This window comes from Caulobacter sp. GW456-12-1-14-TSB4 (assembly GCF_059424195.1).
In genome coordinates this window covers 113,361-168,182 of sequence record NZ_JBWKZF010000006.1, presented here as the reverse complement: position 1 = coordinate 168,182, position 54,822 = coordinate 113,361, and the positions used below count along the sequence as shown (strand labels likewise).

Here is a 54,822-nt window from a genome sequence, read left to right as displayed (position 1 = left end):
CGGCCAGAGCGAGATCGCGGCGACGCCGGCGATGCTGAGGCTGGAACCGGCGCAGCAATGCCCGCCGGCGAAGACGAACTAGGCCGTCTCGGCCAGAGCTTCCGTCGCCTTGGCGCGCTTCTCGGTCATAGCCACCAGCGCCACGCCGACCATGGTCGCGCCGCCGCCGATCAGCAGTTGCAGCGTCAGCTTGTCGCCCAAGAGCAGGATGCCGATCGAGCACGAAACCAGCGGCGTCAGCAGGAAATAGGGGGTCACGCGGCCCGCCTCGCGGCGCTGGACCAGCCAGAACAGCAGCGCGCTGGCCCCGATGGTCGAGACCACGCCGGCGAACAGCACGCACAGCCAGGCGATTGGCGGGGCCGCCTGCATCCGCTCGACCTGGTTCTTCTCGAACAGGGCCGACATGGTCAGCAACACCGGCGCGGCGACCAAGGCCGTCATGCCTTGCAGCTTGAGCGGTTTGATGCCCGGCGTCTTGCGCACCAGCACCGTGGCCACCGCCCAGCAAGCGCTGGCCAGGACGATCAGCACGATGGCCGGCAGGTCGCCCGCCGCGTGCGGGTCTAGGCTCATCCACGCCACGCCGATGAAGGCCACGGCCAAGCCCGCCACCGCCGGCGGCCGCATGGTCTCGCCCAGCATCCGCCAGGCGAAGATGGCCGTGAACGGGATCCACAGCTGGCTGGCCACCACCAGCGGGCTCAGGGCGCCGGCCATGCTGAAGGCCACATAGATCACGCCGAAATGGATCGGCCCGGTCAGCAGCACGATAGCCAGCAGCCGCTTGGGCTCCGGGAAGGGCGGCCGGATGAACGGGAACAGGAAGACCAGCGCCGCGCCGAACCGCAGGCCGCCCATCAGCATCGGCGGCAGATAGTGCGTCGCCACCTTGGCGGCGGCGTTGTTGATCCCCCAGGTCAGGATGATCCCCAGGATGGCGAGGTATTCCAGACCGGTCAGGGGCGACGACTTGGAGGACATGGCAGGGCTTGGATCAGACCAGGCCCCTCGGGTCAATGAACCCCGACCACCGCACGGACGGCGGCGGTCAGCAATGTCAGGTCCGCGTCCGGCGTCGTGAAGGCTGGCGTCAGGTAAACGACCTTGCCCATCGGCCGAATCCAGACCCCTAGCTCAGCGAAGCGCGCGCACAGCTCGCTCACCGGCACGGGCGCCTCGAACTCGACGACGCCGATCGCGCCCAGGATTCGGACATCGACGACGCCCTTCGCCGCCCGGCACGGCTCCAGCCCCTCGGCGAGCGCCGCCGAGACCCGCACCACGTCGGCCGCCCAGGCGCCGTCTTCGAACAGGTCCAGCGAGGCGTTGGCCGCCGCACAGGCCAGCGGATTGGCCATGTAGGTCGGGCCGTGCATCAGCGCCGCGCCGGCGTCGTCGGACCAGAAGGCCTCGAACACCTTGCGCGAGGCCACAGCCGCCGACAGCGGCAGGGTCCCGCCGGTCAGGGCCTTGGACAGGGTGAGGATGTCCGGCTCGATCCCCGCCGCCTGCATGGCGAACAGGGTCCCGGTGCGGCCAAAGCCGGTGAAGATCTCGTCGAAGATCAGCAGCACGCCATGCTTGTCGGCCAGGCGGCGCAGGGTGCGCAGCACCTCCGGCGGATGCAGCAGCATGCCGCCCGCTCCCTGGACCAACGGCTCGACCAGGATCGCCGCGATCTCGTGACCACGCGCCACCAGCAACACGTCGAGCGCCGCTTCGCTGGCCTCATCACGCGGCAAGTCGGCGATCACCTGGTCGGGCATGACGCCGGCGAACAGGCTGTGCATCCCCTCCTCCGGATCGCAGACCGTCATCGTCGCCAGGGTGTCGCCGTGATAGCCGCCCCGGAAGGCCAGGAACTTGGTCCGGCCCGCGACACCGCGATTGATCTGGAATTGCAGCGCCATCTTCATGGCGATCTCGACCGAGACCGAGCCGCTCTCGGCGAAGAACACGTGATCCAAATCGCCGGGCAACAGTTTCACGAGACGCGCCGCCAGGCGATAGGCCGGCTCGTGCGCCAGGCCGCCGAACATCACGTGCGGCATGGTTTCGATCTGCGCCCGCAGCGCGTCGGCGATGTGCGGGTGGTTGTAGCCGTGGCAGGCCGTCCACCACGAGGCCAAACCATCGACCAGCTCGCGCCCATCGGCCAGCACCAGCCGCGATCCCCGCGTCGCCACCACCGGCAACGGCGGCCGCGCGGTCTTCATCTGGCAGTAGGGCCGCCAGACATGCGGCGCGCCTTGGGTCAGCCAAGCTGGATCGGACATGACGGTTTCCGTTTGCGGACTCGGGGCGCCTTGCCTATGCCCGCGCTTTCGTTGCCGCAAAGGGAAACGACATGCAGAGCCTCGACGCCTTCGCCGGTGAGAAGCTGGCCGCCCTGGAGGCCAAGAGCCTGCGCCGCCGCCTCAAGCCCACCCGCCGTCACGACGGCGCCGTGGTCGAGCGCGACGGCAAGCGGCTGATCTCTTTCTCGTGCAACGACTATCTGGGCCTGTCGCATCACCCTCTGGTCCGCGCGGCGGCGGCCGAGGCGGCGCTGAACTACGGCGCGGGCGCGGCCGCCTCGCGCCTGGTCACCGGCGACCATCCGCTGCTCAGCGATCTGGAAAAGCGCCTGGCTCGCCTGAAGGGGACCGAGGCCGCCTGCGTGTTCGGCTCGGGCTATCTGGCCAATACCGGCACGATCCCGACCCTGGTCGGTCCCGGCGACGCGGTCTTCGTCGACGCCCTGGCCCACGCCTGCATCTGGAGCGGCGCGCAGCTCTCCGGCGCCAAGATCGTCAAGTTCGCCCACAACGACGTGGTCGACCTGGAACGGCTGCTGAAGGCCGAACGTCCGCAGGCTCGCCGCGCCCTGGTCGCCACCGACGGCGTCTTCTCGATGGACGGCGACATCGCCCCGCTCGACAGGTTGTCGGCCCTCTGTGCGGCGCATGACGCCTGGCTGCTCAGCGACGACGCCCACGGCGTCGGAGTGCTGGCGGAAGGTCGAGGCTCCGCCGCCCTCTTCCCGGACGCCGACATCCCGTTGCAGATGGGCACCCTGTCCAAGGCCCTTGGCTCGTACGGCGGCTATGTCTGCGGCTCGCAGACGGTGATCGACCTGCTGAAGACTCGCGCCCGCACCCTGGTCTACGCCACCGGCCTGCCGCCCGCCTCGGCCGCCGCGGCCCTGGCGGCGCTGGACATCATCGAGGCCGATCCCGCCTTCACCGAACAGCCGCTGGCCAAGGCGCGCCTGTTCACCAGACGCCTCGGCCTGCCCGACGCCCAGAGCCCGATCGTGCCGGTGATCATGGGCGAGGCCGACACGGCCCTGGCCGCCTCCGCCGCGCTGGAGGCCCAGGGCTTCCTGGTCGTGGCCATTCGCCCGCCGACGGTGCCCGAAGGCACGGCCCGCCTGCGCGTGGCCTTCAGCGCCGAGCACGACGACGCCGACGTCCTGCGCCTGGCCGAAGCCGTGGCGGCGCTGCGATGAAAAGCGTCTTCGTCGCCGGCACCGGCACAGACCTCGGCAAGACCCACATTGCCTGCGCCCTGCTCCGCGCCGCTCGGGCGCGCGGCCTGACGGTCGATGCCTTCAAGCCCGTGGTCAGCGGCTTCGATCCCGCCGCACCCGAGACCAGCGATCCCGCCCGACTGGCCGCCGCCCTCGGCCGTCCCGACGACTGGGCGAAGGTCTCGCCCCGCCGCTATCTCGCCCCGCTGGCGCCGAACCTAGCAGCGCGGCTGGAAGGCGATGCCCTGACCATGGCCGACCTCGTCGCCGACTGCCGGACCTGGCTGGACACCCGCGACACCGACCTCGCCCTCATCGAAGGCGCCGGCGGCGTCATGTCGCCGATGACCGACGACGCCACCAATCTGGACCTGATGACGGCGCTGGGCCTCCCCGTCCTGCTGGTCGCCGGCAGCTATCTCGGCACGGCCAGCCACCTGCTGACCGCGCTGGAGGTGCTTCGGTCTCGCGGCCTGACGGTCGCCGCCATCGTAGTCAGCGAGAGCCTCGATGCCCCGAACCTCGACCAGACTGTGGAGATGCTGCGCGCCTTCGAACGCCAGGCGCCGATCATCGTCGCGCCGCGCGATCCAGACTGGGACGCGGCCGACCTCGCCGCCCTACTTCTCTAGCCGCGCCACCAGGCTGGACGTGTCCCAGCGGTTGCCGCCCATGGCCTGCACCTCGGCGTAGAACTGGTCGATCAGGGCCGTGGCCGGCAGCTTGGCGCCGTTCGAGCGGGCTTCGTCGAGGGCGATGCCCAGATCCTTGCGCATCCAGTCGACCGCGAAGCCGAAGTCGAACTTACCCTCGGACATGGTCGGCCAGCGGTTCTCCATCTGCCACGACTGGGCCGCGCCCTTGGAGATGGCGGCCAGAACGTCGTCGGTGGGCAGGCCCGAACGCTTGGCGAAGTGCAGCGCCTCGGCCACGCCCTGGACGACGCCGGCGATGGCGATCTGGTTGCACATCTTGGTCAACTGGCCCGCCCCGACCTCGCCCATGCGGCGCACGGCCTTGGCGTAGACGTCGATGACCGGCAGCACGTGGTCGTAAGCGGCCCGGTCGGCGCCGACCATGATGGTCAGCTGGCCGTTCTCGGCGCCGGCCTGGCCGCCCGAGACCGGGGCGTCGACGAAGGCGCAGCCCTTCTCGGCCAGCAGCGCGGCCATCTCGCGAGCGACCTTGGCCGAGGTGGTGGTGTGATCGACGACGGTCACGCCCTTTTCGAGGGCCGGCAGGGCCTGCGCCACGACGTCGCGGAGGTCGTCGTCATTGCCGACGCACAGCAGCACGACCTCGGCGCCCGCCACCGCTTCCGGAATGGTCGCAAACGCCGTCCCGCCGTGCTTTTCGGCCCATTTGCGGGCCTTTTCGGCGGTGCGGTTGTAGACGGCGACCTCGTGGCCGGCGGCCTTCAGGTGGCCCGCCATCGGAAAGCCCATCACGCCCAGACCGATAAACGCCGTCTTCATGCCGCTGCTCCTCTTGGAAGGCTCGGGATTACGCGCCCGGCAGCGGCTTCGGCAACCCCATCTTAACGACCTTCGGGCAGGTTCCGACCTCATGGTTAAGCAGGCTTAAGCACGATGGCGGTCAACAGCGAACAGCCGATCATCATCAAGAAGATCAAGAAGGGCGGCGGTCACGGGCACCACGGCGGCGCCTGGAAGGTCGCCTATGCCGACTTCGTGACCGCGATGATGGCCTTCTTCCTGCTGATGTGGCTGCTGAACACGACCAGCCCCGAACAGAAGCAGGGCATCGCCGACTACTTCGCGCCTGCCTCGATCTCGTCCACCACCAGCGGCTCGGGCGGCATCCTGGGCGGCACCTCGCTGGGCGACGATGGCGCCAAGGCCGACGGCAAGATGTCGGTCATCCAGCAGATGGCCCCCGAAGCCCCCGACAATGTCAGCAAGGACGGCCAGAGCTCCGAGCAGGCCTCGCTCGCTTCGGCCAGCGAAGAAGCCCTGCGCGACGCCCTGGCCAAGAAGGAACAGGACGCCTTCGCCTCGGCCGCCCAGTCGCTGCGCCAGTCGCTGCAGGACATGCCGGAGCTGGCCGAACTGTCGAAGCAGATCATGATCGACCAGACCCCGGAGGGCCTGCGCATCCAGCTGATCGACCAGGAAGGTCGCTCGATGTTCAAGGAAAACTCCAAGGAGCCGAACGACCGCGCCCGCATCCTGCTGCGCGCCGTCGCCAAGGTGATCAACCAACTGCCCAACCGCGTGACCATCTCGGGCCACACCAGCGCCAACGCCTATGGCAAGAAGCAGGATGGCGATTGGGCGCTCTCGGCCCAGCGCGCCGACGCCTCGCGCCAGGTTCTGGCCGGCGCCGGGGTCCAGGACGACCGCATCTATCAGGTGTCGGGCAAGGCCAATTCCGAGCCGCTGTACGCCGACGACCCGACCCTGGCTGGCAACCGCCGCATCTCGATCATCCTGCTGCGCGAAAAGCCGGTCTTGCCCGATAACCTGTGACCGTTCGCCGCGCGCGGGCTTCGTGAAGCTTGCGCAACCGAACGCAATGCCCCCTAATCTCGTTCTGGGCAGCACACACGCTGAAGGGGACAGGGCTTACAGTGACGCAGCATTTTCCGACGCGACAGCTTCGGTTCTTCCTGACGGCGCCCACGCCTTGCCCGTACCTGCCCGGCCGCGAGGAGCGCAAGGTGTTCGCCCACCTGCCGCTGTCCGACGGCCCGACGGTCAATGACAGCCTGACCCAGGTCGGCTTCCGTCGCTCCCAGAACATCGCCTACCGCCCTGCCTGCGAGACCTGCCGCGCCTGCCAGTCGGCCCGCGCGCCAGCCGCCGACTACGTGCTGTCGCGCTCGGAGCGGAAGGTCCTGAACCGCAACGACGACCTCGAGCGCCACCTGGTCGAGGCCGAGGCGACGCTCGAGCAGTTCGAGCTGCTGCGCCGCTACCTGCTGACCCGTCACGCCGACGGCGGCATGGCCGAGATGACCTGGCCCGACTACGTGGCCATGGTCGAGGACACCGCGGTCCGCACCCACCTGATCGAATATCGTCGCAAGTCGCAGGACCGCGGCCCCGGCGACCTGATCGCCTGCGTGCTGGTCGACGTGCTCGCCGACGGCCTGTCGCTGGTCTACAGCTTCTACAATCCAGACGAGACGCGGCGCAGCCTGGGCTCGTTCGTGATCCTGGATCACATCGTCCAAGCCCAGCAGGGCGGCGTCCCTTACGTCTATCTGGGCTACTGGGTGCCGGGCAGCGAGAAGATGGCCTACAAGGCGCGCTTCTCGCCGCTGGAAATCCTCAAGCCCGGCGGCTGGTCGCTGATGTCGGCCCGCGAACGCGGCGCCCGCCCGCCCAGTGGCCGCATCGCCGCCAAGGACTCCTGCGACCTGCTGCTCAGCGACGCCGAGCCGGCCATGCTGGACGACCTGAACTAAATCTTCACCGTGGGCGTCTTGGTTAAGACCCAGGAAACCAACTCATCACACATCTGGTCGCGCGCCATGCGAGGGACGCGGCGCCAGCCAGTGGATGGGGACCATGCTTTTCTCGGGACGTCAGACGGGCGAGGTTGATCGCCTGAAGAAAGAGCTCGCGGACCTGAAGGAACGCTCTGAGCTCCTGGACCAGGCCTGCGGCATCGGCCTGTGGGAGTCGGTGCTGCACAATGCCGACGCGCTGCATCCCAAGAGCGTCTGGACCTGGTCACCGGAGTTCCGCCGCCTGATCGGCTACACCAGCGAAGCCGACTTCCCCAATGTCTGCCAGTCGTGGTCGGACAAGCTGCACCCCGACGATGTCGAGGCCACCTTCGCGGCCTTCGCCGCCCACCTGACCGACCGCAGCGGCAACGCCCGCTACAACGTCACCTATCGCCTGATGACCCGGGCCGGCGCCTATCGCTGGTTCCGCGCCACCGGCGGCTGCCATCACGCGGTGGACGGCACGATCCGCGCCTGCGGCTCGCTGACCGACATCCACGAGCAGACGCTCATGGAGCACAAGGCCCGCGACGAGGCCGCTGAGAACCAGGCCGCGCTGGACGCCCTGGCCGATGGCCTGAAGGCCCTGGCCGACGGCGACCTGACCCACCGCATCGACGCCAGCTTCTCGGCCCGCGCCCAGCCGGTGAAGGACAACTTCAACCACTCGCTGGCCCGCCTGCGCGACGCGCTGGTCAATATCGCCCAGACCGCCGGCTCGATCCGGGGTGGCTCGGACGAGATCGCCAGCGCCTCCAACGACCTGTCGCGCCGCACCGAGCAGCAGGCCGCCAGCCTGGAAGAGACCGCCGCGGCCCTCGACGAGATCACCTCGACGGTCAATCGCAGCGCCGAGGGCGCCATCCAGGCCTCGACCGCCGCCGCCTCGGCCAAGGTCGACGCCGAGCGCTCGGGCGCGGTCGTCCGTGACGCCGTCGCCGCCATGGGCGAGATCGAGCAGAGCTCGGGTCAGATCACCCAGATCATCGGCGTGATCGACGAGATCGCTTTCCAGACCAACTTGCTGGCCCTGAACGCCGGCGTCGAGGCCGCCCGCGCCGGGGAAGCCGGCCGCGGCTTCGCGGTCGTCGCCCAGGAAGTCCGGGCGCTGGCCCAGCGCTCGGCCGACGCCGCCAAAGAGATCAAGACGCTGATCGCCAACTCCTCGACCCAGGTCGAGCGCGGCGTGAAGCTGGTCGGCCAGACGGGCGAGGCCCTGACCGGCATCGTCGGCAAGGTCAGCGAGATCACCGACCAGATCACCGAGATCGCCCGCTCGTCGCGCGAGCAGGCCACGGGCCTGAGCCAGGTCAACAACGCGGTCAATCAGATGGACCAGGTGACTCAGCAGAACGCCGCCATGGTCGAGGAAGCCACCGCGGCGGCGACCAGCCTGCGGGGCGAGGCCAACGAGCTGAGCCGGCTGGTCGGCCGTTTCCACATCGAAGGCGAAGCGCGCCAGACGTCTCGCGCCCGCGCGGCCTAAACCGACGCCCTCAAGAAGAAGAAGCGCGCCATTCCGGCCGGAATGGCGCGCTTTGTCGTTCTAGCGCGCGAAGCTGACGCCGCCGTCGACGGTCACCGCGCCGCCCATCACGTAGTCGCCGGCCCGCGAGGCCAGGTAGATGGCCGCGCCGGCCATGTCCTCTTCCGAGCCGATGCGGCCGGCGGGGATGGCCTTGGACACCGCGTCGGCGTGGTCGCGAGCGACCTTGTTCATGTCCGAGGCGAAGGCGCCGGGCGCGATGGCGCTGACGGCGATGTTGTCGGCCGCCAGGCGCAGGGCCATGCGCTTGGTCATGTGCAGCAGGCCGGCCTTGGACGCGCCGTACGGATAGGTCTCGTCCTTGGTCACCGACTGGCCGTCGATCGAGCAGATGTTGATGACCTTGGCGACGCGGTCGGCGGCCGCCGCGCGCAGCGGGCCGATCAGGGCCTGGGTCAGGAAGAACGGCGTCTTCATGTTGAGGTCGACGGTCTTGTCCCAGCCGCTTTCCGGGAAGCCATCGAACTCCGCCCCCCAGGCCGCGCCGGCGTTGTTGACCAGGATGTCGAGCTTGTCCTCGCGCTCGGCGATCCGCTTGGCCAGGCCTTCGATGCCCTCCATGGTCGAGATGTCGCCCGGCAGCGAGACGCATTCGCCATATTGGCTGAGCTCCTCGGCGGCGGCGTCGCAGGCGGCGGCCTTGCGGGCGGTGATGTAGACGCGCTTGGCGCCGTAGGTCAGGAAGCCCTTGGTGATCATCGCGCCGATGCCGCGCGAGCCGCCGGTCACGACCGCAACGCGGCCTTCGAGGGAGAACAGGTCTTGCATGTCGTAACTCCTAGAAGCCGCGCGCGGCGGCCAGGGCGCCGAGGCGTCCGGTGATGTCGTGGAACTGGGCGACGGTCTCGTCGATGATCGCCTGGGCGGTCTTCACCTCGTCGATCAGACCGACGGTCTGGCCAGCCAGCGCGGGCGCGGCCTCCATGTCGCCACCGAAATAGACGTCGAGGATGTTCTTCAGCACGTCGGGCGGCATGACGCCGGCGTCGTGAATCTCCTTGGTCAGCTCCGACTTGATCGCCCGGATGCAGGGGCTGGCCTTCTTGTTCAGCACCCAGGTGCCGGTCTCCTTGGCGCCCGTGATCGCGGCCTTGTAGTTGGCGTGCACGGGGCTTTCGGCTGAGCTGACGAAGCGAGTGCCCATCTGGATGGCTTCCGCCCCCAGGGCGAACGCCGCCGCCATGCCGCGGCCGTCGCAGATACCGCCGGCGGCGATCAGCGGCACGTCGGTCCTGGCCCGGATCGCCTGCAGCAGGACGAGGGTCGAGACCTCCTCCGGGTTCTTGAACCCGCCGCCTTCCGCGCCTTCGACCACAAGGCCGTCGATGCCCGCATCGACGCACTTCACCGCCGCATCGACGGTCGGCACGGCGTGATAGACGACGATGCCGGCGTCCTTCAGCGGACCGACGAACTTGGCGGGGCTACCGGCCGAGGTGGTGACGAACTTGACCCCGCTCTCGCAGACGAAACGCAGCATGGCGTCGTCGCGCAGGAACATAATCGGCAGGTTCACCCCGAACGGCAGGCCGCTGGCCGCCATCCTGGTGATCTCGGCCTTGCAGTTCTCGGTCTCGCCGGACGAGGTCTCGATGATGCCAAGCCCCCCTGCCCGCGACACCGCCGAGGCCAGCGGATAGCGAGCGATCCAGCCCATGGGGGCCTGGACAATGGGGTACTTGGCACCCGTATGGGCCAGGACGCGGTTGGTCATGGGATCAGCAGCACCCGGCCGACGGCCTGGCGGCTCTCGATATAGGCGTGGGCGCCCGCCGCCTCGGACAGCGGGAAGGTCTTGTCGATGACAACTTCCAGCTCGCCCTTGGCCGCGCGGTCGATCATCTCCTGGATCATGTCGTGCACCCGGTCGGTCATGATCTCCGCGCCCAGGAAGACCCCGGTCAGCGAGCGGTTGCCGCCCATCAGCGACGACACGTCGATCTTCATCGGCTCGCGCCCGGCATTGCCGACCAGCGAGATGCGACCGCGATAGCCGAGGGCCCCGAGGCTGCCCTGCAGGGTCGCGCCGCCGACCGGATCGACGACCAGGTCCACGCCCTTGCCGCCGGTCAGCTTCATGACCTGCTCAACGAGGTCGTCGCGGCCGTAGTTGACGCCATGGTCCATGCCGAACGCCTTCAGACGCTCCAACCTCTCGTCGCTGGAGGCCGAGGCGATCACCGTCGCGCCGGCCTGCTTGGCAAGCTGGATGGCGGCCAGGCCCACAGCCCCTGCCCCGGCCTGGACCAGCACGGTCTCGCCGGCCTTCAGGCGGCCCGCGCCGAACAGGCACTCATGCGCCGTGCCGAAGGGCACCGGGATGGCCGAGGCTTGTCGGATGTCGAAGCCGTCCGGGATCGGCCAGGCGTTGCGGGCCGGCACCGCGCGCAGCTCGGCGTGCGAGCCGAAGGCGTTCACGGTGACGACCTTCTGCCCGACCTTCAGGTGCGTGACTTCAGCCCCGACCTCGATGATCTCGCCGGCGGCCTGATAGCCGACGATATGCGGGCTGCCCGCCATCTGGCCGCCGCCGCGATTGAGCGTGTCGCCGCCCTCGATGCTGACCGCCTCGACGCGGATGATCACGCTCTGCGGGTGAAGGACCGGGTCGGCGACGTCCTCGTAGCGAAAGACGTCCGGCGCCCCGGTCTCGTAATAGACGGCGGCCTTCATGGCGTTTCTCCCTTGTTGTTGTTCTTGGCTCCCGAGGGAGCGTTATTTCTTGGGGTCGATCACTTTTTTGGGTCGATCAGGGCACCGTAGACCAGTTTGGCGCTGTCATCGTCGATGTCCTTGATGGCCGGATCGCCGCCCTTGTTGAGGATGTGGATCATGCCCAGGAAGAACAGGTCGTTGGTCGGGTCGATCCAGAACCAGGTGCCGGCCGCGCCGCCCCAGCTGTAGGTCCCCTGCCCGTACGGACCGGCCTTGGCGCTATCCATCACCACCGCGAAGTCCAGGCCGAAGCCCCGGCCCTTGGCCGTGTTGAACGGCGGGACGTCGGAATTCATGATCGTGTCGCTGAGCACGTTGGTGCGCATCAGCTTCACGGTCTCGGGCTTGATGATCCGCTTGCCGTCCAGCTCGCCGCCGTTCAGCAGCATCTGGGCGAAACGGGCGTAGTCGGCGTTGGTCGAGACCAGGCCGCCGCCGCCCGAGGCCATGACCGGCGGCTTGGTGATGTCGAGGACCATGAAGCCCTCGGCCGGGATCAGCTTGTTCTGCTTGGGGCCCCAGAGATAGAGCGAGGCCAGGCGATCCATCTTCTCGGGCGGCAGCCAGAACTGGGTGTCAGTCATCTTCAGCGGCGTGAAGATCCGCTGCTGCATGAAGTCGCCCAGCGACATGCCGGTCAGCTTCTCGATGATCAGGCCCTGGATGTCGACCGAGACGCTGTACTTCCAGCGCGTGCCCGGCTGGCCGACCAGCGGCAGGGCGGCGATGTTCTGCACGAACTCGGCGCGCGACTTGGCGCCCAGCACCTTCTCCGCATAGGCCTTGTCGATGGGGTTGTCGGGCACCAGGCCGTAGGCGAAGCCCCCCGAGTGGCTCATGATCTCGCGCATGGTCGGCGGACGATCGGCCGGCACGGTGTCGAACGAGCCGTCGGCGTTGACGCCCTTGAAGACGCGCAGGGAGGCGAACTCCGGCACGTATTTGCTGACCGGGTCGTCCAGCTTCCACTTGCCCTCTTCGAACAGGATCATCATGGCCACGCCGGTGATCGGCTTGGTCTGGGAGTAGATGCGGAAGACCGTGTCCTTGGTCATCGGCGGGCCGTCGAAGCCCTTCTTGCCGTGGACCTCGTAGTTCACGATCTTGCCGTGGCGGACCAGCATGGTGGTGACGCCCGGCAGGTGGCCGGTGTCGACCAGGTCCTGCATGTGGGCGTCCAGCTTCTTCAGGCCCTCGGCCGAAAAGCCGACGCTTTCGGGCGCGGCGGCGACGATCGCCGGCTTGGAGGATGCGGCGAGCGCGGCCGTTGAGCCGCCGCCGAGCAGCGTCGCGACCAGCGCGGCCGCGATAAACTTCCGAAACGCCAAAGCGCCCTCCCGAACAAACGTTTGAAGCGACCTTAGTGCGGCCGCATCCCTGTTGAAACCCGCTTTTTCAACGTCCGGGTGACAGCCGTTCCGTTACGCCCAAGGTTAAGGTTATTTCATGAAGACCCGGGTTGCCCGAACGGCGTTCATGTATATTTTTTACTGCACGAGGGATTACGAATACGCATAGGCGGCGCTGGCCATGGCCACACTCGACAATCTGACCACGATCTATCGCAACATCCACCGCCTGCCGACGGGCGCGGACCTCCCCGCCTCGGCCGGCGCCCAGCTGACCTTGATGGCCCAGGGCATCGACGCCGCGCGCGGCGGCATGGTCGGCGACCCGTGGAGCTACGCCAGCGCGGTGCAGTGGATCCAGGACAGCGCCAAGGCCACGACCCAGGTGGCGGTGATGTCCTACGGCTTCCTGGCCAATATGAGCATTGGCACGGCGGGCCTGGACTATCTGGTCTCGGCCAGCGGCCCCAACCCGAACAACCTGAACAGCGCCTACTACGCCCAGTTCGACACCACGAACCGCTACATCAATTTCGCGGTCAACCTGATCAAGAACGGCGAAGGCCGCGCCGACTTCATCGCCGCCTACGGCGAGAACGGCTCGCCGATCAACACTTTCCAGAAGACCTATTTCAAGCTGTTCGGCATCGAGAAGAGCCTGGACGAGGTCCTGGCCCTGTTCGCCGAACCGGTGCCGGACGGCCATGGCGGGACCTATGGCCGCTTTGCCTATTTCGAGGCGATCGGCGGCGACGGCTCGTTCGGCATCGGCACCCGCGCGGCCATGGTCGGCTGGCTGATGGCCGTGGCGGTGCAGGAGAACAAGGGCCCCTATGTCGAGGCCATGCGCGCCTACCTCGCCGACGTCGGCGTGGACGGGAAGGTCGAGGCCGTGCCGTCGTTCCTGTCGCTCTATGGCCCCGGCGGCGGCAACGCGCCGGGCGGCGCCGCCGATCCGGGCCTGCCAGGCGAGAAGGCCTCGTACGCCCACGACTGGAACGTCGATGTCCGTCAGTCGGGCGCGGCGGATGACGTCCACGTGCTGGCCTCCGACGGCAACGATGTCCTGAGGCCCGTGATCGCCGACCAGGGCGGCCTGGACGCCGGCCGCTATATCCGCACGGGCGGCGGGAACGACGTGGTCTTCGCCGACAACGGCCCGATGCGCGGCCACATCGACACCGGGACCGGCAACGACATCATCTTCGTGGAGCAGTTCGACGGCCGCATCACGACCGGCGCGGGCCATGACGACATCGACGTCGGCTCGTTCGGCCCTCTGCACCTGACGAATGGCAAGGTGACCGACATCGCGGTCGTCGACGACTTCCAGAAGGGCTTCGACCTGATCGAGCTCGCGGCTATCATCGGCGCAGGCCAGAAGCGCCAGATCGCCTTCGTCGCCACCGCCACGTTCGACGACGCCCTGACCGCCTATGCCGGCCTGACCGCCGCCAACAGCAACACTGTCTTCGAGTGGAACGGCGACACCTATGTCTTCCACCAGAACGGCGTGGCCGGGCTCGACGCGGGCGATGGCCTGATCAAGCTGGCCGGCGTCACCGGCCTGACCGTCGGCAAGACCAGCGAGGTCGCCGACATCCTGTTCGCGGCCTAGGAATTCAGCCCCCCGGGTCGTGACGGAGCTCCCCTCGCCGGACGGCGGGGGGAGTTTTCCTTTTCAAGCGCTAACGAGCGGCGGTCGTCTTGACCGGCGGCTTGGCCGGCTGCTGTCCCGGCGGCGCGGGAACCAGCGGCGGCCGCTCGATGGCCTGATAAACCAGGGCCCGTGACTGGGCGTCCAGGCCCGGCCCGACCCCGCCCAGGCGCTGGATCATGCCGACGAAGAACAGGTCGTTGGCCGGGTCGATCCAGAACCAGGTGCCGGCGCTGCCGCCCCAGCTGACCGTGCCCGGCCCCACCGGCGCACCCGAGGCGGCCGGATCGACGGCCACAGCCATGTCGATGCCGTAGCCCATGCCGGCCGCGAACGGGAACGGCTTGGGTCCGGGATTGAGCACGCCTGTCGTGCCGTTGGTGGTGACCACGAAACCGGCCGGCAGGTGGTTCTGGGTCATCAAGGCCACGGTCTCTGGCTTGAGGATCCGCACGCCGCCCAACTGGCCCTTGTTCAGGATCATCTGAGCGAAGCGGGCGAAGTCACTGGCGGTCGAGACCAGCCCCCCGCCGCCCAGCGGCGCGGCCGGCGGCTTGCTGACGTCGCGCCAGGCGCCTTCCACGGCCGGGACCAGCTTACCGGTCGCCGGATCGCCATCGTACAGGGTCGCCAACCGGTGCATCTTCTGGTCGGGCACGTAGAAGGCCGTGTCGCGCATCTTCAGCGGCGCGAAGATGTGCTCTTCCATGAAGATCGGCAAGGGCTCGCCCGACAGGCGCTCGACGATCGCGCCCTGGATGTCGGCCGCCACGCTATAGCGCCACAGCTGCCCGGGCTCCGAGAACATCGGCAGGCCCGAGACCTTCTGGACCAGCTCGTTCAGCGATCCCGACTGCAGCACCCCAGCCCGATAATAGGCCTGGTCCGCCGGGCTGTTGGGATCGTCGGCGATGCCGTAGGCGAAGCCCGCCGTATGGGTCATCAGCTCGCGCATGGTCGGAACGCGGCTGATCGGCGCCAGGATCGGCTGGCCGGCCGCATCGACGCCGGTGGCGATGCGCAGGTTGGCGAACTCCGGCACGAACTTGCTGATCGGATCGTCGAACTTCCACAGACCCTGCTCGTACAGGATCATCATGGCCACGCCGGTGATCGGCTTGGTCTCCGAGCGGATGCGGAAGATGGCGTTGAGCGGCATCGGCTCACCGCCCAGAGCCCGGCGCCCGAAGGCCTTGGTGTGGACGACGCGACCGTGGCGGGCCAGTAGCGCCACGCCGCCGGCGACCTGACCGCGATCGACCATCGCCTGCATATGCTCGTCGAGCTTCTTGAGCCGCTCTACGCTGAAGCCCTGCTCTTCCGGCTTGCCCTTGGGCAGGGCCAGGGCCGGAGTCGCGGCTACGGCCGCGCAACCGAAGACGCCGGCCAGCAGGCTCAGCGCGCGGCGACGCAACCGTCCCATCGTCATTTGGGCCGGAACCGCTTGTTGGTCGCGAAGCCCTTCGGGTGGGTCTTGCCCGCACCAGCGCGGCGGCCGACCCATTCCTTCCATTCCGCCCAGTCACGGCGGCGGCCGGCGGTGTCGATCCAGTAGGCCCCGGTCTCGGCGTTGAACGACAGGCCGTCGCGCAGGCCGCCCTCGCGATAGGCCTGCAGCTTGACGCCCTTGCCGCGCGGCATTTCCGGCAGCTCTTCCAGCGGGAAGATCAGAATCTTGCCGTTGTCGCCGATCACCGCGAACTGGTCGCCCACGGCCTCCAGACAGAAGGCCGCGCCGGCGGCATCGACGTTCAGGACCTGCTTGCCGGCCTTGCGGTTGGCCAGCGCTTCTTCCTCGGGCATCAGGAAGCCGTAGCCCTGTTTCGAGGCCAGAATGCGCTTGCGGCCGGCCTTGAACGGGAAGACGTCGGCGATCTTCACCTTGTCGTCCAGCTCGATCATCATCCGCACCGGCTCGCCATGGCCCCGCGCGCTGGGGAGCTTGTCGCAGCCCAGCGTGAAGAAGCGGCCGTCGCTGGAGAAGATCAGCAGCTTGTCGGTGGTCTCGGCCGGGACCAGGAAGCCCAGCTTGTCGCCTTCCTTGAACTTCAGCTCGGACGGATCGTCGATCTTGCCCTTGGCGGCGCGGATCCAGCCGCGCTCCGACAGAATGATCGTGATCGGCTCGCGGACGATCATCGCCTCGATGGCGGCGTCGGCGTCGACGATCGGCGCGTCGGCGAAGATCGAGCGGCCGTTGACGCCCGTCGGACGGGTCTTGTCCCACGGGTGCTTGATCTTCAGCAACGTGGCGCGAACCTCGGCCAGGCCCTTGCCGACCAGCTTCCACTGCTTGGCGTCGCTGGCCAGCATGGCCAGGATGCCGTCGCGCTCCTCGACCAGCTCGGCGTGCTCGCGGCGGATCTCCATCTCTTCCAGCTTGGCCAGCTGGCGCAGGCGGGTGTTGAGGATGGCGTCGGCCTGGATGTCCGAGAGCCCGAAGGTCTCGATCAGCTTTTCCTTCGGCTTGTCCTCGTAGCGGACGATCCGGATGACCTCGTCGAGGTTCAGATAGGCGATCAGCAGGCCGTCCAGGATGTGCAGACGGGCTTCGATCTTGGCCAGGCGGTGACGGGCCCGGCGGGTCAGCACTTCGCGGCGGTGGGCCAGGAAGGCCATCAGGGCCTGCTTGATGCCCATGACGCCCGGCGTGCCGCGCGCATCCAGCACGTTGATATTGACCGGGAAGCGGCTCTCCAGCGCCGAGAGCTTGAACAGGCTCTCCATCAGCACTTCGGGCTCGACGTTCTTGGACTTCGGCTCCAGCACCAGGCGGATGTCCTCGGCGCTCTCGTCGCGGACGTCGCCCAGCAGGGCGGCCTTCTTGCTGTCGATCAGGTCGGCCAGCTGCTCGACCAGATCCGACTTCTTCACTTGGTACGGGATTTCGGTGACGACGATCTGGTAGGTGCCCCGACCGGTGTCTTCCTTCTCCCACTTGGCGCGGATGCGCACGCCGCCGCGACCGGTCTCGTAGGTTTCCAGCAAGGACGCCTGCGGCTCGACGATGACGCCACCGGTCGGGAAGTCCGGACCCGGCACCTTCTCCATCAGCTCTTGCGTCGTCGCGTCGGGATTGGTCAGCAGCAGCTGGCAGGCGTCGATCAGCTCGGCCGGGTTGTGCGGCGGGATCGAGGTGGCCATGCCGACCGCGATGCCCGACGAGCCGTTGGCCAGCAGGTTCGGGAAGCCCGACGGCAGGACCAGCGGCTCCTCGTCCTGGCCGTCATAGGTCGGCTTGAAGTCGACCGCGTCCTCGTCGATGCCGTCCAACAGAAGCGTCGCCGCTTCCGTCATCTTGCACTCGGTGTAGCGCATGGCCGCGGCGTTATCGCCGTCGATATTGCCGAAATTCCCCTGCCCCTCGACCAGCGGCACGCGCTGGGAGAAGTCCTGGGCCAGACGCACCAGGGCGTCATAGATCGACTGGTCGCCGTGCGGGTGGAAGTTACCCATGACCTCGCCGACCACCTTGGCGCACTTGCGCGCGGCGGCCTCGGGGTTCAGGCGCATGTTGCTCATCGCGTACAGGACGCGACGGTGCACGGGCTTGAGGCCATCGCGCACGTCGGGCAGCGCCCGCGAGCCGATGGTCGATAGCGCATAGGCCAGATAGCGCCGCGACAGGGCTTCCGTCAGCGGCTCATCGAGGATGCGATCACCGTCGTCGGGACCGCCGGGGGGCAGGACAGGCTTGTTCATCGAGGGGATTCGTACTCCGGGCTACGACCCTAGCAGAAATCCCCCCGATGATTCGACGGGTTAAGCCTGAACCATCCCCGGTTTTCCGGCTTCCAGCGCCCATTTGGCGCGGGTGGAGAGCTTGCCGTCGCGGCGGGTGACCGCGTCCAGCACCTTGAACTCGGTGACGAAGGCCTTCGGCGTCACGTCGCAGATCGCGTAGCCGCGCTGGTTGTTGTTGAACTTCAGGATCGGGCTGGCGGCCTGGATCTTCTTGAAGTCATCGCGCTGGTCATTGCCGTCGCCGCCCGAGGTGATCGAGGTGACCACGAATTCCGAGGCGATCGGCGCGCCCTCATGCTTGGCGCCATCGACATAGAGTTCGCCGGCATAGTTCTGATGCTCGTCGCCGGTCAGGACGACGACGTTACCGACCTTGGCGTCCTTGATCTTCTGCAGCAGGCGGCCGCGCGGGATGCGGTAGCCGGCCCAGCTGTCCGGATTGACCACCACGCCGGGGCCCGGATCGCGGTCCAGGTCCATGAACATGACCTGCTGGGCGATGATGTTCCAGGTCGACTTCGAGCCGGTGAGGCCCTCCATCAGCCACTTCTCCTGCTTGGTTCCGATGACCTCGGCCTGCGGCGCGTTGATGGCGTCGCACCAGGTCTGCTTGTCGTTGCAGGGCTGGTCGGTGCGGAACTGGCGGGTGTCCAGCAGGTTGAGGTTCAGCAGCTGGCCATAGGCGGCGCGGCGATAGATCTGCAAGGACGTGCCGACCGGGAAGCTCGAGGCCCGCAGCGGCATGTTCTCGTAATAGGCCTGGGCGGCGGCCTGGCGGCGCAGGTTGAACAGCTTCGGGTCCGTGCCGTCCTGATCGAGGTCGGAGACCCAGTTGTTGTCGGTCTCGTGGTCGTCCCAGACGGCGAACCACGGCGCGGCGGCGTGGGCGGCCTGGAGGTCGGTGTCCATCTTGTACTGGGCGTAGCGGCGGCGGTAGTCGTCCAGCGCGTAGATCTCGCCGCCGAAGTGCTGGCGGACGTTCTCGACCGGGCCGTTCGGACCGTTGCCGGTGCGATTGCCGCGGCCTTCGTAGATGTAGTCGCCGTAGCAGAAGACGAAGTCGGGATTGTCCTCGGCGAGGCGCCGGTAGGCCGTGTAGTAGCCGGCTTCATAGTGCTGGCAGCCGGCGACGGCGAAGCGGACCCGGTCCAGGGCCGCGCCCAGGGCCGGGGTGGTGCGGGCGCGGCCGGTGATGCTGCGCTCCTTGCCGGCGGTGAAGCGGTACCAGTAGTCGCGATTGGGCTGCAGGCCGCCAACCTCGACGTGGACGGCGTGGCCCAGTTCCGGCGGCGCCACGGTCGTGCCCTTGGCGACGATGTTGCGCATGCCCGGCTGGTCGGAGACTTCCCAGTCGACGGCGACCGGAGCCATCGGCATGCCGTAGCCGATCTCGAACGGCTCGGGGGCCAGGCGGGTCCAGATCACGAAGCCGTCCGGGGCCGGATCGCCCGAGGCCACGCCCAGCTGGAACGGATAGGTCCGGAACACGGCCTGGGCCAGGGCCTGGCCGCCGACCAGCGGGATCGACAGCGCGGTGGCGGCCGAGGCGCCGAAGGCGGTCAGCAGGCGGCGACGGCTCAAGGCGTAGCGGTCGAGGACGGACATGGCGAAGCTCCGGGAAACTGAAGTTTCGGCGATAGCTCTGCTTTGTGACGGTTCTTAAAGCCTCCCCGCTTCCGTCAGCCGATCCAGCAGCCACATGCGCGGCGCGGGCAGCGGCCGGTTCAGCGGGCCGAACACGAACTGCTCCAGGAAGTGTCCGGTGATGTCCAACCCGGCCTTCACGTCGCCCTCGGCGAGCCCCCCTTGGGCCGACAGCAGGAACGGCGGCAGCGGCAGCAGCTTGTCGTGATAGGGCTTGCCCGCCCCTCGGCTGACGGCGCGGCCGGTGCGCGGGCTGACATAGACGAGGTCGTCGAAACTGCCGGTCGCGGCGCACTTGGAGAGGTCCAGGCCAAAGCCCAGTTCCTGCAGGAGACCAGCCTCGTAGCGCACATAGACGGCCGGCCAGATGTCGGGGATTTCCAGGACTCGGATCAAGGCTTCCAGCGCGTGGAAGGCGCCGGGATGGGCCTCGCGTTCAGGCAAGGCCAAGGCGGCGACCGAGGCGGCGGACGACAGACCGGCCAGGGCCAGGCGATCGTCGAACAGCGCCGAAGGCCCCTCGCCCATCGGCTCCAGGGTCGCCGAGCCCAGCTGGCCCTCGACCTTGGCGCGGTAGCGGGCGATGACCCGCGCGCCCGGCTGCAGAAACGGCTTCATCCGCCGCGAGGCCGCGCCGGCCACGTGGGCGGCGAACTTGCCACGATCCTGGGTCAGCAGCTCGACAATGGCCCCCGTCTCGCCGTGCGAGCGGGCCGAGAGGACGTAGGCTTCGTCCTCCCATTCCATCGTCACGAAGGCGTCCCCCAGGCCACGACCTTCTCCAGCACCGGCTTCCAGTCGGGCTCGACCGGCAGGCCGATGACGTCGCGCAGGGTCGCTTCCAGCTCGTCGGCCGTCAGGTCGCGCTGCTCGACCACGGCGCCGGTGACGTCGCGATGGGTGAAGCGGTTGTTCTTCAGGGCGTAGCGGGCGGTCGCGGTCGTGCGGCCCACCGTCATGCTGAAGGTGAAGTGCGAGCTGGGGTGCGTGTAGGTGAAGAAATTGGCCTGCTCGTAATCGACCGCCGCCCAGCCGCCCTTCGACACCTGGTACAGCGTCGCCCACTTGCCCGAGAGATCGGCCTGGACCTGGCGCTCGGCCACGCCGTCCGTCTGAGTGTCGAGGATGCGGAACTTGCCGTGCGGCGTGTCCTGCACCTCGTCGGAGAATAGGCGCAGCGGGCCGGTCAGCACGCAACCGCCGAAGCCGGCGTCGGCCAGCCAGGTCTCGCCTTCAATCTGCACGCCCAGCACCTGGTGCGAACGCGGACGCGGCGGCGCGCCTTCCGGGGCCATCCACAGCACGCGGGCCATCAGCCCCTCGACCTGGAAGCCCAGGGCGGTCAGCACGCGCTTCAAGAGGCCGTTCTGCTCGTAGCAGTAGCCGCCACGCCCGCCAGCGATCAGCTTGGCGTCGATATCGGCCGGGACGATGCTGATCCCACGCCCCAGCAGGACGTCGAGGTTCTCGAACGGGATGGCGTCGGGATGCTTCAGCGTGATGGCGCGAAGCACCGCCAGGGTCGGCTCGCGGGGGCCATCGTAACCGATCCGCGCGAAATAGGCGTCCAGGTCCACGGCCGCCACAGGCGCATCAAACATCGAAATCCAGTCCGATATCGCTGAACAGGCCGCGCTCCTCGGCCCAGTTCTCCTTGACCTTCACGTGAAGGAACAGGTGAACCTTGCGGTCGAGGATGTCGCACAGCTCCTCACGTGAGGCCTGGCCGATCCATTTCAAGGTCTGGCCGCCCTTGCCGATGACGATGACCCGCTGGCCATCGCGTTCGACATAGATGGTCTGCTCGATACGCACCGAACCGTCCTTGCGCTCCTCGAAGGCCGTCGTTTCGACCGTGGCCGCGTAGGGCAGCTCCTCGTGGACGCGCAGATAGACCTTCTCGCGGGTGATCTCGGCGGCCAGCAGGCGGGCCGGCAGGTCGGCGGTCTGGTCTTCCGGATACAGCCACGGGCCTTCCGGCATCATGGTCACCAGCTTGGCGGTCAGGTCCTCGACCCCCGCGCCGGTCGAGGCGCTGATCATGAAGACGTCGGTGTAGACGCCCTGGTCGAAGAAGTCCTTGGCGATGGCCAGCAGGGTGTCGCGCTTGACGCCGTCGATCTTGTTCAGAGCCAGGATGACCTTGCGGTCGGCGGCCTTCAGGCCCTCGATGATGGTCTGGACGTCCTGGGCCGAGCGGAACTCGCCGGGCGTGGCCTTGTCGGCGCGGCTGGACAGCTCGGCCTGCACGTCGACCAGGTGGACAGTGGCCTCGGCGTCTTCCGAGCCGGCCCAGGCCGAACGGACCATGGCGCGGTCCAGGCGACGGCGCGGGCTGAAGATCCCGGGGGTGTCGACGAGCACGATCTGGGTGTCGCCCTCGATGGCGACGCCGCGCACCGGGAAGCGGGTGGTCTGGACCTTCTGGGTCACGATCGAGACCTTGGCGCCGACCATGCGGTTGACCAGGGTGGACTTGCCAGCGTTCGGGGCGCCGATGATGGCCGCGAACCCGGCCTTAGTTTGGGAGGTGGTGTCAGTCATTGCGCGTGCGTGTAGCACAGCGGGACCGGAATTCCTCCCCCTGAGGAGTCACGGCCTGGCCTGCCCGTAAATCTCGACCGGATCGCCGTCGTCGTTGGTCTCGGTTCGCATCCAACCCGATCCGATCCGCCGGGCCACGGCGATCGAGGCGGCGTTGCCGGGGTCGATGCGATGGCGGGCCTCGCTCCAGCCCAGGCGGTCGAAGCTCCAGGCGACCCCGGCGGCGGCGGCCTCGGTCGCATAGCCTCGCCCCCAGAAGGCCGGCAGGATCGCCCAGCCGACCTCGGCCCGACCGGGGGCCTCGGGGACCCAGGGCCCGACGCGCCCGACCCAGCGGCCGGTCGCCGCCTCGAACACCGAGAACAGACCGCAGCCTTTCAGCGCCCACATGCCTGCCGCCATCGCCAGGCCGTCCCAGGCGAGGTCACGCGACTTCGGCCCGCCGAAGAACCGGGTGGCCACGGGATCGGCGTCGAACGCCGCCCAGCCGTCCAGATCGGCCTGGACCGGCGGGCGCATTTGAAGGCGGGCGGTGATGAGTTCCAGGGACATGACCGCCCGCCCCTGTCCTACTTGCCCGCGTTCTCGATCGCCGCGTCGATCTCGGCCAGGGTGTGGTAGCCCGGCTCCATCTTGCGACCGTTGATCTCGAAGGTCGGGGTGGCGTTGATGTCGTGCTCCTTGGCGTTCCTCTGCACGCGGTCGTTCAGCGCCTTCACCTGCGCCTCGTCGGCCACGCACTTGTTGAACTGATCTTCGTTCATGCCAGCCGACTTGGCGATGCCCAGCAGGCTCTCGCGCGGCGACTGGAACACCTCCTGCTGGGTGGCGAAGATGGCGTTGTTGATCTCGAAGTACTTGTCCTTGCCGGCGCAGCGCGCCAGCAGGAAGCCGGCCGTGGCCACGGTGACTTCCGAGCTATCCCCGACCAGCATCTCGCGGAACACGTAGTGGACCTTGCCGCTGTCGATATATTTGGACTTGAAGGCCGGGAAGACGTCGGTGTCCCAGCGCGCACAGATCGGGCAGCCGACCGAAGCGTATTCCACCACCGTCACCTTGGCGTCCTTGTTTCCCAGGCTCATGTCGTCGGGAAGGGCCTGATAGGCTTGCGGCTTGTTGCAGGCGGCGAGGCTGAGGGTCAGCAGGGCGGCAACGGCGAGACGGCGCATGGGGCGCTCCGAAAGGTTGGAATCGCGAAACTAGACCGTCATGAGAGGGCGCGAGTATGGCGAGGGTCAACCCGTGAGCGCACGGCTTGGCGACTTCACGCGGCGGGCCGCTGAAGATCATGAAAGGGACCGCGGAGCGCCGGACAACGTCCGGAGTGTGGAAGTTGAATACCGTTTCGACGAAGCCAGAACGCTCCGCGCGGCCGTTATCCGGAAGCCGTCGAAGCGCGGGGTTTTAACCCGCTTCCGACATCGCCTCCGACGGGCGGAGAGGCTGGCTGCCTCGTCCGGAATGCACAGGCGATTTCAGCCCGTGCCTGCCGCGCCATCGACCCGACATCCCACGTCGTTTCTGTGTTCCAGGGCCGACCGCCGCTAGAGGGATGCAGTTGCGGAGTTTCCTCCGCACCGATGAACGCTACCCGCTCGACCACCCCTGACAGCCGTCACGATCGCCGGCCGGACGTCCCTTTCGCGCTGTCAGGTGAGGAAGAGTATGGGGGTAGTTTTGGACGCGGATCATTCAGAGGCGCGTAAAATCGACAAGCAATTGATTTTGCGGGGCTCCACATCGCCAATTCCGAGGATAGACGCCGCTCAATCCCCATAGAGCTCCCTCTCTCTTAGAGAGAGGGTTGGGGTGAGGGGTTACGAGGTTCGACGGCGCGCCGGCACTCCGGTTGACGTCGTAACCTCTCACCCTCCCACGCCTGCGGCGCGGGCCCCTCCCTCTCTCTATGAGAGAGGGATTCAAGTGAAGCCTCTACTCCGCGCCTTCGCGCTCCAGCAGCGCCTTGGCCGCCGCCTTCTCGGCCTCCTGCCGCGACTTGCCTTTGGCGATGGCGGGATCGACGCCCTTCACCACGACCTCGACGGTGAACACCGGCGCATGATCCGGGCCCGTGCGGTCCAGCACGCGATAGGTCGGCAGCGGCCTGCCCTTGCCTTGCGCCCACTCCTGCAGCGCGGTCTTGGGATCGCGCGGGCGGCCCTCGCCAGCCCTGTCGAACTCGTCGGCCCACAGCGCCAGGAACACCTTGCGCGCCGCATCCAGGCCGCCGTCCTGATACAGCGCCGCCATCAAGGCCTCGGTCGCGCCAGCCAGGATCGAATCCGTCTCGCGGCCGCCGATCTTGCTGGACGAGGCCGACAGGCGCAGGGCCGGACCGAACTCGGCCAGGCGGGCGACGCGGGCGCAGGTTTCGCGGCTGACCAGGGCGTTCAGGCGCGGGGCCAGCTCGCCTTCCTTGGCCTTGGGGAAGCGTTCGGCCAAAGCCTCGGCGGCCAGCAAGCCCAGCACGCGGTCGCCGATGAACTCCAGCACCTCGTTGTCGCGGACCTTCTTGGCCCCGTCCCCGACGCTGGCGTGCGTCAGGGCGCGTTCGAGCAGTTCGCGATCCTTGAACTGATGGCCGATCCGGCGCTCAAGGTCGCCGACGGCGGCGACCCGTCTATCCATTGCGCGAGATCACTTCAGCACGTGGAAGAAGCGGCTGGGACGGGCGTTCAGGAACCACGTCCACGGCTTGAACAGGCTGGCCTCGGCGTTCCACGACAGCAGGATGATCTGGGCGCGGCCGACCAGGTTCTCGGCGGGCACGAAACCGACGCCGACCTCGTCACCGATATATTGGTCCAGCTCGTAGTCCCACTTGCAGGTCGCTTCCTTGTACGGCGAAACGCCAGGGTCGAAGCGGCTGTCGGCCGAGTTATCGCGGTTGTCGCCCATGAAGAAGTAGCAGCCGGCCGGGACGGTATAGACGCCGGTGTTGTCGCCACGGCTGTCGGGACCGAAGTCCTGGGTGTTGTACTGGCGGCCTTCCGGATTGGTTTCCTGGAAACGCTGGACCTGCTGGGTGAAGCCATAGCCGGTGTCGACCAGGGCCGGCGCCTGTTCCTTGCGCGGCAGGGCCTTGCCGTTGATGTAGACCTGACCGCCGCGGATCTGGACCTTGTCGCCCGGCATGCCGATCAGGCGCTTGATATAGTCGGTGCGATTGTCGCGCGGCAGCTTGAAGACGATGATGTCGCCGCGCGTCGGCGCGTGACCCAGGATGCGGCCCTTGATGATCGGCGGGCTGAACGGGATCGAGTGCTTGCTCCAGCCGTAGCTGAACTTGGACACGATGATGTAGTCGCCCTGATAGAGGTTGGGCTCCATCGAGGCCGACGGGATCGTGAAGGGCTGGAACAGCAGGACCCGCAGCACCAGGGCGATGCCCAGGGCGTAGGCGACGGTCTTGATGATCTCGATGAGCTCGGCGACGACGCCCTTCTCTTCGGGCGGCGTGATGTCGTCGGCGGCGTCGGTCATGCGGGCGCTGAGCTCTTCGAAGATGATTTGCCGGCGAACCGGTTCGGCTTTGCTAGACGGGCTTGGCCACAGGGGCAAGTGCGGCGCGTTAGCTTGGCTTTAAGGCGAAGGTTGGACCGCCGTTCAGGTCTTGGGCAGAGCCTCGATGATCACGAAGGCCTGGGCGTAGGGGTGATCGTCGGTCAGGGACAGGTGGATCACCGCCTCCATGCCCTCGGGGGTCATGGATTTCAGCTGCTCCAGCGCCCCGCCGGTCAGGGCCATGGTCGGCTTGCCCGACGGCAGGTTGACCACGCCCATGCCGGCCAGGTGCACGCCGCGCTTCAGCCCGGTGCCCAGGGCCTTGGAGCAGGCCTCCTTGGCGGCGAAGCGCTTGGCGTAGCTGGAGGCGCGGTCGGGCTTGCGCTCGGACCGCTTGCGCTCGATCTCGGTGAAGACCTTGTTGGTGAAGCGGTCGCCAAAGCGCTCCAGCGACTTCTCGATGCGACGGATGTCGCAGAGGTCCGAGCCGATGCCGATGATCACGCCGCTTGCTCCAGGCGGGCGGCGTCCATCAAGAGACGCATGCGCTGGATGGCCTGCGGCAGGCCGACGAAGATCGCCTCGCCGATGAGGAAGTGGCCGATGTTCAGCTCGGCGATCTCGGGGATGGCGGCGATCGGCTTGACGGTGGCGTAGTCGATGCCGTGGCCGGCATGGACTTCCAGGCCCAGGCTGGCGGCCAGAGTCGTGCCTTTCTTGAGCCGCTCCAGGATGGCCTCGGCGCGCTCGAAGTGGCCCTCGCGGAAGGCGTCGCAATACGCCCCCGTGTGCAGCTCGACGACCTGGGCGCCAACGGCCGCCGAGGCTCGGATCTGGTCGGGATCGGCCTCGATGAACAGCGACACCCGCGCGCCGACGGTGCGCAGGCGGCCGGTGGCGTCGGCGATGCGGTTCTGGCCCTTCACCACGTCGAGGCCGCCTTCGGTGGTGACCTCCTCGCGGCGCTCGGGCACCAGGCAGGCGGCGTGCGGCTTGGCGCTCAGGGCGATGCCGACCATCTCGTCGGTGACGGCCATCTCGAAGTTCAGCGGCTTGCCGCGCTTGTGGCAGAGGTCGGTCAGCACGGCGATGTCGGCGTCGCTGATGTGGCGGCGGTCCTCGCGCAGGTGGGCGGTGATGCCGTCGGCCCCGGCGGCCAAAGCGAGTTCAGCCGCGCGCACGGGCTCGGGATAGGACGAGCCGCGCGCGTTCCGGATCGTGGCCACGTGGTCGATATTGACGCCCAGTCGCAAGCTCATCGGCTCTTCCCGTCGCAACCCAAAAAGACTCGGCCGGACTCTAAGGCCCCGCCGCCTGCCTGTGCAGGTGGGAATTTCACGGGCCGGCGCCAGTGCTGGCGCATGGACAAAGCCGCGTGGCCGGATAATCGTATACGCTCTACTTATGGGAGGGGCGTATGAAGACGAACAAGACATGGCTGGCCGCGAGCGCCGGCCTGCTGGCTTTGACCCTGGCGAGCTCGCTCGCAACTGGGGCATCCGCCGCCGACCTCAAGACCCTGAAGGCGCAGGCCGTGGCCGGCGTCGAGAGCCGCGCCAAGCTAGCCCAGGTGATGAACGACGAGATCTTCTCGTTCGGCGAATTGGGGTTCCAGGAGGTCGAGACCTCGGCCTACATCACCAAGGTGCTGGAGCAGAACGGCTTCACCATCCAGCGCGGCGTCTCGGGGATTCCCACCGCCTGGACCGCGACCTGGACCCACGGGACCGGCGGGCCGACCATTGCCCTCGGCAGCGACATCGACTGCATCCCCAAGGCCTCGCAGAAGCCGGGCGTGCCCTGGCACGATCCGATCGTCCCCGGCGCCCCAGGTCACGGCGAGGGCCACAATTCCGGCCAGGCCCTGAACGTCGTCGCCGCCCTGGCGGTCAAGGACATCATGGTCAAGAACAACATCGCCGGCACCCTGGTCCTGTGGCCCGGCGTCGCCGAGGAGCTGGTGGCCGGCAAGGCCTACATGGTCCGCGACGGGGTGTTCAAAGGCGTCGACGCCACCATCTTCACCCACGTCGGTTCGAACCTGCAGACCGCCTGGGGCCAGCCGTCGGGCACGGGCCTCGTCTCCATCAAGTACAATTTCCACGGCGAGTCCGCCCACTCGGCCGGCGCGCCCTGGCGGGGCCGCTCGGCGCTGGACGCCGTAGAACTCATGGACATGGGCTGGAACATGCGCCGCGAGCACCTCAAGCCCGAGCAGCGCTCGCACTATGTGATCACCGACGGCGGCGACCAGCCCAACGTCGTGCCGTCGGAAGCGACCGTCTGGTACTATTTCCGCGAACAGACCTTCGACGCCATCAAGAAGAACTGGGACATCGGCAACAAGATCGCCAAGGCGGCGGCCGACATGACCGACACCAAGATGGACTACGCCATCGTCGGCACGGCCGCCCCGCGCCACTTCAACAAGCCGATGGCCGAGGCGGCGCAGAAGAACATCGAGCTGGTCGGCCTGCCCAAGTGGACCGACGACGAGCAGGCGTTTGCGAAAGCGGTGCAGAAGAACGTCGGCTCGACCAAGCAGGAAGGCCTCGACGTCAAGCTGAAGGGCCTGAAGCCCCCGGAGGAGAAGCCCGAAAGCGGCGGTTCGGACGACATCGGCGACATCTCGTGGATCATGCCCACGATCACCATCAACTATCCGTCGAACATCCCCGACCTGCCGGGCCACCACTGGGCCAACGCCATCTCGATGGCTACGCCCATCGCCCACAAGGGCGTGGTCGCGGGCTCGAAGGTGGTGGCGATGACGGCGCTAGACCTGCTGACCCAGCCCAAGCTGCTGGCCGAGGCCAAGACCTACTTCACCGACGTCCAGACCAAGACGCAGAAGTACGTGCCGATGCTGGCCGCGAGCGACAAGCCGCAGACCCAGATTAACGCCAACATCATGGCCCAGTACCGGCCCGAGATGAAGAAGTACTACTACGACCCCGACAAGTACGGGACCTATCTGGAACAGCTGGGCGTCGCCTGGCCGGTCAAGCAGCTGACGCCGCCGGCCAAGGACTGATCGGTAGAGATAGGCGCCAAACCCTTGTCATCCCGGAAGCCTCGCAGAGGCTGTCCGGGACCCAGGGGGTGCGTGAACTCTGTGCCGGCCGCCCCTGGGTCCCGGACAAGCGCTGCGCGCTTTCCGGGATGACAAGAAGGGGGAGCTAGCCAGGCCCTCAGCGCAGACGGCGGCTGCCCGGGTCTTCGATCGGGATGGCCGCCAGCTCCGGCGGCAGGGCGTCGGCCGGATAGGCCGGGACTTCCAGGCTGCACAGCGACACCAGCGGCACGCCGACATCGACCTTGCCGCCCGAGCGGTCGACGATGCAGGCGGCGGCCACGACGTCGCCGCCGGCGTCCTTGATCGCCTGGATGCATTCGCGCGACGACAGGCCGGTGGTGACGATGTCCTCGACCATCACGACCTTCTGGCCGGGTTCGAGGTGGAAGCCGCGGCGGAACTTGAAGCTGCCGCCCTCGCGCTCGACATAGATCGACGGCACGTTCAGGTGACGGGCGGTCTCGTAGCCGGGGATGATGCCGCCGACGGCCGGCGACACGGCGACATCGACCGCGCCGACCGTGGCGATGATCTTCTCCGCCAGGGCCTTGCAGAGCCGCTCGCAGCGCTCGGGGCGCATGAACACCAGGTTCTTCTGCAGGAAGACCGGGCTGTGCAGGCCGGAGGACAGCACGAAGTGGCCTTCGCGCAGGGCCCCTGCGGCGCGGAATTCGTCGAGGACGTCATCGTTGGTCATGAGGCTCGCCTATAGAACCAAGCGGCCGAGTCTTCAAACGCCGGCTTGCCTCGCGCGGGCGTTTCGCGCTTTACCGCCCCTCATGACCGAAGAAGTGCAACGTCCTCGCGTCGGCTGCGGCGCGGCCATCCTCGATGCTCAAGGCCGGCTGCTGCTGGTCAAGCGGGTCAAGAACCCCGAGGCCGACCACTGGGGCGTGCCCGGCGGCAAGCTGGACTGGGGCGAGGCCGCGCACGTCTGCGCCGAGCGCGAGATCAACGAGGAACTGGGCGTCACCATCAAGGCCGGCCGCGTGCTGGCCGTCACCGACATGGTCGCCCCCGACTACCACTGGGTGGCCATCACCTATTCGGTCGAGAGCTTCGAAGGCGAGCCGGCGATCCAGGAAGCCCACGCGATCCACGAGTGGGGCTGGTTCGCGCTGGACGCCCTGCCCTCGCCGATGACGGCGGGCAGCATCGATGCGGTGGCGGCGCTGCGGCGCTAGTTCTTCAGCAGCTGGTTCAGCTTCAGCTGCTCGGGCCGGCCAAGACCGCCGGTCCAGGCGAAGCCTAGCGCGATCCGCAGGCCCGGCGTGCGCCGCGCCTCCTCGATCACAGCGTCCACAAGCGCCGGCTTGACCTCCAGCAGGATCTCCAGCGGCCCCTCGCCCAGGCCCGACATGGTGGTCAGGTCGCTGCTGCGCCGGGCGATCTCGGTGATCACCGCAAAGCCGCGCGCCGCGTCTTCCTCGGCCAGTTCGGACAGGTGCTGCCAGGGATCGTCGTCGAGCTCGAAGTCGTTCTCCGGCTCGATCTCCAGGCACGCCTCGACCAGCTCGAGGTCGTCTTTGCTCAGCGCGCTCATCTAGCCCCGGGTCCGGTCCACGGTCTCGACCGACGGGCAGGCGCGCAGGGCGGCCTGGATGTTGGTCAGGTGCTTGGCGTCACGGACCTCGACGTCGATATCCACATCGAAGAAGTCGCTCTGACGATGGTGCATGCGCAGGTTGACGATGTTGCCGCCGGCCTCGCCGATGATCGTGCAGACCAGGCCCAGCACGCCCGGGGCGTTCTGGATGGTGGCGTGCAGGCGGGTCAGCGAGATGGTCGAGCGCTCGGCCTCGGGCGTCCAGTTCAGGTCGCGCCAGAGTTCCTCGTGGTCCTCGTATTCGGCCAGGCGCGGGCAGTCGATGGTGTGGACGTCCAGGCCCTCACCGTCCTCGCGCAGGATGCCGACGATGCGGTCGCCCGGCACCGGGCTGCAGCAGTGGGCGAAGTGCAGCGACACGCCCGGGGTCAGGCCGCCGCCGCGCACATAGAGCGTCGCGTCCTGGCCGCCCTCGATCTTGCGGCGCGCCGTGGCGGCTTCGCGATCGGCGTCCTTCATGCCCGGATAGGCCGTCTCCAGCACCTGGCTGGGCGAGACACGACCACGGCCGACGGCGTCGAACAGCGCCTCGTCGCCCTCCAGGGCGAAGCGTTCCAGGATCGGCCGCAGCGAGACGTCCTTCAGCTTCTTGCCGGCGCGCTCGAAGACCTGCTCCAGCGAGGCCTTGCCCAGGCGCAGGAACTCTTCCTTCTCGGTCTGACGGATATGGCGACGGATGGCCGAACGGGCCCGGCCCGTGACCGTCAGCGAGCGCCAGTCCGGCGGCACCACGGGCTTGGAGCCGCGCACCACCTCGACCACGTCGCCGTTCACCAGCGGCGTGCGCAGCGGCTTCAGCTCGCCATTGATCTTCACGCCGATGCAGGTGTCGCCGACGCTGGTGTGGACCGCATAGGCGAAGTCCAGCGGCATCGCGCCCCGCGGCAGGCTGACCAGCTTGCCCTTCGGCGTGAAGACGAACACCTGGTCGAGGAACATCTCGAGCTTGGCGTGCTCGACCAGTTCTTCGGAGTCGCCGCCATGCTCCAGCACCTGGACCAGCTGGCGCAGGTTGGCCAGCGGATCGCGGCCGCCGGCGGCTTCCATGCCTTCCAGGTCGAGGCCATACGAGGCGTCCTTGTAGCGGAAGTGGGCGGCGACGCCCTCTTCGTTGACGCGGTCCATGCTCTCGGTGCGGATCTGCATCTCGATCCGCATGCCGCGCGGCCCCACCACCGTGGTGTGCAGCGAGCGGTAGTTGTTCCGCTTCGGCGTCGAGATGTAGTCCTTGAAGCGGTCGGGCACGCTGGACCAGGCCCGGTGCACGACACCCAGGGCGCGGTAGCAGTCTTCCTCGCTGTCGACGATCACGCGGAACGCATAGATGTCGGCCATCTGCGAGAAGCCGATCGATTTGCGCTGCAGCTTGCGCCAGATCGAATACGGCGACTTCTCGCGGCCGAATACGCGGGCCGGCAGGCCGGCCGATTCCAGGCGGGCCGAGATTTCCTGGCTGACCAGGGCCACCGCCCCGCCCTGCTCCTCGCGCAGCTTGTCCAGGCGCCGCAGGATGGCGTCACGGGCCACCGGATTGGTGTGCTGGAAGGACAGCTCCTCCAGCTCCACGCAGATCTTGTGGCAGCCGATGTTGCGAGCCAGCGGCGCGTAGATGTCGCGCGTCTCGCGGGCGATGCGCTCGCGTTTCGCCTGGTTCTTGATGAAGTGCAGCGTCCGCATGTTGTGCAGACGGTCGGCCAGCTTGACCAGCAGGACGCGGACGTCCTTGGAGATGGCCAGGATGAATTTGCGCAGGTTCTCGGCCTGGCGCATGTGCTCGGCCTGCAGCTCGAGCTTGCTGAGCTTGGTGACGCCCTCGACCAGCTCGCCGATCTCGTCGCCGAACAGCTTGGCGATCTCTTCCTTGGTGACCGGGGTGTCCTCGATCACGTCGTGCAGCAGGGCCGTGACGATGGTCGCGGTGTCCAGCCGGTACTCGGTGAGGATGCCCGCCACCTCGATCGGGTGGGCGTAGTAGGGGTCGCCGCTGGCCCGGGTCTGCGAGCCGTGCATCCGCATGGCGTAGACATAGGCGCGATTGAGCAGGGCCTCGTCGGCCGTCGGGTCGTAGGCGTGGACCCGCTCGATCAGCTCATACTGGCGAAGAAACTTGGGGCGCGGCTTGGGCGCGGGCTCGACGGCGACGGCCGGAGCTACAGACGAAGACGCGCCCGATTCTGCATCGGGCGCGCGTTCGGGTGAAGCGGTCTCGTGGACTGCTTCCAGGGTCAGAGGGGCTGCGCCTTCGGGGCTCAGTACCGCTCCTCCTGACCGCCGTCACGGTCGCTCTGCAGCGCGCGGACCAGTTCCAGTTCGCTCATCTGCATGTGGCTCGGATCGGCCAGCAGGGCCAGGGTTTCGGCCTCTTCCTCGGCTTCGGTGTGCTCATCGACGCGTTGCAGCGTGCTGATGAGGTGCTCCTTCAGGCCTTCGTGGTCGATGACGTCGTCGGCGATCTCGCGCAGGGCGACGACCGGGTTCTTGTCGTTGTCGCGGTCGACCATCAGCGCGGCGCCGGCCGAGATGGCGCGGGCGCGGTGCGCGGAGAGCAGAACCAGCGAGAAGCGGTTCGGAACCTTCTCGACGCAATCTTCGACGGTGACGCGGGCCATGAGTTCCTCGGGCTGCCGATTAGCTATCGCAAAATAGGCTTCTGTGCGGCGACACGCAATGTCGCGCAATAACATCAGCTTTTGCGAGCGGGCGCTTATGCCCGCTTCGCAGGTCAATGTCTAGGCTTCAAGATGCTCCCCCGCGATGCGGGGGAGCTGTCGCGGAGCGACTGAGGGGGCTAATGCGGCTTAGGCCGAGCTCGCCCCCTCCGGCCCTCCGGGCCACCTCCCCCGCAACGCGGGGGAGGATCTAGTTTTTACCAGACCTTCACGCGCTTCTCCGGCGGCAGGTACAGCGCATCCCCCGGCTTCACGTCGAACGCCGCGTACCAGTCGTCCAGGTTCCGCACCGTGCTGGCGCGGTACTGGTCCGGCGCGTGGCCATCGGTGATCAGCTGCTGGCGCAGGGCCGCCGGACGGTCGTAGCCGAGCCAGCTCTGGGCGAAGGCCAGGAAGAAGCGCTGGTCGCCGGTCATGCCGTCGATCACCGGCGCGGGCTTGCCGCCTAGCGAAGCGTGGTAGGCGTCCAGCGCCGCGCCCAGGCCGGCGACGTCGGCGATGTTCTCGCTCAGCGTCTGCTTGCCGTTCACCGCCAGGTCCGGGAAGGGCTTGTAGGTGTCGAACTGGTCGGCCAGGGCCGCGCCGGCCTTGGTGAAGTGATCGAAGTCGGCCGGCGTCCACCAGTTGCGCAGGCGCCCCTGGCTGTCGAACTGCGCGCCCTGGTCGTCGAAGCTGTGGCTGATCTCGTGGCCGATCGTGGCCCCGGTCGCGCCGTAGTTGGCGGCGGCGTCATTGGCCAGGTCGAAGTTCGGCGGGGCCAGGATGGCGGCCGGGAAGTTCAGGGCGTTCAGCATCGGCAGGTTCACGGCGTTGACCGTCTGCGGCGTCATCACCCACTCGCCGCGATCGACGGGCTGGCCCAGCTTGGCCAGGTCGGCGGCGTAGTCGGCCTCCTCCGAGCGCTTCAGGTTGCCGAACGCATCCCCGCGCACCACCGCATAGGCCGAGTAGTCACGCCACGTGTCGGGATAGCCGACGCCGACCTTCAGTACGGCGACCTTCTTGCGGGCCTCGGCCTTGGTGGCTGGGTCCATCCAGTCCAGGCCGTCGATGCGCTTCTCGAAGGCGACCTTCATGTTGTCGACCATGGCCGTCACTTCGGCTTTCGCCTGGGCCGAGAAGTACTTGTCGGCATAGAGCTTGCCGACCGCCTCGCCGAGCACGGCGTTGGTCGAGCCGACGGCCCGCTTCCAGCGCGGCGACAGCTGCGGCGTGCCCTGCAGCCCCTGGCCGTAGAAGGCGAAGCGCTCGTCGACGAAGGCCTTGGGCAGGACGTTGCTGTAGTGGTCCATCAGGTGGAAGGTCAGGTAGTCCTTCCAGGTGTCCAGCGAGACGCCGGCGACGGCCTTGCCCAGGCCCGTGATCATGGTGGGATGCCAGACGATGAAGCGCGGCTGGCTCGAAAGCTTGGCGGCCGTGAAGAAGGCGGTCCAGTCCAGGCCCGGCGCTTTGGCGGCGAAGTCGGCCGGGGTCCAGCTGTTGTTGGCCTTCTGGACGTCGGCGCTGTCGGCGCGCGTGCCCGAGGCCTGGGCCAGCTGGGTTTCCAGGGCCACGATCGCTTTGGCCTTGGCGGCCGCGTTGGCCACGCCGCCCAAGGTCAGGATCTTCTCGACGTGGGCCAGGTACTTGGTCCGCGCCTCGACCATCGAGGCCTTGTCGGAGACGTAGTATTCGCGGTCGGGCATGCCCAGACCGCCCTGCAGCAGGAACGGCGCGTACTTGCTGGTGTCGTCGAACGACGGCGAGACCCACAGGCCCAGGACGTTGTCGGTGTAGAAGTCGGTGGCGTTCAGGGCGTCGACATCGGCGCGGATATTGCCGCCTAGCACGGTGGCTAGGCCCTTCTTGTCCTTGATGGCGGCGATGCGGGTCAGGTCCGCCTTCAGCGGCGTCAGGCCCTTCGCCTCGATGCCGGCCTCGTCCATGTAGCTGGCGTAGTAGTCGCCGACCTTCTGGCCATCGCCCTTGCCGCCCTTGGCGGCGTCCTGGATCAGGTCGACCGTGCGCTTGCTCGCCTCTTCCACCATCACAGCGGTGATGCCGTAGCTGCTGCGGTCGGCCGGGATCGGGTGGGCCTTGACCCACTTGTCGTTGGCGTAGGTCCAGAAGTCGTCGCCCGGCTTGATGGACTTCTCGATCGAGGTCAGATCGACGCCGCTCTTGGCCCCCATTTGGGCCTGAGCGAAGGCGGCGGGCGCGGCGGTCAGCAGCGCGCAGGCGGCGGCGCAGGCGAGCAGCGAACGGGTCAGGGTCATGTGAGCGGAGTCCAGATGAGCGTGCGGGCACGCTTGGCGCGGAATTTGGGCGGGACTATGGGCGCCGCTTGATCCGCTCGGGGATTAAACTTTGGCAATGGAGCGCGCGTCGCGCCCGATGCTGGCGTTGGCGGCCAGGCGGAAGGCCGGCTCGCCATTGACCGGGTGCACCCAGGCCGAGGCCAGCTCGACCAGCGGCCCCATCACGAACAGCCGCTCATGAGCGCGTGGATGCGGCACCGTGAGGTCGCCCTCCAGCACCGTTCGGCCATGGGCGATGAGGTCGAGGTCCAGGGTGCGCGGCGCATTGGCCTCTCCCCTCGCCCGTCCGAAGCGCGCCTCGACCGCGTGCAGCGCCGCCAGGGTGTCAGCCGGCGACAGGTCGGTGGCGACGATGGCCACGCCGTTCAGGTATTCGGGTCCCGCCGGGTCCGGCCAGGCCGCCGAGGCCCACCAGGTCGAGCGGGTCACCAGCGCCAGCCCCGCCTCCGGCAGGGCCGCCAGCGCGGCTTCCAACAGCGCCTCGCGACTCGTGTAGGGTCCCGGCAGATTACTGCCGAGCGCCACGATCACGGCCTCGTCCAAGTCATTTCGAGCGACCTGATTTTTCAAGGGATTACAGTGACCTTTTATCCGACCGACCGTCTGGCGTTGTTCATCGACGGCGCCAATCTCTATTCCGCCGCCAAGGCGCTGGGCTTCGACATCGACTACCGCAAGCTGCTCGACGAGTTCAAAAAGCGCGGCGTCCTGATCCGAGCCTACTACTATACGGCGATCGCGGAAAACGACGACTATTCCCCGATCCGCCCGCTGGTCGACTGGCTGGACTACAACGGCTTCACCCTGGTGACCAAGCCGGCCCGCGAGTTCACCGACAGCCAGGGTCGCAAGCGCTGGCGCGGCGACATGGACATCGAGATCGCGGTGGACATGCTGCAGATGGCCGAGACCGCCGACCACCTCGTCCTGTTCTCGGGCGACGGCGACTTCCGCGCCCTGGTCGAGGCCGTCCAGCGCAAGGGCCGCCGCGTCACCGTGGTCTCGACCATGAAGAGCCAGCCGCCGATGACCAGCGACGACCTGCGCCGCCAGGCCGACAACTTCGTCGACCTCAACGACCTAGGCAACATCATCGGCCGCCCGCAGCGAATCCAGCCGCGCCCGGTCAGCGACAACCGCACCCCGGCCGAACGCGAAGCCGACGACGAGTATTGAGATGACCCAGCATTCCAACATCGTCGGCGAGACCGTCCCCAACCCCGCCGAGCCGCCGCGCGATTGCCCACTGTGCCCGCGCCTGGTGGCCTATCGCCGCGAGAACCAGGACCTCTATCCGGACTGGTTCAACGGCCCCGCTCCCTCGTTCGGCGACAAGGACGCGCGTTTGCTGGTCGCGGGCCTCGCCCCCGGCCGCAAGGGCGCCAACCGCACCGGCCGGCCGTTCACCGGCGACTATGCCGGGACCCTGCTCTACGAGACCCTGATCAAGTTCGGCTTCGCCACCGGCAAGTTCGAGGCCCGGCCCGATGACAGCCTGAAGCTGGTCGGCGCGGCCGTGACCAACGCCGTCCGCTGCGCCCCGCCCGGCAACAAGCCCGAGACCTCGGAAGAGAACAACTGCCGGCCGTTCCTCAAGGCGCGGCTGGACATGTTCCCGAACCTGAAGGTCATCGTCACCCTGGGCGACGTCTCGCGGCGCAACGTCCTGAAGACCCTGGGCCTGAAGGCCTCGGCGGGCATCCCCGGCCACGGCTCTGAGTTCCAGGCCGGCCCGTATCGGATCTTCAACAGCTACCACTGCTCGCGCCTCAACACGAACACCGGCCGCCTGACGACGCCGATGTTCGAGGACCTGTTCGCGCGGGTGAAGGCCTATCTGGACGAGACGCCCTAGACCTTCACCGTCCGCCCTTCCCGCGCCGCGCGGTAGATGGCCTCGATCAGGCGCATGTCCTTGAGGCCCTCTTCGCCCGGAACGATCGGTTCGCGGCCGGCGAGGATGCATTCGGCGAAGTGATCCAGCTGGCCGGCGAACTGGCTCTTGGCGGTCGGGGTCGGCTCGCGCGGGGTGGTCTGGCCGTTCAGCCGGGTCCGCATGGCCTGGCCCTCGTAGTTGGTGGCCGGGTCGAGCTCGACGAACCCCTTCGGCCCCGTGACCCGGTAGCGGTTGAAGTTGGCGCTGTAGGCCGAGTTGCAGTTGGCGATCGCGCCGGACGGGAACAGCAGCTGGAAGCTGATCAGGTCATCGACCGTCTTGAAGCGGACATCTTTGCGGTCGGTGTTCTCGAAGGCGTTGACCGCGACGGGCTCCTCGCCGGTCAGATAGCGGGCGGCGTTGAGGCTGTAGATGCCGATGTCCATCAGGCTGCCGCCGCCGGACAGGGCCCGGTTCAGCCGCCACTGGGTGGGATCGCCGATGGTGAAGCCGGCGTCGGCGACGACCGTCCGCACCGGGCCGATCGCGCCCTCGCGGATCAGCTTGATGGCCTCGATATTGTGGGCCTGGAAGCGGCTGCGATAGCCGATCATCAGCTTGCGGCCGGCCTTCCTGCAGGCGGCGATCATCGCCTCGGCGTCGGCCGAGGTGGTGGCCATCGGCTTCTCGCACATCACGTGCTTGCCGGCCTTGGCCGCCCGCTCGGTGAAGACGCGGTGCAGGCTGTTAGGCGTCACGACATAGACGATGTCGACGTCCGGGTTGTCGGCGATCTTGTCGAAGGTCTCGTAGCTGTAGCGATGGCTTTCCGGGACGCCGTACTGCTCGCCGAAGGTCTTCAGCTTCTCGGGCGTGCCGCTGACCAGGGCCACCAGCTTGGCGTGCTCGCATTCGGCGAAGCGCGGCATGATGATCTTGGTGGCGTAGTAGCCCAGCCCCAGGATCGCGTAGCCCAGCTTGCGGCCGGGCTCGGCGGCCTGGGCTTTTAGAGGCAGAGTGGCGGCGAGACCAGCCGCCAGGAATGTCCGCTTGCTGATCTCGTCCATGTTTCGCTCCCTTATCGTACGAGGCCGATGGTCTTGGTGCGTACGCGCGCCACGATGTGGTTGGAGGTCAGATACAGGGTCTTGCCGTCGCGATCGCCGAACGTGCAGTTGGCGATCGGCCCGCCGGTCTCGATCACGCCCAAGAGCTTGGCCTCCGGCGTCAGGATCATGATCCCGCCCGGTCCGCTGGCGAACAGACGGCCTTCGCCATCGACCTTCATGCCGTCCGGCAGGCCCGGCCCGCCCGCCTTGTGCAGCTCGGACGCGTCGAAAAATACCTTGGACGACGTCGGCAGGCCGTCCGCGCCCAGGTCATAGGCCATGATCACCGGCCGCTTGGGGTCCGAGTTCGAGACGTAGAGGCGCTTGTTGTCGGGCGACAGGGCGATGCCGTTCGGGAACGACAGCGTATCGTCAATCAACGCCACCTCGCCGTTCTGGCGCACCAGATAGACGCCATTGAACGACATCTCCTTGGCCGGCGAGGCGTCCAGGCCCTCCAGGCCGTAAGGCGGATCGGTGAAATAGTACGAGCCGCGCTGGTCCTCGGAACCACGCAGTTCGACCACATCGTTGGGGCTGTTGAACTTCTTGCCCTTGTACGTGCTGGCCAGGACCGTCTTCTTCTTGGTCTCCCAGTCGACCCTGGCGATGCTGCGGTTGCCGCAATCGGCGACCACCAGCTCGCCGGCCAGGCTGAGCGTCGCGCCGTTCGTGCCGGCCTCGCGGAAGATCTTGGTCGGCGGACCGTCATAGCCGGACGGTTTGAGGAACTCGGTCTTCCCGGTCTTCGGGCTCCAGCGGTACATGACGTTGCCAGGCACGTCCGAGAACAACAGGAACTGGCCTTCCCAGGACCACACCGGCCCCTCGGCCCAGGTGATGCCGTCAACCAGCTGCTCGATCGGCGCATTGGCGTCGATGATCGCGTCCAGCTCCGGCGACAGGCGACGGATCTTGCCGATCTTCGGATAGGCCGGAGCAGCGGCGAAGGCTTGGCCAGCCGCGATCAGGGCGGCTCCGGCGCCCAGTACGGCGCGTCGGGTGGTCATGGCATTCTCCGCTTCTTGTGGTTCGGGCCTTTATGCGGTGACAACGATGTCACCACAACCGGGGGTGCGACTAAAGTCGTAGCCGCCTAAAGCCTGACCCGAGGCACCGCATCCAGCCAGCGGGCATAGGCGGCCTCGCGCTCGTGCTCCTTGATCGACGGCGACAGGGTCTCGGCGGCCGGACTGGCCTCCGCCGCCTCCTCGACCGAGGCGTAGAGCCCCGCCCCGACCCCGGCGAACAGGGCCGCGCCCAGGGCGGTCATCTCCTGGTAGCCGGCCCGGCGCACCGAGATGCCGGTCAGGTCGGCCAAGCGCTGCGAGAACCAGGCGCTCTTGGACATGCCGCCGTCGATGCGCAGCTGCGCGGCGTCGCCGAACGCGGTCGGCGCGTCGGCCCGCATGGCCTCGATCAGGTCGCGGCTCTGCAGGGCGCAGCTGTCGAAGGTGGCCGCCGCGATCTCCGGCAAGCCCGCGTCGCGGGTCAGGCCGAAGACGCCGCCACGCGCATTGGCGTCCCACCACGGCGCGCCCAGGCCGGTGAAGGCCGGCACGACGACGACGCCATGATCGGCCTTGGCGGCCCGCGCCAGCGCCTCGGCCGCGCGCGGGCCGCCGGTGATGCCCAGACCCTCGCCCAGCCACTGGATCGCCGCGCCCGCCACGAAGATCGAACCCTCCAGAGCGTAGGTCGTCTTGCCGTCCACCCGCGCCGCCACCGTGGTCAGCAGGCGCGAGCGCGAGATCGGCCGCTCCTCGCCGGTGTTGATCAGCATGAAGCAGCCGGTGCCGTAGGTGGCCTTCATCTGGCCGGGCGCCACGCAGCCCTGCCCCATCAGCGCCGCCTGCTGGTCGCCGGCCACACCCCGGATCGGGACCTCGCGGCCCAGAATGTCGGCTTTCGTCGCGCCGTAGTCGTCGACACAGTCCAGCACCTTGGGCAGCAGGGCCGCCGGGACCTTGAACAGGTCCAGCATCTCGGCCGACCAGTCCTGGGCGCCGATGTCGAACAACAGGGTGCGCGAGGCGTTGGTGGCGTCGGTGGCGTGCACAGCCCCGCCCGTGAGCCGCCAGATCACCCAGCAGTCCATGGTGCCGCAGAGCAGATCGCCCGCCTCGGCCCGGGCCCGCGCGCCGGGGACCTTGTCCAGCGTCCAGGCGATCTTGGTGCCCGAGAAGTACGGATCCAGCAGCAGGCCGGTAACCTCGGTGACGCGCGGCTCGTGGCCGGCGTCCTTCAACTGGCCGCAGACCTCGGCCGTGCGGCGGTCCTGCCAGACGATGGCCGGATGGATCGGACGACCGGTCTTGCGGTCCCAGATCACCACCGTCTCGCGCTGGTTGGTGATGCCGATGGCGGCGATGCGGTCGGCCTTGCCCGAGGTCTCGGCCACTTCGCGCAGCACGGCCACGCAGGCGGCGTAGATCTCCTCGGCGTCGTGCTCGACCCAGCCATCGTGCGGATAGCTCTGGCGCAGCGGCCGCGAAGCCTCGGCCAGCGGCTGGCCGGCGCGGTCGAACAGGATGGCCCGGGTGCTGGTCGTGCCCTGGTCCAGGGCCAGGATCAGGTCTTGCGCCACGCATTCCTCCACTCAAGCTTGCGACATCTCGACGCGATATGGCGCATCGCGCTCTTGGTTCTGTTTAAGCATGTTTTCATTTGAGGGCCGCAAGGTCATCCTCATCCGGTCTTCCGGATTCGAAGGAGGCGGGCCATCCAAGCCGTCGAGATCGCATCGCTCATGAAGCTGGCCCGCAGTCGCGAGCCCGGCGATCGTGAACGTCTGCTCACCGGGATCATCGATCTCTGCGAGGCCGGCCAGGCCAGCGGCGAGCCGACCCATCCCGATATCCAGGCCCTGCTGAACTCCATCTTCATGTCGCTGGTCGTCGAGGCCGAGCGCGACATCCGCCATCGCCTGTCCGAACGCCTGGCCGACGCCGACTGGGCGCCCTCGGCGCTGATCAACATCATGGCGCTGGACGAGATCGACATCGCCCGCCCGATCATCGCCCGCAGCCCGGTGCTGCAGGACCACGACCTGATCCGCCTGCTGGTCCAGGCGACGCTGGAACACCAGATCGAGATCGCCCGTCGCCCGCACCTGCAGGCGCCCGTGGTCGAGGCGATCATCAGCCGCGACGAGCCGGCGGTGCTGACCGCCCTGGCCTCGAACGACACCGCCCAGATCTCGCCCGACGCCATGGGCCGGCTGGTGAGCCGCTCGCGCGAAGTGGTCGCCCTGCGCTCGCCCCTGGCGCGCCACCCCAAGCTTTCCACCGACCTGGCCGAGCAGCTGTACCTGCTGGTCGGCCGCGCCCTGCGCGACGCCCTGTCGGCGCGCTTCCATCTCGATGAAGCCAAGATGCAGGCCGCCGTCGACGACGCCCTGCGCGCGGCCCATCGCGGCGACGCCACCGTCAGCGATGTCGGCCCCGTCGAGGTCGACGAGGACCGCGAGGAGATGGAGCGCTCGCTGATCGAGAAGCTCGACTCCGCCGGCCAGCTGAGACCGGGCTACCTGCTGCGCGTGCTGCGCGAGGGCCGGCTGCAGCTGTTCGTCATGGCCCTGGCCCGCCTGGGCAAGTTCGAGTCGGCCCAGATCCGCCGCGCCATCGACAGCGGTCGCCCCGAACTGCTGGCCCTGGCCTGTTCGGCCGTGGGCATCGACCGCAGCGTCTTCCCGACCATCCTGGAACATGTCCGCCAACTGAATGGCGGCCGTCCGGGCGGCGGCGACGAGGGCGTGCGCCGCGCCGCCAGCGCCTTTGGTCCGTTCACGCCGGACATCGCCGGCATGGCCTTCCGTCAGGCCGTCGGCCAAGTCTGATCAAGAGTTTGACAAGGCGCCGGGGTTCCCCATCTTGGCCCCATGTATCAGCCACAACCGTTCGTGACTCGCCTCGCCTTCAGGGCCAGCGATCGGCCCGAAGCCATCGAGGCCAAGGAACGGTTGACCGCCCGCTATGGCGATGTCGGCGACGAGAACGCCCAGGTCATCGTGGCCCTGGGCGGCGACGGCTTCATGCTGGAGACCCTGCACGAGTCGATCGCCACCCAGACGCCGATCTACGGCATGAACCGCGGCTCGGTCGGCTTCCTGATGAACGAGTACAGCGAGGACGGCCTGCTGGAGCGGATCAACGCCGCCGAGCGCGCCGCCATCCATCCGCTGGCCATGGTCGCCATCGATGCGAACCGCAAGCAGCACCGAGCCCTGGCGATCAACGAGGTCTCGCTGCTGCGCCAGACCCGCCAGACCGCCAAGCTGCGCATCTCGATCGACGGCAAGGTGCGGATGGGCGAGCTGGTCTGCGACGGGGCCCTGCTGGCCACGCCGGCCGGCTCAACCGCCTACAACCTCTCGGCCCACGGCCCGATCATCCCGATCGACGGCCGGGTGCTGGCCCTCACCCCGATCAGCGCCTTCCGCCCCCGCCGCTGGCGGGGAGCCCTGCTGCCGCAGTCGGCGCGGGTGACCTTCGAAATCCTGGAAGCCGACAAGCGCCCCGTCAGCGCCGTGGCCGACAATTTCGAGGTCCGCGACGTGCTGGAGGTCCACATCTCCGAGGATCGCGGCACTCAACTCTCGATGCTTTTCGACGCGGGCCGCAGCCTCGAGGAAAGAGTTCTGGCCGAGCAGTTCTCCGCCTAGTCTTACAGTTCTCAGCACGGGGCCTCAGCACGGGGATGAGACGTTGCGTCGCGTCTCATCCAATCTTAACGCCTGCTATGTTAGCCGTTACCCAACTATCCGCCGCTGGGGAGGCGCCCGTGACGAATAAGACCGCTGAAGTGATCCAGGTGCCGAACATGCTCAAGCTCAAGGTGGGCGGGCGCGGCGGCATCGACATGGCCGCCATCGCCAAGGCCGAGGCGGCTCTGAAGAGCCTGTCCGGCAATTTCGCCCAATGGCTGGACGACGAGATCGTCAAGCTGGAGGCCGCCCGCCAAGGCGTCCGCGTCGAGGGCCTCAACGCCCAGACGGTCGAGACCCTCTACCTGCGCGCCCATGACCTGAAGGGCCTGGGCGCCACCTACGAATTCCCGCTGATCACCCGCCTGGCCGCGTCGCTGTGCAAGCTGATCGACGATCCGGACACCCGCCTGGCCGCGCCGATGTTCCTGGTCGACGCCCATATCGACGCCATCAAGGCCTGCGTGCGCGACGACATCAAGGTCGACACCCACCCGGTCGGCAAGGCGCTGATCACCGAGCTGGAAGCCCGCGTCGCCGACTATCTCGGCAGCGCCGCCGCCTAATAGCTCAGGCCGAACAGGCCTTTCAGGTAGGGATTGAGCATCCGGCCGTCCGGATCCAGTTCCTGCCTGACCGCCAGGAAGTCCTTCCAGCGCGGATAGATCGCCTCCAGCTGGCCGCCGTTCAGGGTGTGCAGCTTGCCCCAGTGCGGGCGGCCGTCGTAGCGGCGGAAGATCGGCTCGATCAGCTCGTACAGGAACGTGAAGTCGTCACGGTAATAGGCGTGCACCGCCACCGAGCCGCGCGGCCCGCCCTGGAACGGCGACAGCCAGGCGTCATCCGGCGCGATGCGGCGCACCTCGATCGGGAAGAAGACGTCGGGACGCTCCTTCTCGATGGTGCGGACGACCTCCTGCAACGCCTTCAGCTGGTTCTCGACGGGGAGATGGAATTCCATCTCGTTGAAGCGCACCGGCCGCTCGGTCGACAGCAGCTTCCAGCCCTCGTCGACGGCGGTCTCGGGCTTGGCGGTCGACAGCAGCGCGTGGGCGGCGGCCTTGCGTAGGGGCGTGGCGAAACCCAGCAGATTGCGCAGGCCGCGTAGCGCCTGGAGGAACTCGGTGTCCTGGTCGGGACCGCGCGGCAGGGCCGGATCGTCGGTCTCGTCGTGGCTGATATTGGCCGCCAGGCCCGTGAACGGCACGGCGTAGAACTCGAAATTGCGGTGCTGGGCCCAGCGCTCCTCGGCCTTGGCGACGGCGTCCTCGAACGGCTCCAGCCACACGCGGCGGCGCAGGCGGCGGTTGGCGCTGGTCTTGATCCGCACCTGGGTGATGACGCCCAGCGCGCCCAGCGAGACACGCGCGGCCTGGAAGACCTCCGGGTTCTTGGTCGCGTCGGCGTCGATGACCTTGCCCGAGGGCGTGACCAGCCGCAGGCCCGTGACGCTGCCGTGCATGGCCTGAATCTTGGCGCCGGTGCCGTGGGTCGCCGTGCCCAGCGCCCCGCCCAGCGACTGCTTGTTGATGTCGGGCAGGTTGGGCAGCGCCCGGCCCTTCTCGGCCAGCATGGGGCCTAGAGCGCCCAGCCGGGTGCCAGTGCGGACGATGGCCTCGTCGCCTTCCCAGCCGATCACGCCGGAGATCGCGTCCAGCGAGATCAGCGTGCCGTTGGTCGGCGCCAGGGCGGTGAAGGAGTGACCGGCGCCCACGGGCCGGATCGGGGCCTGGGCCACCTTCAGGGCGGTGGCCAGCTCGCCCTCGTCCTTGGGGGCCAGGCGGGCGGCGGGATAGGCGTGCTGGACGCCGGACCAGTTGCGCCAGAGCAGCTTGCCTTGCGCATCGACCGAGGGCGGCGACGGCGGTTCGGGCTTGTCCCCGGTGGCGACCTTGTAGGCGGCCACACCACCGCCGGCGACCACCGCCGCTCCCGTCCCGCCCGCGATCAGGGCCCCGCGCCGAGAGATCATGCCTGGCTCCGCTATTTCGCGGAGTCTTCGCGCCCCGCCATGAATCGTATGAGGGCCTGGAAATCGGCCGGCGTGCAAGTCGCGCACTGACCGGTGGCCGGCATGGCGTTGAAGCCCTGGATGGCGTGGTCCAGCAGAACCTGCTCGCCACGCTTGTAGCGCCCGTCCCAGGCGGCGCGGTCATGGACCAGCGGCGCCCCCGTGCCGGGGATGGCGTGGCAGGCGTGGCACGAGGTCTCGTAAAGGGCCGACAAGCGCGCATCGGCCGGACGCAAGGCCAGGGCCTGCTCCGGCGTGGGCGGCGGCGGGCCCTTGGACCCGCAGGCGCTGAGAAGAAGGGCGGACGCTACAACGACGAACGCCCCTCTCATTACGCGATCCCCGACAGGCGCTTGGCCGCCGTCAGCGTATTGGCCAGCAGGCAGGCGATGGTCATGGGCCCCACTCCCCCGGGAACCGGCGTGATCGCGCCGGCGACCTGCGCAACTTCCTCGAAGGCGACGTCGCCGACAAGCCGGGTCTTGCCGGCCGCGGCGGCTTCCGGATCGCGGGCGGGATAGCGGGTGATGCCGACGTCGATGACCGTCGCGCCCGGCTTGACCCAATCGGCCTTGACCATCTCGGCCCGACCGACGGCGGCCACGACGATGTCGGCCTGGCGGACGATCGACGGCAGGTCCTTGGAGCGCGAGTGGGCGATGGTCACCGTGCAGTCGGCGGCCAACAGCAGCTGGGCCATCGGCTTGCCCATCAGGTTCGAGCGGCCGATGACGACGGCGGTCTTGCCCGACAGGTCGCCGATGACGTCCTTCAGAAGCATCATGCAGCCCGTCGGCGTGCAGGGCGCCAGGGCCGGCAGACCGCTGGCCAGGCGCCCGGCGTTGGTGACGGTCAGGCCATCGACGTCCTTGTCCGGCGACAGGGCCGCCACGACGTCCATCTGGCTGATGTGAGCCGGCACCGGGAACTGGACCAGCACGCCGTGGATCTTCGGATCGGCGTTCAGCTTCTCGACCACCGCCAGAAGGTCGGCCTGCGAGGTCTCGGCCGGCAGGCGGATGGTCTCCGAATGCATGCCCGCCGCCAGGGTCTGCTCGCCCTTGTTGCGGACATAGACCTGGCTGGCGGGATCCTCGCCGACCAGCACCACGGCCAGGCCCGGCGTCACGCCGTGCTGAGCCTTCAGTTCAGCGACCTCCACCGCGATCTTCGCCCGCAGATCGGCCGCGAAGGCCTTGCCGTCGATGAGTTTCGCCTGCGCCATGTGCATCTCCCGGTTTGGCCGTCCGTAACCGTTCGTTCGAACGCACGCAACGCCGCGTTGTCGTCATGATGGGCGTGCTAGAGCCCAATGATGTCCCCTTCTTCCGCCTTCGCCCGCGCCGATGTCGTCCTGGTGGGCGGCGGGCTGGCCAACGGCCTGATCGCCCTGCGCCTGCGGGCCATGCGGCCGAACCTGAAGGTCATCCTGCTGGAGCGTGAGCGGCGTCTTGCCGGCGAGCAGACCTGGCGCTGGTTCCAGACCGATGTCAGCCCGGGAATCGCCGCCTGGCTGCGGCCGCTGGTCGTCCATCGCTGGAGCGGCTGGGCCATCCGCCTGCCCGGCTTCGAGCGCTATCTGGACACGCCCGTCTTCGCCCTGACCGCCGAGCGCCTGCGCCAGGCGGTGACCGCCGCTCTGGGCGCGGATGTGTGGCTGGGTGTCCAGGTCACCGAGATCAGCCCGCATCAAGTCACGCTCGCCGACAGCCGCCGCATCGCCGCCGGCACAGTCATCGACGGCCGTGGCGCGCGCCGCACCCGCAGCCTGGCGCTCTCCTGGCGCGCCTTCGTGGCCCAGGAGGTGACCCTGCACGGCGCGCACGGCCTAACCCACCCCGTCCTGATCGACGCGCCCGAAACCGCGCGCGAGACTTGCCCGGCCTTCAGCGTCATGCCGCTGAGCGCCAAGCGCCTGCGCATCGAACATGCCCACTACGCGCGGACGTCCACGCCCAGCCCCATCGCCAGCCGGGCCGCCATCGCCGCCTATGCTTTGGCGCAAGGCTGGGCGATCGACACCGTGGTCCGCGAGGAGGACGGCGGCCTGCCGATCGTCCTGGCCGGCGACATCGACGCCTATGGGCGCGAGGGACGGCCGGAGGTGGCCGAGGTCGGTCTGCGCGCCGCCAACTTCCATCCGGGCACGGGCCACTCCCTGCCCGACGCCGCGCGCCTGGCCGACCAGATCGCCGCCCTGCCGCGCATCACCAGCGCCAGCGTCCGCGCCTGCGCCGAGGCCCACGCCAAGACCTGCTGGCGTCGGCGACGCTACCACCGGCTGCTGAACCGCCTGCTGCTGCGCGCCTGTCCGCCCGAGGCGCGCGCCCAGGTCTGGGACCGTTTCCATCGCCTCGCCCCTGGCCTGATCCAGCGCTATCTCGCCGCCCGCCTGACCCTGAGGGACAAGGCCCGCATCCTGCTGGTCCGCTCGCCCATTCCTGTGAGGGTGGCGCTGGAGCAGGCTAGCGGCCACTCGGCCTTGAGCGCGAGCGACGCGTAGCGCGGGGTTGACCGCTTCCCGATCTCGGGGCGTCCTCGGGGCATGACCTACCCGACTCCCGCCGCCCACGCCCGCGAACTCCTGGCCAAGCTCGGCGTCGCGGCCTTGCCCGCCGACGCGGGCCATCCCGTGCGCAGTCCGATCGACGGCCAGGTGCTGACCCATGTGGCCTTCGACGACGCCCGCGAGATCGGGAGCAAGGTCTCGGCCGCCTGTCACGCCTTCGCCGCCTGGCGCGTCGTCCCCGCTCCGCGTCGCGGCGAGCTGGTGCGCCTCTTCGGCGAAGAGCTGCGTGCGGCCAAGACTGACCTCGCCGCCCTCGTCACCCTGGAAGCCGGCAAGATCGCCTCCGAGGCGGCCGGCGAGGTCCAGGAGATGATCGACATCTGCGACTTCGCCGTCGGCCTGTCGCGCCAGCTGCATGGCCTGACCATCGCCTCCGAACGCCCCGGCCACGCCATGCGCGAGACCTGGCACCCGTTGGGGCCGGTGGCGGTGATCAGCGCCTTCAACTTCCCGGTCGCCGTCTGGGCCTGGAACGCGTGCCTGGCGCTCGTCTGCGGCGATCCGGTGATCTGGAAGCCGTCCGAGAAGACCCCGCTGACCGCGCTCGCGACCCACGCCATCCTGGAGCGCGCCTTGGCCCGCTTCGAGGACGCGCCGGACGGTCTCTGCGCCGTGATCCAGGGCGGCCGCGACGCCGGCGAGCGCCTGGCCCGCGATCCGCGCATCGCCCTGGTCAGCGCCACCGGCTCGACCCGCATGGGCAAGGCCGTCGCCCCGATGGTCGCCGAGCGCTTCGGCCGCTCGATCCTGGAGCTGGGCGGCAACAACGCCATGGTCGTCACGCCCTCGGCGGACCTGTCCCTGGCCCTGCGCGCCATCGTGTTCTCGGCGGCGGGCACAGCGGGCCAGCGCTGCACGTCCCTGCGCCGCCTGATCGTCCACGAGAGCCTGATCGACAAGGTCAGCGACGCGGTCGAGACGGCCTTCGGTCGCCTGTCCGTCGGCGATCCGCGCGAGCCGGCGACCCTGCTGGGCCCGCTGATCGACAAGGCCGCCTACGACGCCTTCGTCGAGGCCATGAACCAGGTCCGCGCCGAAGGCGGCACGGTCAGCGGCGGCGAGCGCCTGCTGATCGATCAGCATCCCGACGCCTACTATGTCCGCCCCGCCCTGGCCCGCCTGCCGTCCGCCACCGCCTGCATGCAGCGCGAGACCTTCGCCCCGCTGCTGCACGTCGTGCCCTATGCCGAGTTCGATGAGGCGATCGCCATCCAGAACGACGTGCCCCAGGGCCTGTCGTCCTGCGTGATGACCAACGACGTCCGCGAGGCCGAGGGCTTCCTGTCGGCCGCCGGCAGCGACTGCGGCATCGCCAACGTCAATATCGGCCCCTCGGGCGCGGAGATCGGCGGCGCGTTCGGCGGCGAGAAGGAGACCGGCGGCGGCCGCGAGAGCGGCTCGGACAGCTGGAAGCAGTACATGCGCCGCCAGACCGCGACCGTGAACTATTCCGGCGCCCTGCCCCTGGCCCAAGGGGTGCGGTTCGACCTCTAGGCGGGCGCCCTTGCCGTCCGTCCCGACAGACGGCATAAGCCCTCACCTCGGGTCTCAAGGCCCATGCCGGCGTAGCACAGCGGTAGTGCAGCGGTTTTGTAAACCGAAGGTCGGGAGTTCGATCCTCTCCGCCGGCACCAGTTTTCCTCAGGTCTTCCAGGTCCCGCTTCGATGGCCGCCATCCTCTTCATCGACGCCGACGCCTGCCCCGTGAAGGACGAGGCCTACAAGGTCGCCGCCCGGCATGGGTTCAAGACCTTCGTGGTGTCCAACAGCTGGATCCGCGTGCCGGCGACGCCGGTGATCGAGCAGATCGTGGTCGACGCCGGTCCGGACGTGGCCGACGACTGGATCGCCGAGCGCTGCGGGCCGGGCGACGTGGTGGTGACCAACGACATCCCGCTGGCCGACCGCGTGCTCAAGGCCGGCGGCGCGGCCGTGGCCCCGAACGGCCGGGTGTTCAGCCCCGACATGATCGGCTCGGCCCTGGCCTCGCGTTCGATCGGCGAGCACCTGCGCTCGATGGGCGAGGTCACCAAGGGCCCCGCCGCCTTCGCCAACGCCGACCGCTCGCGGTTCCTGCAGGCGCTGGACCAGCTGGTCGTGAAGGCCAAACGCGCGGTTCCGCCCCGATGATCGAGATCACGTCCTGGCTGCGGATCGACGAGGACGAGTTGGCCTGGAAAGCCACCCGCGCCTCGGGGCCAGGCGGCCAGCACGTCAACAAGACCAGCACCGCGATCGAGCTGCGGTTCGACGTCAGGAACTCCCCGGCCCTGCCCGAGGACGTCAAGGCGCGCCTGGAGACCCTGGCCGGCAGCCGCCTGACCCAGGACGGCGTGCTGATCCTGTTCTCCCAGGGCTCGCGCTCGCAGGAGATGAATCGCCAGGATGCGCAGGAGCGGCTGGTCGAGCTGATCCGCCGGGCGACCGAGAAGCCCAAGCCCCGGCGACCGACCAAGCCGACCTATTCCAGCAAGCTCAAGCGGCTGGACGGCAAGGCCAAGCGCGGGACCGTGAAGTCCGGGCGCGGACGGGTGAAGTTCGACGACTGAGGGACCGTCCTCGTCCTTCGACAAGCTCAGGATGAGGACTACTGGTCAGGCGGTTCAGTAGAAAACCTCACCCTGAGCTTGTCGAAGGGCGAGGTTTTCGGCTCATGCCGTCTCCGGCGGCGCCGGGGTGCTGAACGCGATCACGTCCTGCTTCCAGTCCGGCTCGACGATCAGGCCCGCCAGCATCTTCTGCAGGTAACGCGTCATGGCCGCCTGCTCTTCCGTGGTCAGATTGGCGCAGATGTCGCGGTTCAGCGGACGGATCTCGGCGCGGATCGTCTCCAGGAGGCCGCGACCGGCGTCCGTCAGGCAGATGACCACGATCCGGCGGTCGGCGGACGAGGTCTCGCGCGCCACCAGGCCGTCGGTGATCAGGCTGTCGATCGAGCGCGTCAGCGTCGTGCGGTCGGTGGCCGCCAGCTTGGCCAGGCGGGTCATCGACAGGTCGCCGAACCGCCGCAGCGAGATCATCGCCACCCACTTGGCGAAGGTCAGGCCGTGCCGGGCCAGCAGATCGGCCGACACCGCGCGGCGATGCTGTTCGGTCTGGTAGAGTAGATAGCTCAGGTAGCTCGGCAGCGGCAGCGCGTGGTCGTGGACCACGTCGGTGCGCTCTTCCCCCTCGTACATTGTCGTTTTCCGCCCCCACAAAACGGCGCTCTGTGTGTCACACGGTTAACGGTCACGCAATCTGCGGCGCCCGTAGGGGAAACGAAAAACCCCGCGAAAGGCTTCGCGGGGTCATGTCTTTCAATTTAGACGGGAAACTACGCCGCGACGGCGCGGTTGCGGTTCAGGCCGCGCGTCAACCAATCGTCGGGATAGGTCTCGCGCACGGTGATCGACTTGAACTGGGTGACCGGGATGCTGGCGTGGTCGCCAGGGTTGAGGTCGCGCGACACCGAGTGGCCGGCGAACTCCTCGATGATGGTGATCACTTGGCTGCTGCCGGCGGCGTTCTCGATGAGGACCATGTTCATGGGGTTCTGCTCGGTGATCTCGAGGAAGAAAGGAAAGTCGGCGGAGAGGTTTGGAAGCGTCAGGCCAGGCTAGGCTGGACGCGTTCCTTGAGGCCCTTCAGGGCCCAGGTCTCGACGGCGCGGGCGTTGCCCAGGCGGCGGAAGGCGCCGGCCGTGTGCTGCTCGCAGTAGGAGCCGCGGGCGGTCAGCTTGGGGCGGCCGCAGAAGCCGAAGTCGTCGCCTTCCGGATTGCCGATCGGCCAGCGGCACGAATGGGTCCCCAGTTCCAGGATGCCCGAGGTCGGCAGCAGGTCTTCCTCGGTGCGCTCGTAGCGCGGAGCGACGTGCGGGGCGGCGGTCGTTTCACGGGTCGGGCGACGGACCACGATCCGCGACGGGGACCGGGTGGTCGTCCGTTGACGGACGGGGGTTTCGCGGACCGTGATGCCCAGGCGGTGCACCTTGCCGATCACCGCGCTGCGGCTGACGCCGCCCAGCTGGCGGGCCACCTGGCTCGCGCTGAGGCCTTCGAGCCACAGCTTCTTCAGGGTCGCGGTGCGCTCTTCGCTCCAGTCCATGATCTTGTTTCCCAGCCCAGCCCGGAGCCAGCCCGCTCCGTGAGGAAATTGGTAGATTTTATGGTTAACGCACGTCAAACGTTTATGTGCAGACCCACGGTTTGCGATTTCACTTTTCGCAATAAGAATCACGTAGATACCGGCAATTGTCGCAGGGGCCTGCTCAAGCTCGCCTTAAGGAACATTGTTCCGTGACAAGGCCACGGCCCTGATTTTATAAGGGTTTGGAATGCGTCGCGCCGTCGCAGAGCCTGCGGCGAAACGTCAGTCGGGGATCATCATGCGTACCGTGAAACTGGCCGCCGTCGCGGCCGCCTGTATCGCCCTTTCGGCCTGCTCGAAGGACGGCGGCAGCTCCGGCGAGGCGCCGGCTTCGGCCCCCGCCGACGCTCCGGCCGCCGCCGCGACCCCGACCGACGCCGACAAGGCGGCCGCCCTGGCCGCCCTCCCCGCGCCCTACAACACCGGCGACCTGTCGAACGGCCAGAGCAAGTTCGCCTTCTGCCGCTCGTGCCACACCGCCACCGAGGGCGGCCCGGACTTGACCGGCCCCAACCTCTACGGCGTGTTCGGCCGCAAGGCCGGCTCCAAGCCCGGCTACACCTATTCGCAGGCGGTCCAGAACGCCGGCTTCACCTGGGACGCCGAGCACCTGGACAAGTGGCTGACCGACCCGCGCGGTTTCCTGCCGGGCACCAAGATGACCTTCGCCGGCATCCACGATCCCAAGGACCGCATCGACCTGATCGCGTACCTGAAGGTCGAGACGGGCTACAAGCCGGCCCCGTAGCCATGCGCCCGGCCCCGCCAGAGGTGGAGGCGCTGGTCCAGCGTCTCTACGACGCCAACGGCAAGCGCGACTTCGAGGCGTTCCGCGCCCTGGTCGCACCGCAGCTGGAGTGGCCGGACGTGACCCGGGGCGGCTGGATGAGCACCCCCGAGCAGGTGCGGGACTACTGGACCTATAATGACGCCTACATCCGGGTGGAGATCACGCCCGTCGAAATCCACGTCACCTACGACGGCCGTATCGTGGTCGACGCCAACCAGGTGATCTGGAACCGCAAGGGCCAACAGTGGTCCGACCTGTGCGTGCGGCATTGTTACACGCTCCGCGACGGACTGTTCTGGCGCATGGATATCGTTTCCAGGGAGGAAACGGATTCACGGCCATGACGCGGGACGAAGACCGCATCGCAGACCTCTACGCGGCCATCAACGCCCGTGATCTGGATGCGACGCTCGCCTGCTACGCGTCCTACGCCCGGTTCGCCGACGGCCTGGAGGGCGGCATGCTGGAAGGCCACGACGCCATCCGCGCCCACTTCGTCCAACTGTTCGAGGCCATCCGCGTCGAGCTGTCGACGATCGACCTCGCCCGCGAGCCGGACGGACGGTGGCGCGCGCGCCTGCAGGTGGAGACGCGCGGCCCCGGCGGCGGGCTCTGGCAGGACGATGTCGTCACCGTCTGGTATCGTCTCGAGCGGGGGCTGATCGTCGAGCAGAACGTCGATGATAGTGGGGACGACAGCGGTCGAGACGGAAACACGCCATGAGCGCGATACCGGACGTGTTGGAAGAGGCCTTCGAGGCCTTCAACGCCCATGATGCGGCGCGCCTGCGTCCGCTGTTCCACGACAAGAGCACCTGGCCCAACACCCTGGACGACGGCGAGGACCCGATCGGCAAGGAGGCCGTGCTGGCCTATTTCGCCCGCATCTTCGCGACCATCATCCCCAACATCCAGCTGATCCAGATCCTGGACGAGACCGCCGACGCCCTGACCACCGAGGTGCAGTACTCGGTCGAAAGCTCGGACGGCCACATCTGGACCGACACCCGGGTGCGGCTGATCTACCACTTCCGCGACGGGCTGCTGTGCGGCCAGACGATCCTGGACGGGTACTGAGCCCTCTCCTCCCCCTCTGGGGGAGGTGGCCCGGAGGGCCGGAGGGGGCAGCTCGGCATAGGCCGGCGATGCCCCCTCAGTCGCTCCGCGACAGCTCCCCCGGAAGGGGAGCAGATTAGCTCAGCAAATCCGCTACGGCGTCCAGGACCGCTTCGGCGTCCAGGCGGTACTTGCCGTAGAGGTCCGGCAGGTCGCCCGACTGGCCGAACACCTCAAGCCCCAGGGCCCGCACCCGTTGCCCGCGCACCGAGCCCAGCCAGGACAACGCCAGCGGCGCGCCGTCGGTCAGGGTCACCAGGCCGGCGTCGCGGTCCAGCGGGGCCAACAGGGTCTCGATGGTAGAAGAGCCCGAGCCCTCCCCCGTCCAGCGGGCGCGGCCGGAGGCGGTCCAGTCGCGGTGCAGCACGTCGGCCGAGGTGACGGCCAGCAGGCCGGCTTCCGGCATGTCCTCGGCCAGAGCCTCGAACGCCGCCAGGGCCTCGGGCGCGAGCGCGCCGCTATAGACCAGGGCCAGGCGCGCACCGGGCGCGGGAGCCTTGAGCCAGTAGGCCCCGTCGATCACGCCCTGGCGCCAGGCGTCGTCGGTCCGCTCGGGCTGGGCGATGGCGCGGGTGGAGAGGCGCAGATAGGTCGAGCAGCCATCCTTGGCCTGGATGCGGTCGAAGGCGTGGGCCATCAGCACCGCCGTCTCGTCGGCGAAGGCGGGCTCGTAGGTGTCCAGGCCCGGCTGGGCCATGCCGATGACGGGGGCGTTGATCGACTGGTGCGCGCCGCCTTCAGGTGCCAGCGTCAGGCCCGACGGCGTGGCCACCAGCAGGAAGCGGGCGTCCTGGTAGCAGGCGTAGTTCAGGGCATCGAGGCCCCGGGCGATGAAGGGGTCGTACAGGGTCCCGACCGGGAACAGACGCTCACCGAACAGCGGACCGGTAAGGCCCAGCGCCGCCAGGGCGATGAACAGGTTGTTCTCGGCGATGCCCAGCTCGACATGCTGGCCGGTCTCGGCCTTGGACCAGACCTGGGCCGAGGGGATGCGGCGGCGCTTGAAGACGTCCTCGTGCGCGCGGCGCTGGAACACGCCCCGACGGTTCACGAAACCGCCCAGGTTGGTCGACACCGTCACGTCCGGCGAGGTGGTCACCACGTGGCCGGCGAAGTCGTCCTTCCGGGCGGCGATCTCGAACATGACCTTGCCGAAGGCGGCCTGGGTCGATTGT

General features: G+C 68.2%; 57 protein-coding genes and 1 tRNA gene (2 of these 58 running past the window's edge). 23 read left to right on the top strand and 35 right to left on the bottom strand.

What is annotated here, in order from left to right:
- Nucleotides 1-82, top strand: the 3' portion of a protein-coding gene (locus AC07YH_RS08065; RefSeq protein WP_494746477.1) for a hypothetical protein. The gene continues 407 nt to the left of window position 1, outside the view; only the last 82 of its 489 coding nucleotides appear in the window; its start codon lies off the left edge, out of view; the stop codon is at nt 80-82.
- On the opposite strand, the gene AC07YH_RS08060 is transcribed toward AC07YH_RS08065, so the two are convergent.
- Complete coding sequence (locus AC07YH_RS08060) at nt 79-1,020, bottom strand: DMT family transporter (RefSeq protein ID WP_494746476.1); 942 nt, start codon at nt 1,018-1,020, stop codon at nt 79-81. The genes AC07YH_RS08065 and AC07YH_RS08060 overlap by 4 nt on opposite strands.
- Nucleotides 1,017-2,279, bottom strand: a complete 1,263-nt coding sequence (locus tag AC07YH_RS08055) for an adenosylmethionine--8-amino-7-oxononanoate transaminase (protein WP_494746475.1) — start codon at nt 2,277-2,279, stop codon at nt 1,017-1,019. The genes AC07YH_RS08060 and AC07YH_RS08055 overlap by 4 nt, the downstream gene beginning before the upstream one ends.
- Nucleotides 2,280-2,350: 71 nt before the next feature.
- Here AC07YH_RS08055 and bioF point away from each other — a divergent pair, with 71 nt between their 5' ends.
- The gene (gene bioF / locus AC07YH_RS08050; protein WP_494746474.1) at nt 2,351-3,493 is read left to right on the top strand and encodes an 8-amino-7-oxononanoate synthase; all 1,143 of its coding nucleotides are present in this window, start codon (nt 2,351-2,353) and stop codon (nt 3,491-3,493) included.
- Nucleotides 3,490-4,146: a dethiobiotin synthase gene (gene bioD / locus AC07YH_RS08045; RefSeq protein ID WP_494746473.1), complete on the top strand. Its 657-nt coding sequence runs from the start codon at nt 3,490-3,492 to the stop codon at nt 4,144-4,146. Before bioF ends, bioD begins: the two co-directional genes overlap by 4 nt.
- Here bioD and AC07YH_RS08040 read toward each other — a convergent pair.
- The gene (locus tag AC07YH_RS08040) at nt 4,135-5,082 is read right to left on the bottom strand and encodes an NAD(P)-dependent oxidoreductase (RefSeq protein WP_494746472.1); all 948 of its coding nucleotides are present in this window, start codon (nt 5,080-5,082) and stop codon (nt 4,135-4,137) included. The two genes, bioD and AC07YH_RS08040, sit on opposite strands and share 12 nt — an antisense overlap.
- Nucleotides 5,083-5,103: 21 nt before the next feature.
- On the opposite strand from AC07YH_RS08040, the gene AC07YH_RS08035 reads away from it, so the two are divergent.
- The 3 genes from AC07YH_RS08035 (at nt 5,104) to AC07YH_RS08025 (ending at nt 8,475) form a co-directional block, all read left to right on the top strand.
- Entirely contained in the window at nt 5,104-6,003 is a 900-nt protein-coding gene (locus AC07YH_RS08035) for a flagellar motor protein MotB (protein WP_494746471.1), read from the top strand.
- A 101-nt stretch (nt 6,004-6,104) separates the two neighbouring features.
- Nucleotides 6,105-6,944 (top strand): arginyltransferase, encoded by an 840-nt coding sequence (locus AC07YH_RS08030; protein WP_494746470.1) that lies wholly within the window; start codon nt 6,105-6,107, stop codon nt 6,942-6,944.
- A gap of 94 nt (nt 6,945-7,038) precedes the next feature.
- Nucleotides 7,039-8,475, top strand: a complete 1,437-nt coding sequence (locus AC07YH_RS08025) for a methyl-accepting chemotaxis protein (protein ID WP_494746469.1) — start codon at nt 7,039-7,041, stop codon at nt 8,473-8,475.
- A gap of 60 nt (nt 8,476-8,535) precedes the next feature.
- On the opposite strand, the gene AC07YH_RS08020 is transcribed toward AC07YH_RS08025, so the two are convergent.
- Genes AC07YH_RS08020 through AC07YH_RS08005 form a run of 4 tightly spaced genes read right to left on the bottom strand, consistent with a single transcriptional unit; the run spans nt 8,536 to nt 12,578 of the window.
- Nucleotides 8,536-9,303 (bottom strand): SDR family NAD(P)-dependent oxidoreductase, encoded by a 768-nt coding sequence (locus tag AC07YH_RS08020; RefSeq protein WP_494746468.1) that lies wholly within the window; start codon nt 9,301-9,303, stop codon nt 8,536-8,538.
- A 10-nt stretch (nt 9,304-9,313) separates the two neighbouring features.
- On the bottom strand, nt 9,314-10,249 hold the full coding sequence (locus tag AC07YH_RS08015; RefSeq protein WP_494746467.1) for an NAD(P)H-dependent flavin oxidoreductase: 936 nt from the start codon (nt 10,247-10,249) through the stop codon (nt 9,314-9,316).
- Nucleotides 10,246-11,208 (bottom strand): quinone oxidoreductase family protein, encoded by a 963-nt coding sequence (locus tag AC07YH_RS08010; RefSeq protein ID WP_494746466.1) that lies wholly within the window; start codon nt 11,206-11,208, stop codon nt 10,246-10,248. The genes AC07YH_RS08015 and AC07YH_RS08010 overlap by 4 nt, the downstream gene beginning before the upstream one ends.
- Before the next feature lie 59 nt (nt 11,209-11,267).
- Nucleotides 11,268-12,578, bottom strand: a complete 1,311-nt coding sequence (locus AC07YH_RS08005; RefSeq protein WP_494746465.1) for a serine hydrolase domain-containing protein — start codon at nt 12,576-12,578, stop codon at nt 11,268-11,270.
- A 202-nt stretch (nt 12,579-12,780) separates the two neighbouring features.
- On the opposite strand from AC07YH_RS08005, the gene AC07YH_RS08000 reads away from it, so the two are divergent.
- Nucleotides 12,781-14,217, top strand: a complete 1,437-nt coding sequence (locus AC07YH_RS08000; RefSeq protein WP_494746464.1) for a hypothetical protein — start codon at nt 12,781-12,783, stop codon at nt 14,215-14,217.
- 70 nt (nt 14,218-14,287) lie between these two features.
- Here AC07YH_RS08000 and AC07YH_RS07995 read toward each other — a convergent pair whose 3' ends face one another.
- From AC07YH_RS07995 to AC07YH_RS07940, 12 genes are all read right to left on the bottom strand, one after another.
- Nucleotides 14,288-15,685 (bottom strand): serine hydrolase domain-containing protein, encoded by a 1,398-nt coding sequence (locus AC07YH_RS07995; RefSeq protein ID WP_494746463.1) that lies wholly within the window; start codon nt 15,683-15,685, stop codon nt 14,288-14,290.
- Nucleotides 15,682-17,958, bottom strand: a complete 2,277-nt coding sequence (gene parC, locus AC07YH_RS07990; RefSeq protein ID WP_494746462.1) for a DNA topoisomerase IV subunit A — start codon at nt 17,956-17,958, stop codon at nt 15,682-15,684. Before parC ends, AC07YH_RS07995 begins: the two co-directional genes overlap by 4 nt.
- A 60-nt stretch (nt 17,959-18,018) precedes the next feature.
- Nucleotides 18,019-19,605, bottom strand: coding sequence for an alkaline phosphatase D family protein (locus tag AC07YH_RS07985; RefSeq protein WP_494746461.1), 1,587 nt, complete (start codon nt 19,603-19,605; stop codon nt 18,019-18,021).
- 54 nt (nt 19,606-19,659) lie between these two features.
- Nucleotides 19,660-20,391: a DNA repair protein RecO gene (gene recO, locus AC07YH_RS07980; RefSeq protein ID WP_494746557.1), complete on the bottom strand. Its 732-nt coding sequence runs from the start codon at nt 20,389-20,391 to the stop codon at nt 19,660-19,662.
- Between the two features lie 2 nt (nt 20,392-20,393).
- A complete protein-coding gene (locus AC07YH_RS07975; protein ID WP_494746460.1) occupies nt 20,394-21,245 on the bottom strand; it encodes an arylamine N-acetyltransferase family protein in 852 nt (283 codons plus the stop codon).
- Entirely contained in the window at nt 21,238-22,188 is a 951-nt protein-coding gene (era, locus tag AC07YH_RS07970; RefSeq protein WP_494746459.1) for a GTPase Era, read from the bottom strand. Before era ends, AC07YH_RS07975 begins: the two co-directional genes overlap by 8 nt.
- A 48-nt stretch (nt 22,189-22,236) precedes the next feature.
- On the bottom strand, nt 22,237-22,740 hold the full coding sequence (locus AC07YH_RS07965; RefSeq protein WP_494746458.1) for a GNAT family N-acetyltransferase: 504 nt from the start codon (nt 22,738-22,740) through the stop codon (nt 22,237-22,239).
- A 17-nt stretch (nt 22,741-22,757) separates the two neighbouring features.
- Nucleotides 22,758-23,360 carry a DsbA family protein gene (locus AC07YH_RS07960; RefSeq protein ID WP_494746457.1) on the bottom strand — a complete coding sequence of 201 codons (603 nt, stop codon included), beginning with the start codon at nt 23,358-23,360 and terminating at the stop codon, nt 22,758-22,760.
- 763 nt (nt 23,361-24,123) lie between these two features.
- The gene (gene rnc / locus AC07YH_RS07955) at nt 24,124-24,819 is read right to left on the bottom strand and encodes a ribonuclease III (protein ID WP_494746456.1); all 696 of its coding nucleotides are present in this window, start codon (nt 24,817-24,819) and stop codon (nt 24,124-24,126) included.
- A 9-nt stretch (nt 24,820-24,828) separates the two neighbouring features.
- Nucleotides 24,829-25,674 (bottom strand): signal peptidase I, encoded by an 846-nt coding sequence (gene lepB / locus AC07YH_RS07950; protein WP_494746455.1) that lies wholly within the window; start codon nt 25,672-25,674, stop codon nt 24,829-24,831.
- A gap of 123 nt (nt 25,675-25,797) precedes the next feature.
- Nucleotides 25,798-26,199 (bottom strand): holo-ACP synthase, encoded by a 402-nt coding sequence (acpS, locus tag AC07YH_RS07945; RefSeq protein ID WP_494746454.1) that lies wholly within the window; start codon nt 26,197-26,199, stop codon nt 25,798-25,800.
- Nucleotides 26,196-26,954 (bottom strand): pyridoxine 5'-phosphate synthase, encoded by a 759-nt coding sequence (locus tag AC07YH_RS07940; RefSeq protein WP_494746453.1) that lies wholly within the window; start codon nt 26,952-26,954, stop codon nt 26,196-26,198. Before AC07YH_RS07940 ends, acpS begins: the two co-directional genes overlap by 4 nt.
- A 158-nt stretch (nt 26,955-27,112) precedes the next feature.
- Between AC07YH_RS07940 and AC07YH_RS07935 the strand changes: the two genes are divergently transcribed.
- A complete protein-coding gene (locus AC07YH_RS07935; RefSeq protein ID WP_494746452.1) occupies nt 27,113-28,729 on the top strand; it encodes a M20 family metallopeptidase in 1,617 nt (538 codons plus the stop codon).
- A gap of 157 nt (nt 28,730-28,886) precedes the next feature.
- Here the strand turns inward: AC07YH_RS07935 and pyrE are convergent, their stop codons facing one another.
- Nucleotides 28,887-29,468, bottom strand: coding sequence for an orotate phosphoribosyltransferase (pyrE, locus tag AC07YH_RS07930; RefSeq protein ID WP_494746451.1), 582 nt, complete (start codon nt 29,466-29,468; stop codon nt 28,887-28,889).
- Between the two features lie 82 nt (nt 29,469-29,550).
- On the opposite strand from pyrE, the gene AC07YH_RS07925 reads away from it, so the two are divergent.
- Nucleotides 29,551-29,955, top strand: coding sequence for an NUDIX domain-containing protein (locus AC07YH_RS07925; protein ID WP_494746450.1), 405 nt, complete (start codon nt 29,551-29,553; stop codon nt 29,953-29,955).
- Here the strand turns inward: AC07YH_RS07925 and AC07YH_RS07920 are convergent.
- From AC07YH_RS07920 to folK, 5 genes are all read right to left on the bottom strand, one after another.
- Complete coding sequence (locus AC07YH_RS07920) at nt 29,952-30,314, bottom strand: hypothetical protein (RefSeq protein WP_494746449.1); 363 nt, start codon at nt 30,312-30,314, stop codon at nt 29,952-29,954. The genes AC07YH_RS07925 and AC07YH_RS07920 overlap by 4 nt on opposite strands.
- Complete coding sequence (locus tag AC07YH_RS07915; protein ID WP_494746448.1) at nt 30,315-32,393, bottom strand: RelA/SpoT family protein; 2,079 nt, start codon at nt 32,391-32,393, stop codon at nt 30,315-30,317.
- A gap of 233 nt (nt 32,394-32,626) precedes the next feature.
- Nucleotides 32,627-32,986 (bottom strand): DNA-directed RNA polymerase subunit omega, encoded by a 360-nt coding sequence (gene rpoZ, locus AC07YH_RS07910; RefSeq protein ID WP_099577049.1) that lies wholly within the window; start codon nt 32,984-32,986, stop codon nt 32,627-32,629.
- Nucleotides 32,987-33,243: 257 nt separating this feature from the next.
- Nucleotides 33,244-35,301: a M13 family metallopeptidase gene (locus AC07YH_RS07905; protein WP_494746447.1), complete on the bottom strand. Its 2,058-nt coding sequence runs from the start codon at nt 35,299-35,301 to the stop codon at nt 33,244-33,246.
- Between the two features lie 84 nt (nt 35,302-35,385).
- On the bottom strand, nt 35,386-35,874 hold the full coding sequence (gene folK / locus AC07YH_RS07900) for a 2-amino-4-hydroxy-6-hydroxymethyldihydropteridine diphosphokinase (protein ID WP_494746446.1): 489 nt from the start codon (nt 35,872-35,874) through the stop codon (nt 35,386-35,388).
- A gap of 48 nt (nt 35,875-35,922) precedes the next feature.
- Here folK and AC07YH_RS07895 point away from each other — a divergent pair, with 48 nt between their 5' ends.
- Together AC07YH_RS07895 and AC07YH_RS07890 are read left to right on the top strand one after the other, a co-directional pair.
- Nucleotides 35,923-36,519 carry a LabA-like NYN domain-containing protein gene (locus AC07YH_RS07895; RefSeq protein ID WP_494746445.1) on the top strand — a complete coding sequence of 199 codons (597 nt, stop codon included), beginning with the start codon at nt 35,923-35,925 and terminating at the stop codon, nt 36,517-36,519.
- Nucleotide 36,520: 1 nt separating this feature from the next.
- Nucleotides 36,521-37,198 carry a uracil-DNA glycosylase gene (locus AC07YH_RS07890; RefSeq protein WP_494746444.1) on the top strand — a complete coding sequence of 226 codons (678 nt, stop codon included), beginning with the start codon at nt 36,521-36,523 and terminating at the stop codon, nt 37,196-37,198.
- Here the strand turns inward: AC07YH_RS07890 and AC07YH_RS07885 are convergent.
- The 3 genes from AC07YH_RS07885 to glpK all read right to left on the bottom strand — a co-directional run bounded on the left by AC07YH_RS07885 (nt 37,195) and on the right by glpK (nt 40,915).
- Nucleotides 37,195-38,394 (bottom strand): Gfo/Idh/MocA family protein, encoded by a 1,200-nt coding sequence (locus tag AC07YH_RS07885; RefSeq protein WP_494746556.1) that lies wholly within the window; start codon nt 38,392-38,394, stop codon nt 37,195-37,197. The two genes, AC07YH_RS07890 and AC07YH_RS07885, sit on opposite strands and share 4 nt — an antisense overlap.
- Nucleotides 38,298-39,338 (bottom strand): SMP-30/gluconolactonase/LRE family protein, encoded by a 1,041-nt coding sequence (locus AC07YH_RS07880; RefSeq protein ID WP_494746443.1) that lies wholly within the window; start codon nt 39,336-39,338, stop codon nt 38,298-38,300. Before AC07YH_RS07880 ends, AC07YH_RS07885 begins: the two co-directional genes overlap by 97 nt.
- Nucleotides 39,339-39,424: 86 nt before the next feature.
- Entirely contained in the window at nt 39,425-40,915 is a 1,491-nt protein-coding gene (gene glpK, locus AC07YH_RS07875; protein WP_494746442.1) for a glycerol kinase GlpK, read from the bottom strand.
- A 162-nt stretch (nt 40,916-41,077) separates the two neighbouring features.
- On the opposite strand from glpK, the gene AC07YH_RS07870 reads away from it, so the two are divergent.
- The 3 genes from AC07YH_RS07870 to AC07YH_RS07860 all read left to right on the top strand — a co-directional run bounded on the left by AC07YH_RS07870 (nt 41,078) and on the right by AC07YH_RS07860 (nt 43,599).
- A complete protein-coding gene (locus AC07YH_RS07870; RefSeq protein WP_494746441.1) occupies nt 41,078-42,166 on the top strand; it encodes a DUF2336 domain-containing protein in 1,089 nt (362 codons plus the stop codon).
- A 42-nt stretch (nt 42,167-42,208) separates the two neighbouring features.
- Nucleotides 42,209-42,991: an NAD kinase gene (locus AC07YH_RS07865; protein WP_494746440.1), complete on the top strand. Its 783-nt coding sequence runs from the start codon at nt 42,209-42,211 to the stop codon at nt 42,989-42,991.
- A 119-nt stretch (nt 42,992-43,110) separates the two neighbouring features.
- A complete protein-coding gene (locus tag AC07YH_RS07860; RefSeq protein WP_494746439.1) occupies nt 43,111-43,599 on the top strand; it encodes an Hpt domain-containing protein in 489 nt (162 codons plus the stop codon).
- Here AC07YH_RS07860 and AC07YH_RS07855 read toward each other — a convergent pair.
- From AC07YH_RS07855 to folD, 3 genes are read right to left on the bottom strand one after another with little or no spacing between them, the layout of a single operon-like run.
- Nucleotides 43,596-45,005 (bottom strand): D-arabinono-1,4-lactone oxidase, encoded by a 1,410-nt coding sequence (locus AC07YH_RS07855; protein ID WP_494746438.1) that lies wholly within the window; start codon nt 45,003-45,005, stop codon nt 43,596-43,598. The two genes, AC07YH_RS07860 and AC07YH_RS07855, sit on opposite strands and share 4 nt — an antisense overlap.
- Nucleotides 45,006-45,016: 11 nt before the next feature.
- Nucleotides 45,017-45,376, bottom strand: coding sequence for a c-type cytochrome (locus AC07YH_RS07850; protein WP_494746437.1), 360 nt, complete (start codon nt 45,374-45,376; stop codon nt 45,017-45,019).
- Entirely contained in the window at nt 45,376-46,269 is an 894-nt protein-coding gene (gene folD, locus AC07YH_RS07845; protein ID WP_494746436.1) for a bifunctional methylenetetrahydrofolate dehydrogenase/methenyltetrahydrofolate cyclohydrolase FolD, read from the bottom strand. Before folD ends, AC07YH_RS07850 begins: the two co-directional genes overlap by 1 nt.
- Before the next feature lie 90 nt (nt 46,270-46,359).
- Between folD and crtY the strand changes: the two genes are divergently transcribed.
- The 5 genes from crtY (at nt 46,360) to arfB (ending at nt 50,162) form a co-directional block, all read left to right on the top strand.
- A complete protein-coding gene (crtY, locus tag AC07YH_RS07840; RefSeq protein ID WP_494746435.1) occupies nt 46,360-47,547 on the top strand; it encodes a lycopene beta-cyclase CrtY in 1,188 nt (395 codons plus the stop codon).
- A 42-nt stretch (nt 47,548-47,589) separates the two neighbouring features.
- Complete coding sequence (amaB, locus tag AC07YH_RS07835; protein WP_494746434.1) at nt 47,590-49,107, top strand: L-piperidine-6-carboxylate dehydrogenase; 1,518 nt, start codon at nt 47,590-47,592, stop codon at nt 49,105-49,107.
- A 65-nt stretch (nt 49,108-49,172) separates the two neighbouring features.
- Nucleotides 49,173-49,247, top strand: a tRNA-Thr gene (locus AC07YH_RS07830).
- Nucleotides 49,248-49,278: 31 nt separating this feature from the next.
- Nucleotides 49,279-49,743, top strand: coding sequence for a YaiI/YqxD family protein (locus AC07YH_RS07825; protein WP_494746433.1), 465 nt, complete (start codon nt 49,279-49,281; stop codon nt 49,741-49,743).
- Nucleotides 49,740-50,162, top strand: a complete 423-nt coding sequence (arfB, locus tag AC07YH_RS07820; protein ID WP_494746432.1) for an alternative ribosome rescue aminoacyl-tRNA hydrolase ArfB — start codon at nt 49,740-49,742, stop codon at nt 50,160-50,162. The genes AC07YH_RS07825 and arfB overlap by 4 nt, the downstream gene beginning before the upstream one ends.
- 102 nt (nt 50,163-50,264) lie before the next feature.
- Here arfB and AC07YH_RS07815 read toward each other — a convergent pair whose 3' ends face one another.
- The 3 genes from AC07YH_RS07815 to AC07YH_RS07805 form a co-directional block, all read right to left on the bottom strand.
- On the bottom strand, nt 50,265-50,792 hold the full coding sequence (locus AC07YH_RS07815; RefSeq protein ID WP_494746431.1) for a MarR family winged helix-turn-helix transcriptional regulator: 528 nt from the start codon (nt 50,790-50,792) through the stop codon (nt 50,265-50,267).
- A gap of 137 nt (nt 50,793-50,929) precedes the next feature.
- Nucleotides 50,930-51,142 (bottom strand): hypothetical protein, encoded by a 213-nt coding sequence (locus tag AC07YH_RS07810; protein ID WP_494746430.1) that lies wholly within the window; start codon nt 51,140-51,142, stop codon nt 50,930-50,932.
- 59 nt (nt 51,143-51,201) lie between these two features.
- Nucleotides 51,202-51,699: a GcrA family cell cycle regulator gene (locus AC07YH_RS07805; protein ID WP_494746429.1), complete on the bottom strand. Its 498-nt coding sequence runs from the start codon at nt 51,697-51,699 to the stop codon at nt 51,202-51,204.
- A 280-nt stretch (nt 51,700-51,979) separates the two neighbouring features.
- Here AC07YH_RS07805 and AC07YH_RS07800 point away from each other — a divergent pair, with 280 nt between their 5' ends.
- Genes AC07YH_RS07800 through AC07YH_RS07785 form a run of 4 tightly spaced genes read left to right on the top strand, consistent with a single transcriptional unit; the run spans nt 51,980 to nt 53,608 of the window.
- Nucleotides 51,980-52,489: a c-type cytochrome gene (locus tag AC07YH_RS07800; RefSeq protein WP_494746428.1), complete on the top strand. Its 510-nt coding sequence runs from the start codon at nt 51,980-51,982 to the stop codon at nt 52,487-52,489.
- A 2-nt stretch (nt 52,490-52,491) separates the two neighbouring features.
- Nucleotides 52,492-52,875, top strand: a complete 384-nt coding sequence (locus AC07YH_RS07795) for a nuclear transport factor 2 family protein (RefSeq protein WP_494746427.1) — start codon at nt 52,492-52,494, stop codon at nt 52,873-52,875.
- A complete protein-coding gene (locus AC07YH_RS07790) occupies nt 52,872-53,255 on the top strand; it encodes a nuclear transport factor 2 family protein (protein ID WP_494746426.1) in 384 nt (127 codons plus the stop codon). The genes AC07YH_RS07795 and AC07YH_RS07790 overlap by 4 nt, the downstream gene beginning before the upstream one ends.
- Nucleotides 53,252-53,608, top strand: coding sequence for a nuclear transport factor 2 family protein (locus tag AC07YH_RS07785; RefSeq protein WP_494746425.1), 357 nt, complete (start codon nt 53,252-53,254; stop codon nt 53,606-53,608). Before AC07YH_RS07790 ends, AC07YH_RS07785 begins: the two co-directional genes overlap by 4 nt.
- A gap of 115 nt (nt 53,609-53,723) precedes the next feature.
- On the opposite strand, the gene AC07YH_RS07780 is transcribed toward AC07YH_RS07785, so the two are convergent.
- Nucleotides 53,724-54,822: the 3' end of a thiamine pyrophosphate-binding protein gene (locus AC07YH_RS07780; RefSeq protein WP_494746424.1), read on the bottom strand. It continues 1,256 nt past the right edge of the window; 1,099 of the gene's 2,355 nt are visible here — the last part of the coding sequence; the start codon falls outside the window, past its right edge — the gene reads right to left on this strand; the stop codon is at nt 53,724-53,726.

Coding starts and splice junctions, on each gene's coding strand:
- AC07YH_RS08055 (WP_494746475.1), bottom strand. CDS start 2,279: ATGTCCGATCCAGCTTGGCTGACCCAAGGCGCGCCGCATGTCTGGCGG.
- bioF (WP_494746474.1), top strand. CDS start 2,351: ATGCAGAGCCTCGACGCCTTCGCCGGTGAGAAGCTGGCCGCCCTGGAG.
- bioD (WP_494746473.1), top strand. CDS start 3,490: ATGAAAAGCGTCTTCGTCGCCGGCACCGGCACAGACCTCGGCAAGACC.
- AC07YH_RS08040 (WP_494746472.1), bottom strand. CDS start 5,082: ATGAGGTCGGAACCTGCCCGAAGGTCGTTAAGATGGGGTTGCCGAAGC.
- AC07YH_RS08035 (WP_494746471.1), top strand. CDS start 5,104: ATGGCGGTCAACAGCGAACAGCCGATCATCATCAAGAAGATCAAGAAG.
- AC07YH_RS08025 (WP_494746469.1), top strand. CDS start 7,039: ATGGGGACCATGCTTTTCTCGGGACGTCAGACGGGCGAGGTTGATCGC.
- AC07YH_RS08020 (WP_494746468.1), bottom strand. CDS start 9,303: ATGCAAGACCTGTTCTCCCTCGAAGGCCGCGTTGCGGTCGTGACCGGC.
- AC07YH_RS08015 (WP_494746467.1), bottom strand. CDS start 10,249: ATGACCAACCGCGTCCTGGCCCATACGGGTGCCAAGTACCCCATTGTC.
- AC07YH_RS08010 (WP_494746466.1), bottom strand. CDS start 11,208: ATGAAGGCCGCCGTCTATTACGAGACCGGGGCGCCGGACGTCTTTCGC.
- AC07YH_RS08000 (WP_494746464.1), top strand. CDS start 12,781: ATGGCCACACTCGACAATCTGACCACGATCTATCGCAACATCCACCGC.
- AC07YH_RS07995 (WP_494746463.1), bottom strand. CDS start 15,685: ATGACGATGGGACGGTTGCGTCGCCGCGCGCTGAGCCTGCTGGCCGGC.
- parC (WP_494746462.1), bottom strand. CDS start 17,958: ATGAACAAGCCTGTCCTGCCCCCCGGCGGTCCCGACGACGGTGATCGC.
- AC07YH_RS07985 (WP_494746461.1), bottom strand. CDS start 19,605: ATGTCCGTCCTCGACCGCTACGCCTTGAGCCGTCGCCGCCTGCTGACC.
- recO (WP_494746557.1), bottom strand. CDS start 20,391: ATGGAATGGGAGGACGAAGCCTACGTCCTCTCGGCCCGCTCGCACGGC.
- AC07YH_RS07975 (WP_494746460.1), bottom strand. CDS start 21,245: ATGTTTGATGCGCCTGTGGCGGCCGTGGACCTGGACGCCTATTTCGCG.
- era (WP_494746459.1), bottom strand. CDS start 22,188: ATGACTGACACCACCTCCCAAACTAAGGCCGGGTTCGCGGCCATCATC.
- AC07YH_RS07965 (WP_494746458.1), bottom strand. CDS start 22,740: ATGTCCCTGGAACTCATCACCGCCCGCCTTCAAATGCGCCCGCCGGTC.
- AC07YH_RS07960 (WP_494746457.1), bottom strand. CDS start 23,360: ATGCGCCGTCTCGCCGTTGCCGCCCTGCTGACCCTCAGCCTCGCCGCC.
- rnc (WP_494746456.1), bottom strand. CDS start 24,819: ATGGATAGACGGGTCGCCGCCGTCGGCGACCTTGAGCGCCGGATCGGC.
- lepB (WP_494746455.1), bottom strand. CDS start 25,674: ATGACCGACGCCGCCGACGACATCACGCCGCCCGAAGAGAAGGGCGTC.
- AC07YH_RS07940 (WP_494746453.1), bottom strand. CDS start 26,954: ATGAGCTTGCGACTGGGCGTCAATATCGACCACGTGGCCACGATCCGG.
- AC07YH_RS07935 (WP_494746452.1), top strand. CDS start 27,113: ATGAAGACGAACAAGACATGGCTGGCCGCGAGCGCCGGCCTGCTGGCT.
- pyrE (WP_494746451.1), bottom strand. CDS start 29,468: ATGACCAACGATGACGTCCTCGACGAATTCCGCGCCGCAGGGGCCCTG.
- AC07YH_RS07925 (WP_494746450.1), top strand. CDS start 29,551: ATGACCGAAGAAGTGCAACGTCCTCGCGTCGGCTGCGGCGCGGCCATC.
- AC07YH_RS07920 (WP_494746449.1), bottom strand. CDS start 30,314: ATGAGCGCGCTGAGCAAAGACGACCTCGAGCTGGTCGAGGCGTGCCTG.
- AC07YH_RS07915 (WP_494746448.1), bottom strand. CDS start 32,393: ATGCGGATGCACGGCTCGCAGACCCGGGCCAGCGGCGACCCCTACTAC.
- rpoZ (WP_099577049.1), bottom strand. CDS start 32,986: ATGGCCCGCGTCACCGTCGAAGATTGCGTCGAGAAGGTTCCGAACCGC.
- AC07YH_RS07905 (WP_494746447.1), bottom strand. CDS start 35,301: ATGACCCTGACCCGTTCGCTGCTCGCCTGCGCCGCCGCCTGCGCGCTG.
- AC07YH_RS07890 (WP_494746444.1), top strand. CDS start 36,521: ATGACCCAGCATTCCAACATCGTCGGCGAGACCGTCCCCAACCCCGCC.
- AC07YH_RS07880 (WP_494746443.1), bottom strand. CDS start 39,338: ATGACCACCCGACGCGCCGTACTGGGCGCCGGAGCCGCCCTGATCGCG.
- AC07YH_RS07870 (WP_494746441.1), top strand. CDS start 41,078: ATGAAGCTGGCCCGCAGTCGCGAGCCCGGCGATCGTGAACGTCTGCTC.
- AC07YH_RS07865 (WP_494746440.1), top strand. CDS start 42,209: ATGTATCAGCCACAACCGTTCGTGACTCGCCTCGCCTTCAGGGCCAGC.
- AC07YH_RS07855 (WP_494746438.1), bottom strand. CDS start 45,005: ATGATCTCTCGGCGCGGGGCCCTGATCGCGGGCGGGACGGGAGCGGCG.
- AC07YH_RS07850 (WP_494746437.1), bottom strand. CDS start 45,376: ATGAGAGGGGCGTTCGTCGTTGTAGCGTCCGCCCTTCTTCTCAGCGCC.
- folD (WP_494746436.1), bottom strand. CDS start 46,269: ATGGCGCAGGCGAAACTCATCGACGGCAAGGCCTTCGCGGCCGATCTG.
- crtY (WP_494746435.1), top strand. CDS start 46,360: ATGTCCCCTTCTTCCGCCTTCGCCCGCGCCGATGTCGTCCTGGTGGGC.
- amaB (WP_494746434.1), top strand. CDS start 47,590: ATGACCTACCCGACTCCCGCCGCCCACGCCCGCGAACTCCTGGCCAAG.
- AC07YH_RS07825 (WP_494746433.1), top strand. CDS start 49,279: ATGGCCGCCATCCTCTTCATCGACGCCGACGCCTGCCCCGTGAAGGAC.
- arfB (WP_494746432.1), top strand. CDS start 49,740: ATGATCGAGATCACGTCCTGGCTGCGGATCGACGAGGACGAGTTGGCC.
- AC07YH_RS07815 (WP_494746431.1), bottom strand. CDS start 50,792: ATGTACGAGGGGGAAGAGCGCACCGACGTGGTCCACGACCACGCGCTG.
- AC07YH_RS07810 (WP_494746430.1), bottom strand. CDS start 51,142: ATGAACATGGTCCTCATCGAGAACGCCGCCGGCAGCAGCCAAGTGATC.
- AC07YH_RS07805 (WP_494746429.1), bottom strand. CDS start 51,699: ATGGACTGGAGCGAAGAGCGCACCGCGACCCTGAAGAAGCTGTGGCTC.
- AC07YH_RS07800 (WP_494746428.1), top strand. CDS start 51,980: ATGCGTACCGTGAAACTGGCCGCCGTCGCGGCCGCCTGTATCGCCCTT.
- AC07YH_RS07795 (WP_494746427.1), top strand. CDS start 52,492: ATGCGCCCGGCCCCGCCAGAGGTGGAGGCGCTGGTCCAGCGTCTCTAC.
- AC07YH_RS07790 (WP_494746426.1), top strand. CDS start 52,872: ATGACGCGGGACGAAGACCGCATCGCAGACCTCTACGCGGCCATCAAC.
- AC07YH_RS07785 (WP_494746425.1), top strand. CDS start 53,252: ATGAGCGCGATACCGGACGTGTTGGAAGAGGCCTTCGAGGCCTTCAAC.